Source organism: Candidatus Poribacteria bacterium, assembly GCA_028820845.1.
Lineage (GTDB): Bacteria > Poribacteria > WGA-4E > WGA-4E > WGA-3G > WGA-3G.
Genome location: JAPPII010000003.1, coordinates 1 through 57,671, shown reverse-complemented (window position 1 = coordinate 57,671; position 57,671 = coordinate 1). Strand labels below are relative to the sequence as shown.

The 57,671-nt window shown below is 47.8% G+C and carries 52 protein-coding genes and 1 pseudogene (1 of these 53 running past the window's edge); 37 read left to right on the top strand and 16 right to left on the bottom strand.

Annotated elements, in window-relative coordinates:
- Positions 1-471: the 5' end (the start) of a hypothetical protein gene (locus OXN25_00440; GenBank protein MDE0423314.1), read on the bottom strand. The gene continues 1,269 nt to the left of window position 1, outside the view; 471 of the gene's 1,740 nt are visible here — the first part of the coding sequence; the start codon lies at positions 469-471; its stop codon lies off the left edge, out of view.
- Between the two features lie 242 nt (positions 472-713).
- The gene (locus OXN25_00435) at positions 714-4,265 is read right to left on the bottom strand and encodes a T9SS type A sorting domain-containing protein (protein ID MDE0423313.1); all 3,552 of its coding nucleotides are present in this window, start codon (positions 4,263-4,265) and stop codon (positions 714-716) included.
- A 654-nt stretch (positions 4,266-4,919) separates the two neighbouring features.
- Here OXN25_00435 and OXN25_00430 point away from each other — a divergent pair.
- Genes OXN25_00430 through OXN25_00410 form a run of 5 tightly spaced genes read left to right on the top strand, consistent with a single transcriptional unit; the run spans position 4,920 to position 9,008 of the window.
- Positions 4,920-5,945, top strand: coding sequence for a Gfo/Idh/MocA family oxidoreductase (locus OXN25_00430; protein ID MDE0423312.1), 1,026 nt, complete (start codon positions 4,920-4,922; stop codon positions 5,943-5,945).
- Between the two features lie 12 nt (positions 5,946-5,957).
- Complete coding sequence (locus OXN25_00425) at positions 5,958-6,428, top strand: glycine/sarcosine/betaine reductase selenoprotein B family protein (protein ID MDE0423311.1); 471 nt, start codon at positions 5,958-5,960, stop codon at positions 6,426-6,428.
- A gap of 3 nt (positions 6,429-6,431) precedes the next feature.
- Positions 6,432-6,704, top strand: coding sequence for a hypothetical protein (locus tag OXN25_00420; protein ID MDE0423310.1), 273 nt, complete (start codon positions 6,432-6,434; stop codon positions 6,702-6,704).
- 48 nt (positions 6,705-6,752) lie between these two features.
- Complete coding sequence (locus OXN25_00415; GenBank protein MDE0423309.1) at positions 6,753-7,814, top strand: Gfo/Idh/MocA family oxidoreductase; 1,062 nt, start codon at positions 6,753-6,755, stop codon at positions 7,812-7,814.
- 27 nt (positions 7,815-7,841) lie between these two features.
- A complete protein-coding gene (locus OXN25_00410; protein ID MDE0423308.1) occupies positions 7,842-9,008 on the top strand; it encodes a hypothetical protein in 1,167 nt (388 codons plus the stop codon).
- 98 nt (positions 9,009-9,106) lie between these two features.
- Here OXN25_00410 and OXN25_00405 read toward each other — a convergent pair whose 3' ends face one another.
- Together OXN25_00405 and OXN25_00400 are read right to left on the bottom strand one after the other, a co-directional pair.
- Positions 9,107-11,824: a UxaA family hydrolase gene (locus tag OXN25_00405; protein ID MDE0423307.1), complete on the bottom strand. Its 2,718-nt coding sequence runs from the start codon at positions 11,822-11,824 to the stop codon at positions 9,107-9,109.
- A gap of 45 nt (positions 11,825-11,869) precedes the next feature.
- Entirely contained in the window at positions 11,870-12,439 is a 570-nt protein-coding gene (locus tag OXN25_00400) for a CmcI family methyltransferase (protein MDE0423306.1), read from the bottom strand.
- Between the two features lie 409 nt (positions 12,440-12,848).
- Between OXN25_00400 and OXN25_00395 the strand changes: the two genes are divergently transcribed.
- The 9 genes from OXN25_00395 (at position 12,849) to OXN25_00355 (ending at position 20,471) form a co-directional block, all read left to right on the top strand.
- Entirely contained in the window at positions 12,849-13,166 is a 318-nt protein-coding gene (locus OXN25_00395; protein ID MDE0423305.1) for a hypothetical protein, read from the top strand.
- 74 nt (positions 13,167-13,240) lie between these two features.
- The gene (locus tag OXN25_00390; protein MDE0423304.1) at positions 13,241-13,888 is read left to right on the top strand and encodes a hypothetical protein; all 648 of its coding nucleotides are present in this window, start codon (positions 13,241-13,243) and stop codon (positions 13,886-13,888) included.
- Between the two features lie 5 nt (positions 13,889-13,893).
- Positions 13,894-14,376, top strand: a complete 483-nt coding sequence (locus tag OXN25_00385; protein MDE0423303.1) for a hypothetical protein — start codon at positions 13,894-13,896, stop codon at positions 14,374-14,376.
- Between the two features lie 12 nt (positions 14,377-14,388).
- The gene (locus OXN25_00380; GenBank protein ID MDE0423302.1) at positions 14,389-15,174 is read left to right on the top strand and encodes a hypothetical protein; all 786 of its coding nucleotides are present in this window, start codon (positions 14,389-14,391) and stop codon (positions 15,172-15,174) included.
- A complete protein-coding gene (locus tag OXN25_00375; GenBank protein MDE0423301.1) occupies positions 15,171-16,772 on the top strand; it encodes a hypothetical protein in 1,602 nt (533 codons plus the stop codon). Before OXN25_00380 ends, OXN25_00375 begins: the two co-directional genes overlap by 4 nt.
- A 141-nt stretch (positions 16,773-16,913) precedes the next feature.
- The gene (locus OXN25_00370) at positions 16,914-17,570 is read left to right on the top strand and encodes a sigma-70 family RNA polymerase sigma factor (GenBank protein ID MDE0423300.1); all 657 of its coding nucleotides are present in this window, start codon (positions 16,914-16,916) and stop codon (positions 17,568-17,570) included.
- A 444-nt stretch (positions 17,571-18,014) separates the two neighbouring features.
- A complete protein-coding gene (locus tag OXN25_00365; protein MDE0423299.1) occupies positions 18,015-18,602 on the top strand; it encodes a sigma-70 family RNA polymerase sigma factor in 588 nt (195 codons plus the stop codon).
- Between the two features lie 18 nt (positions 18,603-18,620).
- The gene (locus OXN25_00360; GenBank protein ID MDE0423298.1) at positions 18,621-19,217 is read left to right on the top strand and encodes a zf-HC2 domain-containing protein; all 597 of its coding nucleotides are present in this window, start codon (positions 18,621-18,623) and stop codon (positions 19,215-19,217) included.
- A 93-nt stretch (positions 19,218-19,310) separates the two neighbouring features.
- Positions 19,311-20,471, top strand: coding sequence for a trypsin-like peptidase domain-containing protein (locus OXN25_00355; protein ID MDE0423297.1), 1,161 nt, complete (start codon positions 19,311-19,313; stop codon positions 20,469-20,471).
- 16 nt (positions 20,472-20,487) lie between these two features.
- Here OXN25_00355 and OXN25_00350 read toward each other — a convergent pair whose 3' ends face one another.
- The 3 genes from OXN25_00350 to OXN25_00340 form a co-directional block, all read right to left on the bottom strand.
- Positions 20,488-21,570, bottom strand: a complete 1,083-nt coding sequence (locus OXN25_00350; GenBank protein MDE0423296.1) for a phospholipase D-like domain-containing protein — start codon at positions 21,568-21,570, stop codon at positions 20,488-20,490.
- 148 nt (positions 21,571-21,718) lie between these two features.
- Complete coding sequence (locus OXN25_00345) at positions 21,719-22,609, bottom strand: phytanoyl-CoA dioxygenase family protein (protein ID MDE0423295.1); 891 nt, start codon at positions 22,607-22,609, stop codon at positions 21,719-21,721.
- Complete coding sequence (locus OXN25_00340) at positions 22,606-23,235, bottom strand: hypothetical protein (GenBank protein MDE0423294.1); 630 nt, start codon at positions 23,233-23,235, stop codon at positions 22,606-22,608. The genes OXN25_00345 and OXN25_00340 overlap by 4 nt, the downstream gene beginning before the upstream one ends.
- Positions 23,236-23,422: 187 nt before the next feature.
- Between OXN25_00340 and OXN25_00335 the strand changes: the two genes are divergently transcribed.
- Both OXN25_00335 and OXN25_00330 read left to right on the top strand, forming a co-directional pair.
- Complete coding sequence (locus OXN25_00335; protein ID MDE0423293.1) at positions 23,423-24,769, top strand: transposase; 1,347 nt, start codon at positions 23,423-23,425, stop codon at positions 24,767-24,769.
- Between the two features lie 412 nt (positions 24,770-25,181).
- Positions 25,182-25,457 carry a hypothetical protein gene (locus OXN25_00330; protein ID MDE0423292.1) on the top strand — a complete coding sequence of 92 codons (276 nt, stop codon included), beginning with the start codon at positions 25,182-25,184 and terminating at the stop codon, positions 25,455-25,457.
- On the opposite strand, the gene OXN25_00325 is transcribed toward OXN25_00330, so the two are convergent.
- From OXN25_00325 to OXN25_00315, 3 genes and pseudogenes are all read right to left on the bottom strand, one after another.
- The gene (locus tag OXN25_00325; protein MDE0423291.1) at positions 25,372-27,432 is read right to left on the bottom strand and encodes an SUMF1/EgtB/PvdO family nonheme iron enzyme; all 2,061 of its coding nucleotides are present in this window, start codon (positions 27,430-27,432) and stop codon (positions 25,372-25,374) included. The genes OXN25_00330 and OXN25_00325 overlap by 86 nt on opposite strands.
- 46 nt (positions 27,433-27,478) lie before the next feature.
- Positions 27,479-29,851, bottom strand: a complete 2,373-nt coding sequence (locus OXN25_00320; protein ID MDE0423290.1) for a hypothetical protein — start codon at positions 29,849-29,851, stop codon at positions 27,479-27,481.
- A 183-nt stretch (positions 29,852-30,034) separates the two neighbouring features.
- A pseudogene (locus OXN25_00315) lies at positions 30,035-30,190 on the bottom strand (integrase core domain-containing protein).
- Positions 30,191-30,599: 409 nt separating this feature from the next.
- Between OXN25_00315 and OXN25_00310 the strand changes: the two are divergent.
- The 12 genes from OXN25_00310 to OXN25_00255 all read left to right on the top strand — a co-directional run bounded on the left by OXN25_00310 (position 30,600) and on the right by OXN25_00255 (position 41,557).
- Positions 30,600-31,349, top strand: coding sequence for a LamG domain-containing protein (locus OXN25_00310; protein ID MDE0423289.1), 750 nt, complete (start codon positions 30,600-30,602; stop codon positions 31,347-31,349).
- 22 nt (positions 31,350-31,371) lie between these two features.
- Positions 31,372-31,977, top strand: a complete 606-nt coding sequence (locus OXN25_00305; GenBank protein ID MDE0423288.1) for a peptidylprolyl isomerase — start codon at positions 31,372-31,374, stop codon at positions 31,975-31,977.
- Complete coding sequence (locus tag OXN25_00300) at positions 31,955-32,557, top strand: peptidylprolyl isomerase (GenBank protein MDE0423287.1); 603 nt, start codon at positions 31,955-31,957, stop codon at positions 32,555-32,557. Before OXN25_00305 ends, OXN25_00300 begins: the two co-directional genes overlap by 23 nt.
- A gap of 123 nt (positions 32,558-32,680) precedes the next feature.
- On the top strand, positions 32,681-33,052 hold the full coding sequence (locus tag OXN25_00295; GenBank protein ID MDE0423286.1) for a hypothetical protein: 372 nt from the start codon (positions 32,681-32,683) through the stop codon (positions 33,050-33,052).
- Between the two features lie 62 nt (positions 33,053-33,114).
- Positions 33,115-33,510: a DUF1844 domain-containing protein gene (locus OXN25_00290; GenBank protein MDE0423285.1), complete on the top strand. Its 396-nt coding sequence runs from the start codon at positions 33,115-33,117 to the stop codon at positions 33,508-33,510.
- Positions 33,511-33,628: 118 nt separating this feature from the next.
- Positions 33,629-34,684, top strand: a complete 1,056-nt coding sequence (locus OXN25_00285) for a HEAT repeat domain-containing protein (GenBank protein ID MDE0423284.1) — start codon at positions 33,629-33,631, stop codon at positions 34,682-34,684.
- Positions 34,685-34,760: 76 nt separating this feature from the next.
- On the top strand, positions 34,761-35,780 hold the full coding sequence (locus OXN25_00280) for a potassium channel protein (GenBank protein ID MDE0423283.1): 1,020 nt from the start codon (positions 34,761-34,763) through the stop codon (positions 35,778-35,780).
- Between the two features lie 75 nt (positions 35,781-35,855).
- Positions 35,856-37,394 (top strand): YifB family Mg chelatase-like AAA ATPase, encoded by a 1,539-nt coding sequence (locus tag OXN25_00275; GenBank protein MDE0423282.1) that lies wholly within the window; start codon positions 35,856-35,858, stop codon positions 37,392-37,394.
- Positions 37,395-37,414: 20 nt separating this feature from the next.
- The gene (locus tag OXN25_00270) at positions 37,415-38,767 is read left to right on the top strand and encodes a sulfatase-like hydrolase/transferase (GenBank protein ID MDE0423281.1); all 1,353 of its coding nucleotides are present in this window, start codon (positions 37,415-37,417) and stop codon (positions 38,765-38,767) included.
- A gap of 1 nt (position 38,768) precedes the next feature.
- Positions 38,769-39,512 (top strand): methyltransferase domain-containing protein, encoded by a 744-nt coding sequence (locus OXN25_00265; protein MDE0423280.1) that lies wholly within the window; start codon positions 38,769-38,771, stop codon positions 39,510-39,512.
- Positions 39,513-39,576: 64 nt separating this feature from the next.
- Complete coding sequence (locus OXN25_00260; protein MDE0423279.1) at positions 39,577-40,461, top strand: metallophosphoesterase; 885 nt, start codon at positions 39,577-39,579, stop codon at positions 40,459-40,461.
- Between the two features lie 121 nt (positions 40,462-40,582).
- A complete protein-coding gene (locus OXN25_00255; GenBank protein ID MDE0423278.1) occupies positions 40,583-41,557 on the top strand; it encodes an ATP-binding cassette domain-containing protein in 975 nt (324 codons plus the stop codon).
- A 17-nt stretch (positions 41,558-41,574) separates the two neighbouring features.
- On the opposite strand, the gene OXN25_00250 is transcribed toward OXN25_00255, so the two are convergent.
- A complete protein-coding gene (locus tag OXN25_00250) occupies positions 41,575-42,306 on the bottom strand; it encodes a HEPN domain-containing protein (protein ID MDE0423277.1) in 732 nt (243 codons plus the stop codon).
- Positions 42,307-42,560: 254 nt separating this feature from the next.
- Here OXN25_00250 and OXN25_00245 point away from each other — a divergent pair, with 254 nt between their 5' ends.
- The 5 genes from OXN25_00245 (at position 42,561) to OXN25_00225 (ending at position 48,663) form a co-directional block, all read left to right on the top strand.
- The gene (locus OXN25_00245; GenBank protein ID MDE0423276.1) at positions 42,561-43,502 is read left to right on the top strand and encodes a fumarylacetoacetate hydrolase family protein; all 942 of its coding nucleotides are present in this window, start codon (positions 42,561-42,563) and stop codon (positions 43,500-43,502) included.
- A gap of 10 nt (positions 43,503-43,512) precedes the next feature.
- Entirely contained in the window at positions 43,513-44,262 is a 750-nt protein-coding gene (locus OXN25_00240; GenBank protein ID MDE0423275.1) for a glucose 1-dehydrogenase, read from the top strand.
- Between the two features lie 24 nt (positions 44,263-44,286).
- Positions 44,287-46,965, top strand: a complete 2,679-nt coding sequence (locus tag OXN25_00235) for a tetratricopeptide repeat protein (GenBank protein ID MDE0423274.1) — start codon at positions 44,287-44,289, stop codon at positions 46,963-46,965.
- A gap of 125 nt (positions 46,966-47,090) precedes the next feature.
- Positions 47,091-47,960, top strand: a complete 870-nt coding sequence (locus tag OXN25_00230) for a site-specific DNA-methyltransferase (GenBank protein ID MDE0423273.1) — start codon at positions 47,091-47,093, stop codon at positions 47,958-47,960.
- The gene (locus tag OXN25_00225; protein ID MDE0423272.1) at positions 47,929-48,663 is read left to right on the top strand and encodes a PmeII family type II restriction endonuclease; all 735 of its coding nucleotides are present in this window, start codon (positions 47,929-47,931) and stop codon (positions 48,661-48,663) included. Before OXN25_00230 ends, OXN25_00225 begins: the two co-directional genes overlap by 32 nt.
- Here OXN25_00225 and OXN25_00220 read toward each other — a convergent pair.
- The 5 genes from OXN25_00220 to OXN25_00200 all read right to left on the bottom strand — a co-directional run bounded on the left by OXN25_00220 (position 48,644) and on the right by OXN25_00200 (position 53,589).
- On the bottom strand, positions 48,644-48,868 hold the full coding sequence (locus tag OXN25_00220) for a hypothetical protein (protein ID MDE0423271.1): 225 nt from the start codon (positions 48,866-48,868) through the stop codon (positions 48,644-48,646). The genes OXN25_00225 and OXN25_00220 overlap by 20 nt on opposite strands.
- Positions 48,869-49,150: 282 nt before the next feature.
- A complete protein-coding gene (locus OXN25_00215; protein MDE0423270.1) occupies positions 49,151-50,503 on the bottom strand; it encodes a radical SAM protein in 1,353 nt (450 codons plus the stop codon).
- Positions 50,504-50,832: 329 nt separating this feature from the next.
- Positions 50,833-50,997, bottom strand: coding sequence for a hypothetical protein (locus OXN25_00210; protein ID MDE0423269.1), 165 nt, complete (start codon positions 50,995-50,997; stop codon positions 50,833-50,835).
- 152 nt (positions 50,998-51,149) lie between these two features.
- A complete protein-coding gene (locus OXN25_00205; GenBank protein MDE0423268.1) occupies positions 51,150-52,919 on the bottom strand; it encodes a hypothetical protein in 1,770 nt (589 codons plus the stop codon).
- A gap of 223 nt (positions 52,920-53,142) precedes the next feature.
- Complete coding sequence (locus OXN25_00200) at positions 53,143-53,589, bottom strand: hypothetical protein (GenBank protein ID MDE0423267.1); 447 nt, start codon at positions 53,587-53,589, stop codon at positions 53,143-53,145.
- A gap of 267 nt (positions 53,590-53,856) precedes the next feature.
- Here OXN25_00200 and OXN25_00195 point away from each other — a divergent pair, with 267 nt between their 5' ends.
- The 4 genes from OXN25_00195 (at position 53,857) to OXN25_00180 (ending at position 57,606) form a co-directional block, all read left to right on the top strand.
- Positions 53,857-54,063, top strand: coding sequence for a hypothetical protein (locus tag OXN25_00195; protein MDE0423266.1), 207 nt, complete (start codon positions 53,857-53,859; stop codon positions 54,061-54,063).
- Between the two features lie 45 nt (positions 54,064-54,108).
- Complete coding sequence (selA, locus tag OXN25_00190; protein ID MDE0423265.1) at positions 54,109-55,512, top strand: L-seryl-tRNA(Sec) selenium transferase; 1,404 nt, start codon at positions 54,109-54,111, stop codon at positions 55,510-55,512.
- Positions 55,470-56,339: a formylglycine-generating enzyme family protein gene (locus tag OXN25_00185; GenBank protein MDE0423264.1), complete on the top strand. Its 870-nt coding sequence runs from the start codon at positions 55,470-55,472 to the stop codon at positions 56,337-56,339. The genes selA and OXN25_00185 overlap by 43 nt, the downstream gene beginning before the upstream one ends.
- 187 nt (positions 56,340-56,526) lie before the next feature.
- Positions 56,527-57,606, top strand: a complete 1,080-nt coding sequence (locus OXN25_00180) for an ABC transporter ATP-binding protein (protein ID MDE0423263.1) — start codon at positions 56,527-56,529, stop codon at positions 57,604-57,606.
- Positions 57,607-57,671: the final 65 nt, after the last annotated feature.

Sequence of the window (57,671 nt, the reverse complement as noted above, 5' to 3'; positions counted from 1 at the left end):
TTCGGGTAAGTCAAGAATTGTTTCTGTCTGCTGAGCTGCGACGGTTTCAGGTTCTTCGGCAGCACCTGTGTCTACCTCGTTAAACGTACCTACAGATTGCATATCAGTTGCAGTCTTGATATCTTCTTTGATATCTTCTGGTAAATCTTCGACCGAGGGTTCACTACTGGGTGTTTCGAGTTCTGCCAATATCTTTTCAACACGAGCGGAAATAGGTTCGGCATCGTCAACAAAAAATGTCAAACGGTATGCTTCAAGCACCTCTGATGGAAGACGAAGCGAGACGGGTTTGTTCGTTAACTCGAGCTGCTTCCAATTGGCGAGTCCGCTCGTCGGGTGTTTCTGATACATCACGCGTACTTGGCTTTCGTCCATAATCAAGTTCCGCAGACTCATACGGATGCAGTCTATATCGGTGCTAAACGATATCTCAATGTCTCGAAAACAACCTGTTACGCTATTTCTAGCCATATTAGTTTTCTCCTTGCGAATCTCTTTGCGAGCAAAAACAACATAAATTTTGCTGAATAGTGTTGGACTAATCAATTCAACGTTTTTTGCTTATTTGCGTTACAGAATTTTTTTCCCCTTTTTTTATCAGGGCACCTTTGCTTTTCAACAATGAGTCCCTGAAGTGTTAAAAAAAATGCTAACAGCTGAAAGGGTTGCGTAGCAACCTCGCCATAAGCCATACACGCTTATTGATCGCTGATTCATCGCTGGATTAGCATTTTTCGGGTTGCCTGAAAAGTGCCAGCTTCGAGTGAATAGAAATATACGCCGCTGGCAACGGATTCACCGGCAGTATTTCTACCGTCCCAATAGGCGGTATGTGAACCCGCTTTTTGATGCCCGAGGGTCTGAGAATAGATACGCCTCCCTTGTGTGTCGTAAATATGAAGGACCACTTTTGCATCTGAGGCGAGTTGATATGGAATCCAAGTTTCCGGGTTAAATGGGTTCGGAAAGTTTTGGTTTAAACGATTGATTGATGTCAGTTTAAGTGGAGTGGGTTTCCAATCGGAAGGCGTAAGTTCCTCCACAGCAAGTGAATAGCCTTCTGGATGTACACGGAAAGTCCGGAGTTGGTATAGATCAGTGACGTAGAGCACACCGTCTACTAACTTCAATTCAGACGGAAATTGGAGTTCGCGGTTTCTGTAAAGAAGGGCTGAAGTCGTCGTCAGTGTGCGTGTATCAATAACTTGAACGCTTTCACTATCAAGTAGATAGAGGAGGTCGCCGCTGACTTGGGCATCAATTAGGACGGTATCATCTTTGTATATACCGTCTAACGCCGGTTTATTTGGTTCGGTTATGTCAAGTGCAGCGACTCCGATGCCGCTATCTAATAAGTAAGCACGTTTCCCTGTAAGCGTGATACCTGTTGCATTGCCTTGTGTAGGGTAACTTCCGACAGGACGAGGCATTCCTGGGTTTGTGGTGTCGAAGATATGCAATCCGCCTTCAAGGGCAGCAACGTAGGCGTGTGTGGGTGAATCTACATCAAGGGCAACGCGGTAGGCACTTCCAGGCATGTCGCGTCGAGCTACAATTCTGCTCTGCTGCGGCACTCGACTGTCAATGACAATGAGAGATCCGGCGCAAAGATAGACGTAGCCTTCGTACAAGGCGATGTCCGAAACGGCTACATCTGTCGGCACATGCGCTACGATTGTATTTGCTGTGAGATCGACAACAAACATGCCAGTTTCAACAGCGGCAAAGCCGTACCCATCTCGGACGCGGATTTTCGTGCAGCGTGCCGCTTCAAGTGAATCGCCAGAGATCTCAGGGTTCGTAGAAAATGATAGTCTTTCTGTCACTGCCCCTTGATATGGCGTTGTGAATTCGAGTGTCTTCAGGCCACCTACACCGTTGGCGACGTAGATCGTTCGGGTGTCTTCACCGGTTTTGACGACATCGAGTCCATGCGCTCTACCGCCAAAGGCATATCGGTGTAACCACTTCGGCGATTTCGGTTGGCTTATATCGATAGTTTGGATGCCACCTTTTCCGTCGGCGATGTAGGCGAGTGTGTCCCGAAGTGCCACATTTTTTGCATTGCCAAAAGTCGGTTGTGAGGAGATGCGTCGCGGTTGTTGCGGGTTACGGGCATTGATAATATGTAAACCTGTTTGTTGGTCGGTGAGATAGACAGTATTGTTCCAGAATTGAATACCCGTTGCGAGTCCTGGTGTCTGTAAATGAAAACTTGTTTCGGGACGCTGCATGTCCGTAACATCAACCCCTATGAGGTTCCCAGAAGCCACGTAAGCATAGGTTCCATTTCTTGTATTAGCAATCTCATAAGCGGCGGCGAAAATTGGGACAGTGCTGCGCACAACGAAGTTACCGAATGGACTTGGATCGAGAATGAAAAGTCCGTGTCTATTGTCGCTAAAATAGACGGTATCGTCATGGATTGTGACATTAAGAGGCGTACCTGCGGTGCGAAAGAAACGTCGCGGTGGTGGCGTTCGAGCATTATGAACATCTCGAAGATTGAAAACGAGCAGTCCGCGGTCTTTATCAAGGGCATATAGATTTCCATCGGCGACGCGGACTTGACTTGCATCCGTGAAACCGCTGACTGTCTTCACAATACTCGGATCGGTTGGTATAGCGATGTCGATAACGTGTACACCTGCGGTACCATCGGCAATGTAAGCCGTTTCACCATCAACGGTGACGGCTCTCGCCTGCCCAGGTGTAGCGATTTCACCGACGTGCGTAGGTTTTGTCGGCTCAATGAGCGAGAAGATTTCAAGTCCCCAGCGACTTGCTGCATAAAGATAGTCTTCATCTATTCCGCCTATTTTGACATCGGTATAGTCACTTGCGAGATGAATCTCTGTCTTAGGTTCAAGATACGTTTTCGGGGTCAGGTTTGTGGGTCGGAAGCTCGGTTGTGCACGGTTTTTGAAGGCGAAAGTTATGGAATTGGGTATAACATCTGATATATGTTGGCGTAGTGGACCCATTGTCCTGTCAGCATCGTTGAGGTCGGATGGAGCTGCAGCGACGTAACGGAACGTCCCTGGCGTATCTGCTGTTACCATCAACACGAGTTCGCCACGACGCTGAAGCCCTTCCTGTCGGAGGTATCCTTTATTTTCGGTATCGAATGGGATGGGTGTAATCTCTGTTTGTTGATCGGGTGTTAGATAGAGGGTTGTCGCATAGAGGTTACCCGTGTCGGCACCGGTCACCGACAGATCCAAGGTTTCTGGCAGATTCTGGAAAACAGTGTAACTGACGCTCCATTGATCGATTGGAATATTGTTCGTCCTATTTGGATAATTAGAAACGCGTGGCACTGCGGCATTCACTCTTCGATTGCTAAGATTGGCATAGCCGAGTTGTCTATTTCGCGCTTGCGTGTTCGTCCAATTCGCGAGACCCCAATTCAAGAAGACTTCGGGAAAGCGAACATTTTTTCCATTGTTTGCTAAGGCAGCGTTAATTGCCTGTTCACCGAGTGCGTCTGATGCTGCGAGGGTGTGGATGAGTCCTTTTCCACCATACTGTTCGTAGAGATAGAGCATGAGCAGGAAAGCCGCACCATAATAAACCTCCCTTGTGTTCGCGTAAGCGAGCGAAACGCTCGGGTTGGACAGGTAGCCGTCAACAAAGATAGTGTGTACCGTTCCGTAAACTGCCCACTCTACGAAGGATGCAGTGCCTTCTTCTAACCACCGTTGATCCGATGTTCCACCGTTTTGAAACCAATTGATGAGATGTGCGAATTCGTGTGCGAGACTGCTGTAGAAGGTGTGTCTCGAACGTTCTTTGAACTGGAAGATATCCATATAGAGCATTTCGCGACGATTGCTATTCGGTGCTGTAGGTATCTGATCGATGGACGCGAAATAACCGCCATAGTCTTCTCCAGAATTATTCATGCCAACATCGTGCATCAGGAGCGTTATTCGGTTATCTCTGTCAATTCCAGGTTTCCATTCGCTTCCCATCCATTCCCGAACGCTTGGATAGATACGTGTGTCAAATTCTCTTGTAATTGCGACTGCTTCAGCATCTGTGAGCATGTCGCGCACTGAATTATCAATATAGACGTAGAGGTGTTCGCTCTTAGCGATACAGGTGGCTGTTACTTCTGCTTCTGGGATGTGAATAAAAAAGCGTTCTGTCTGTCCAATCTGAACCGGAGCGGCAGGGGCAGCGGCACTTGCTTCGGGCGGATGTTGTGGGGGGTGTTCTTGGTGCAGCAGTGGTGTCCCACATAGCCATGTATCTGCTGACACAAAACTGCTGATAGTGAAAAAAATAAGAAGAATTGATATGAAGAGCCGCATTAGATACGTGATAGTTCCTCGGTTGATAGTTTGAAAAAGTGTTCGTCCAACAAATCTCAACTATTTATTTTACCACAATTGTGTCGTAACTTCAACTGATATGTAGAGGCAGCGCAGGGCCATTTAGTTTTAAGAGTTAAGTTTACTTACATAAAGCCTTCCCGTTTCCGGATGCCCGAATTTATTCGGGATAGCACACTTTTCCCGAACAAGTTCGGGCTTCCAGACCCAAATTGTTGGAAAACTGAATGGCCCTGAGAGGCAGCGCAGAGGCGTTCAATTCTTCTGTAGGACAGAACTCTTAATCCCACTTCAACCCCGTAGCGGTGGCATCTCTATAGAAGGACATGCATCAAAAAATATAAACCCCGTAGGGCGGCATCCGTATCGACGATTTGTGAGGTACGCTGTAAATGCCCCTAATTGGTTAGGACTTACGCAAAAGTGTAGAATTCGGTTTATCAGAGTGCAATCGGTGCGGTTAGAAACCGCACCTACCAGTGGGGTGCGTAAGTCCTGTTGGTATAAGAAAAACCTTTACGGACGACAATTCCGCTGCTATACTTTAAGTATATTAAAGACCCCAGAGAAGGAGCATCTCTAATGTATCGTGTCGGTATCATCGGGTTGGGTAGTATTGCCTCCCGTTATTCAACACCAGACGATCCTTATCCGTATTGCCATACAGGTGGTATCCGTTTTTGTGAAACGACTGAATTGGTTGCAGTTGCAGACATGTCCTCGGAACGCCAAGCAGAATTCCAACAGGTTTGGGGACCCGCTTTCCCAGATAATTCTATAAGCTATTACGAGACGGACACGCAGATGCTTGAGAGTGAGGATTTGGACATCGTTGCTGTCTGTGTCCGCGGACCCCACCATTTCAAGGTGATGCAGAATGTTCTGAAGGCAGACATCAAAGCCATCTTCCTCGAAAAACCCGCCGGGTGTTCGCTTGAAGAAGTCGATGCCATGACCGCAGGTGCTGACGCGAAAGGCATTCCTATCGTTGTGGACTATACACGGCACTGGGGACCACACCTTATCCGTCTCCAATCGCTTATCAAAGACGGGTTAATCGGTGAGGTACAGACTGTTATCGGGTATTGCGGTGGCGGTGTGCTTTCTTTCGCTATCCACACGACGGACATGATTTGTCAGTTTGCCGGTTATGATCCGATTTCGGTAACTGGGTTCGTTGAAGGGAGTGGAGATGTACCGGAGCCTTATGAACCTGAACCCGCGATTGTGGGTTCAACAATCCGATATGAGAGCGGTGTTATCGGTTTCCATGTCGGGAATCACGGGGCGCGAGGCGGATTCTCTGTGGATGTCCTTGGCAGTGAAGGTAGCGTTCAGACGGGGTTCTACAGCAGCACGACTGTCCACAAAGACGGGAAGTTGGTTGATAACGCTACCCTTGATCTGCCTGAAAACGCCAGTCCATTTAAAGTTGCGTACAAACAGATTACGGATTACTTAAATGGAGGAGTATTGCCTGATTGTGCACGCGATGATTATACCGCTGTTAATGAAATTGGATTCGCTACAATTGAGAGCGGCATCACCGGACAAACAATAGAACTCCCGTGTCAGAATCGAAAACGGCTTATCTTTGCAAACGGCTAATATGAGATGTGTATGGCACCCTTACGTAAACTTGATTCCCTTTCTCGATTCTTTATGAAGCTTTACCGCGGCAAGCACTATGGAACGTCTCCTCACACGCCGCTGCATTTACCGTTGAACGAATGTAAAGTCGCTCTCATTACGACTGCCGGTTTTTTTCTGCATGGGCAGGACCCTTTTGAGAGCGGAGATTGTTCATACCGCGAGATTCCCAATTCAATTCAGACACAAGCACTCATCAATGGACATAAAAGTGCGGCTTACGATGAAAGGGGTCTCGAAACGGATCCGAACCTTGCGTTTCCGCTTGATAGGTTCAGGGAATTAGAGACCGAAGGTAAAATCGGATCGCTAAACCATAGACACTTCAGTTTTATGGGATCTATTGTAAACCCGAAACCCCTCATTACGCAAACCGCGCCTGAAGTTGGAGAGTTGCTTAAAGTTGATGGTGTAGATGTGGCGTTCTTAACGCCTGTCTGACCGATGTGCAATCAGTCTGTAGGACTGATCCAACGTGCTGTTGAAGCGGCGAGAATTTCTACGGTCTCGATCACGCTGATTGAAGATATTACGCGGCGGGTAAAACCGCCGCGCGCATTAGCAGTTCCATACCCTTTCGGACATCCGCTCGGCGAGCCGAACAACCCAGAATTGCAGCACGCAATCATCGCTGAAGCACTCGCGCTCTTAGAGGATACGGCGGAACCTCCTATTTTTAAGGTGGTGGATACATTTGATGTAGGGAACGGGCAATGAATTGCCCTACTACAAACGTAATTTCATAAGCTTTAAAGGGGAAAACAGATGGATAAACTCAGAGTTGGCATCATCGGATGCGGCGGTATTTTTCGCAACCTCCACGCCCCGTATTACCAAGAACCGACACGCCGCGCAGACATTGTCGCGATCGCCGATATCAATGAAGCATCTGCGAATGAACAGGCAGACCTATTCGGGGCAGATGCTTATACGGATTACCGCGCCCTCCTTGACAGACAAGATATAGACGCAGTGGATGTCTGTGCCCATCCGCGCCCTCACCTTGAGATTACCCGCGCTGCGACCGCTGCTGGCAAACACATCTTGATGGAGAAGCCGATGTGTTGCAACGTCGCCGAGGGTGACGAGATGGTCACCGCTGCTGAAAATGCAGGTGTCCTCCTGATGGTCGCCTATATGATGCGGTTCGATCCGGGGTACATGAAGCTGAAGTCGCTATTGGACGATGGCACGCTTGGCACGCTGCAGATGGCGTATTCTAATCAGGTCGGTTATTTTTCACCTGAACGACATCCGTGGCTTTTTGTGAAAGCAGAATCTGGTGGGATGTTGGTGGAGCAGGCGATTCACAATCTCGATATCTGGTTGTGGCTCTACGGTCCCGCCTCGACTGTCTACGGGTTCACAAGCCACGTTCCACTCGGTGGCACCTATCCACCACCTGACCAAGCCGTCGAGAACAACGCTGTCCTGACAGTGCATTTCAAGAACGGCGGGGTCGGGATGATGATTAAGAGTTGGGCAGCTGAGATTGGGAACAGTGGCAATGGTCTCGTGGCAAGCAACGGGTCTGCGACGCTGATTCGGCATGGACTCCGCTGGAAAACGCACGATATGGCGGAAGCAGAAGAATTCACTGCGCCGGTCCCAGACGACGACACCTATCGCAACATGCCAGAGGAACGGCGGCAGCAGCGGTATTGGGGTGTTGCGGCAAAAGGGACAAGCATCGACCATTGGCTCCAGTGTATCGCCGGTGAAGCGGAACCGACAACGCATGGACGTATCGGTAGAGACGGTATCGAGTTGGCAGAGGCGACGTATCGTTCTTCCCAAATCGGCGCACCGATTTCGTTGCCGCTGTAGGTTTACCATAAAAAGGAAAAAATGAGAATGCGTTTTATGCTTCACAAAGTCATTTCTCTTATTTGCTTTGTGGCTTTTACTTCTGTCTGCTTTGGGCAGGAAGGACAGCCCCAAGCGCAGCAGAACGTTTCCGTAGAAAAACAGAAGGAAGGCAGAACGCTCTTGGTCGCTTCTGCAACGTTGTATGGGTTTTCGTTGTATGGACCGGGGACGGCTCGGTTACTTGAAATTGAATCTGGGTCACAGATAGCGGGATTGGAGATGTTGATTGGCGGTGGATCTTTTGCAGGCGCGCTTATAGCGACAAGAAATCATCAACTCGGTGCCGGACGCTCCAGTTTAATTCTATCGGGCAGCCTTGCAGGCACGCTATATGGTTTCGGACTGCCTGTGTTATTTGAATCAGAGAATGACCAGACTTACCTCGCTGCTGCGATGCTCGCCACGCCAATAGGCGGACTCCTTGCCCATAGATTGAGCTCTCACAGGTGGTTTAATGAGGGTGAATCGCATACAATTAGTAGGGGCGGATTTGTTGGCGGACTGTACGGGATCGCAATTCCATATCTTATCAATATTGAGGATATCGAAGGTTGGACACAAGGCAAAATCTATGTTACATCCGCGATGATCGGTGTCCCTGCTGGTGTGTGGACGACAGCAAAACTGATTTACGATAAACCGATTAACGAAGGAAGGGCAAGTTTGCTCGCTCTTGGAGGTGGTGTCGGCAGTGCCTATGCGGTCGGAATTATGTCTTTAACGGATGTGGAGGCATCGAGACCTTACATATTGGCTGGGATGATCGGTTTACCGGTAGGCGCATATCTTGGCTATAAATTGACTACTGGGAATGTGTATACAACCGGTCGGGCAGCTTTGATACAAGTCGGCGCGTATGCCGGTGCTCTCTTTGGCAGTGGCTTTCCGCTGATAGCGGACGCGGAAAGCCATAAACCGTATGTTGTGGCGAGCATTCTTGGATCAGCGGCGGGAATGTGGTTGGCACACCGTTTGACACAGGGATGGGGCGAGACGGCTCCGTTTGCGAAAAACAATCTCGGACCGAAATCAGACAGGTTCACCGTTTCCTTGCCTTCAATTGATAAATGGCTGACGCTCGGTTTGATGACACTCCGCAAACCAACTTTTATGGCTGATTTCCCTGTGGAATTGGTGCGAATTTCATTCTAATCAAAGGAACGCGGTATTTATAGTAGATTTTGGAAGTTACTGGTACAGGGCGAGCAGACGAGGTTGGAAAACCTCGCCTACTGCGGAAACGGGGACTATCACATAGAAATCCCAAGTAGCCCTCGCGTCAACTGAAAATCCGTATTTCCCTTACCGTGCAGTTTCGGTGTATACTGCCGCGAAGCCACCTCCACAATCAACGCCAATAACTCGTCAACATCAGCAGTCGTCAGATCCAGGTCCGCACCGTAGGCGGTTTGCGTTGCAGCATCTGTAGAGACCTGAATCAGCGGCACCATCACGTGCGATTGCAAAGGAGCACCAACGATGTGCGCAAGTGCCAAATCCACACCCGTCGCCCCCAACCCTGTCAACGTCTCTGTCGGCTGATCTGTCGGGGTCTCCATGATATGGAGACCGGCTTTCTCGACTCGCTGTCCGTATGCTAATGTCGGCGTAACAGTTCCCGATGAATCCGCCAGAAGAATTACTGACTGCTGACAGCCGACTGCTGACAGCCATCCCGCATTCCCCGGCACGACAACCGTTCCACCCGCAGCGACCACCCTGTGCGTCAATGGCGTCAGAGACTCCGAGACTTCTTCTGTCGCTTCACCGGTTGATGTTACAGCGATGCAGAGGTGTTCTAATCCCGCATCGACAATGGGAACAGATGGCTTATTCGCGAGTTCCTCTGAAAACCAGTCTTGTACCTTGTCAATAACGGCATCAATGCCACCGTCCAATTGGACGCTTGCCCATCCGTAGCGTTCTGGTGATATACCGAGTTGCTGAATTTCGTGCCGGACGTGGTCGTTGTGTGTCTTTTCGCAACCGTGCTCAAGGAGTAGACCGAGAGCAACCGTCGGATGTGTGAGGTGTCCAATCATCGTACGGGTGTAAATTTCTTCAGAACGTCCACTGGAGACACCACACCCTTCTGTGTGTGGAAGCGCAACAAAACGGGATACCCCTTGTTCCTTACCAATCTTCTGTTCATTGCAACGGTGTGCAATCATCTGTGCGATCTGTCCTGAACAGAGGCTTGTCGGTAGGATAAGTCCGAGTTGATCCGTACGGTATCCAGTTTCCGTTTGGAGTGCACGGAATTGCAGCGCCGGTGTGTTCGTGTCCACCGAGGCGGTTTCAATTGCGATTGGTTCACCGGACTTCAATTCGGATTCTATCAATAAGGGGTCTAAATCTACGGGACCTGTCTGCTTCCAATCCCGCCACAGAGAGACTTGAGAATGTCCCGCCTTCTCACCGACCGACTGTTCACCCGACGCAACATCCACCGTCAAGTCGAGCATTGCTTCACCGAGTGTCTCCATCGGTGTGCCGTCGAGATACGCCCCAGCATTCACGTCCATATCTTTGGTAAGCATTTCATAGCGTCCGGTTGTCGTGACAATTTTAAGCGTCGGGACGAAGGGAAAATTGGTAATTGAACCGTTGCCAGTCACGAAGAAAATCATGTTAGAGCCAGACGCTACCTGTCCGGCGATACTCTCTAAATCGTTGCCGGGACTGTCCATGAAGTAGTAGCCCGGATTTTCCATCAGTCGGCTATAGTCAATGACGTAATCGAGACAGACATCCGGATGTCGTTTCATCGCTGCGCCGATGGATTTAATAGCGATGTTATAGAGTCCACGGAAGTTATTACCCCCAGACGGATTGCCTTCTGCGGAGTGTCCGTGCCATGAGACCCGCTCCTTGAAACGTTCAATTGTATCAAGGAACGTGCGTGCAGTGTTCAGGTCTCGGACGTTTTGAAGCACATACGCCTCCGAACCGATGAGTTCGTCTGTTTCTGCGAGGTTAGCACAACCACCGTAGCGGATAACCTCTTTGGCGACGTAAGCGGCAAGCGGATTGCCGGAGATGCCAGAGAAGGCATCAGAACCGCCGCACTGTAAGGCGATTTTAAGGTTTTCCAGAGATTGCTCAGTGCGTGGGACGCTGTTTACGCCGTTCAACCATCCCTTAATAATCTCCGCGCCGTTGGCTAAATCTTCATCAAAACTTCCTTGTAACCGATAGAAACGGTGGGTGACATCATCTAAAGCGTAGCCTTCGTGCTGCATATATGACTGAAGCATTTCATTTGTAACCGCCTCAGTGCCGTAGTCAACGAGCAGCATCGCACCGATATTCGGATGGACGGTGAAACCGGCAAGCGTCCGGAGCAATATGTCAATGTTATTCGGTGTTTTGCCTTCACCGCCTTCCGTATGTGTTACAGCAACGACCCCATCTACATTAGGAAGTGTATCGGGGTTACAAACCCCTCCTACTGCACACATATCGGCGAGTCTTCTCGCGAAACCGGAGGTGCGTGAGGTCGTTCCCATGACGACGATATAGTTTCGTGTGCCGACACCACGGTTACCGGGACGACGATAACCGAGAAAATTTCGTTCATCTGCATGACGCGGCACCTGTTTCCCCGGACGAAATTCGGCTTCATTTAACGCGTATGGTGCCATTTTATCACTGAAATTAGGTACCTCTGGCAGAGCGAAAGGGAGGTTTCTAATGGACAGGGAGTCAATCATTTTCTGATTACACACGTAATCGCCGGGGTCAATGACACGTGTGGCGTAACCGAATGGCAGTCCCCACGATAGGAGAGGCGCGGCTTCTGAAATCGGTTGGATAGCGAATCGGTGGCCCTCTAAAATAGTATGCGATAGTTCAAACTGCTGTCTGTTATGACGGATGCGTGTGCCGCGTTCGAGTGTTTGTGTGGCGATACCGACGTTATCATCTGGGGCAGGCAATCGCGCGACAGTAGTAAAATCATAGTCCATTCGGTGTCCTCCGATTTTTTAGTAGGGTCGGTTAACCGACAACTATTAACGGCGATAGATACTCACTTCAATTGCGTCCTGTTTCACCCACGGCAGGTCGATGTCAAACCAATGTGTTTCAGATTCATAGTGCTCGCGGACATGCGCAAGATAGTCCGCCATTGTATCTGCGCCGATACCGACGTTATCTGCTACGACGGTTGCTGGGTTTGTTAACTGCGCTTCGATTGCCTGAAAACAGGGAAAATAGTTGTCGAAGTTGTTGTCAAGGAGCAAAAAATCGACAGGGTCTTGGATACTTTTGAGTACTTCTTGTGCGTCGCCGATGCGTGAGTCTACGAGGTCTGCGAGTCCAGCGCGTTCAAAATTTGTGCGTGCTTGTGCGGCGCGGTTCGCATCTATTTCTACTGTTATTAAGCGTCCGGCACCGATAGTCTTCAGCACGCGTAGCATCCATAATCCAGAGTAACCGATAGCCGTTCCGCATTCAACAATAAGAGACGGCTTGGCTTTTTCGACGCAAGCGGCGAGAAATTTCGCCTTTTCGGGTCCTAACATCGGGATCCGTTCTTCTCTACACTGTGCTTCAACTTCTCCTAAAACCTGATCAAACATTTGGTCTACTCCTTCCATAGTTCACACGCTCTGCCTTATATTATCCATTGCCACGATGTCCAATAATTGTCCCACAAAATCACTAAAATGTCAATTTTTTTCAAGACTATTCAGTTTTAAGGTTTTTGTTGAAACCGATTTGATCTATGGCACATTGGAAAAAAGAGCCAAAATGTTCTATTCGCTGACGGAAAAACCTGCTGAAAACGCGAATAGGGCTTTTTTTTGAAAAAAAACGAAAGTAACCCTAAACTTTTTTGAACTCATGTATATATAATAGATAGAACATTCGGAGAAAACGGTTATGAGAAGAACGAGTCTCCGATCTTGGTGGTTTTTTCGTTGGGCAGATGGAACTGAACCTCAGGAGAATTGCCAAGCATGTCCTCTAAAAAATAAAGGAGAAAAAATGAAAACGTCTTTGTGTCAGATAACCGCTGTTGTCTGTATTCTCATCGTAGGGTGTCTCGGAGTGTTTTCAATTGTGAAAAACTCTGAGGCGCACCCAAGCCATAAGGCATACACGCATACAGAATATACGTGTTATGTAATCGAGGATGACGGCTTCGGAGAGATATGTACGAGTTACACAGACACCGGATACCGACCAGTATACCCATCAAATCACTACACCGATGGCGGGACGCACATTCCTCACGATTATGAGGACAATACCCATGAGTACGACACTGAAAACTATTCCCGTTCAAGTTGTAGTGAGTGTTAAGGACATTTAATTTTTCCGTTGATGCAGGAGTGCTTTTGCTTCCTGCATCATGTTATATTCATAGGAGGCGTAAGATGAAAAAACTGTTGATTGGTAGCATTCTTTCCGTCGCCTTTGCTTGCGGCATTTTTGTCTACACGGAGTGGGATAACCAAAGATTTGTGAACACTTTGCCCGAACCGCCAGTTGTAGAACAAGTCGTTGAGGTCCATACCCATCCGCATTCCCATGAGGATCCTCTACTCTCCGCGCCAAGCACCGGCGAGGTTGAATCTGATTCTGGTGCCGAAGCAAACAGTGTTGGCGCGTCCACAGAACAGATGTCGGAAGTGGAGACCTCGCAAGTTGATGAAGGGGAACAAACCAAAGCGGCTTCACAAACTGCCGCAACGTGGCAAACTGATGACACACATCAGCATCAATCTACTCGAAGTCCGTTTGGAAAGAAAATCACACGGATTGAGGATATGGATCCAGATGAACTTGCAGATATGACGCGTGTCAGTTTACTTCGGCAGTTTGGTGACATTCCAGAAGTTTACACCTTCGTTGCGTTAAAACGGAAAAAACTTAAGAACCAACCGCTTACCTTGGATGAACACATTGACTTCACAGCGGCCCAGTATCATTTGTGGCCAGACCCCAGAACTAAGAAAACGCTTGAGATTTTCTTGGAGAAAAGAGCCACTGAGTATCCAAGCAGTATACAAACCGTGAGGTGACCCTCATGAAAACTTTCAACATTTTCCTCGGAAGTTTCCTTCTTATCATCATGTTTTTCGGTTGCAGTGTGAAGCCCGTTGAGGAACCGCTTCAAGAAACACGCCTTGTTGATGATGATAAACAAGCACCTCCGAAAGAAGATTTTATACCGGGCTTCCACCCCTTCATGGATGACCCAGACAGTCCGAGTCCGCACAATCCGTTGATAAAGAAGTTTGGGGATATTCCAGAAGTCCGCACCTATATTCGGCTTCAGCAAAAATTTAGAAGGGGTCCTGGACTTACCGTTGATGAGGCAATAGCACTCTATACCGCAGAAGTTTTCCTATATGACACCTCTGAAGCAAAGCGATCCTTGAAACAGTTCAAAAAGGACAAAGAGCGGGCCCAAAGACTGGGCATCCCAACAGGGGGCATTGTAATGCGGTTCAACATCAAAACCGATCCGAGTGATAAAAAAGCTGCTGCGACCGAAGCAGCAGATTGAGAGAAACCGACCATGTTCAATACATCGAGGTTGTTCAAATCAATACTTCTGTTAGCAATTCTGCTTGTTGCCTTCTGGATTCGTATCCACGGGCGAGATACTGTCCCTGAAGGACATTTCACGGGTGTTGATGCTTATATCTACTATTTTCAGGCACAACAGATAGCGGAGCAAGGCAGATTACCTGTCCGCGATATGCACCGGTGGCTGCCTATCGGTAGAGATAATAGGCAACTTTTCAGCCTCTATAGTTATGCCCTTGCATACAGTCATAAAACCGTTGTAAGGGCATTTCCGAACATCACACTTTATGACGTTGCCTTCTATATGCCTGTCTTTTGCTTTTGTGTCGGTCTCGGTGGGCTCTGTCTTTTTCTTGCACATACCTTTGGGATCATCTCTGCGAGTTTCGTCGGTGTGCTTTTGGCAACGCTTCCGGGTGCTATCAACAGAAGCACTGCTGGCTTTGGTGACCGAGACGCATGGTGCTGGATGCTCGGGCTCCTCGCCGTCATTACGTATCTCATCGCTCTACAAGCCGAAACACCGCGAAAACGTCTGGTTTGGACACTTGCAAGTGGCTTTATTGTCTTTCTAGGTGGTATGAGTTGGGAGGGCTTCGGCGTGTTTTTAAGTGTCATTCTCGTTGTTGAGGTTTGGCGATTTCTGACCTCCGAGGCCGAAAACAACTTAGGTCTCTATCTGTTGTGGCTGATTTGCTTTGTTCCAACGCTCTATCTGGTATCTCCGGCTTATCGGAATGGGTATGGTTTTGCGGAACATCTTTTGCCTTTATGATCGTGCCCCCTATTGTGCTTCTGGGTATCCGAACACTCCGACATCTTCTCCTCACCTTAGTGGAAAAATTCCAACCTCATGCCCGCACACTCGCCCTCGTTTTGACGTTGACAAGTGTTGCGGGGGCAATTGGTTATGTTTTGATGCAACTTGGGACCTTTGCCGAAACGACCGTGCCTTTGAGTCAAAACGCCGTTATGCAAAGCGTTGGTGAACTGAAAAATACAAATTCACAATATTGGCAGGTCCGCTACGGTTATATCTTTGTATTAAGTTGTATTGGGCTCATGATAGCAGCAATGCACCAATGGAAAAACTACAGTGCCCTGTTGCTCTTACCTCTGACGGTTTTTATCTTAACCACCTTTTTTAGAGAATACACAGATCACTTATGGGGGACACAGCAGAACAATATCTTCTTTTTCGGGGCGATCGCTTTCACTGTAGTGACGCTAATGCTTATGGGTTGGCGGCGTGATCTCCATCCGAAAAACGAACTGGTTTATGTTGCCGCTATTGCATGGTTCCTCATTTGGATATCCCTCAGTCGTGATGCAGAACGATATTCCAACTTTAGCAGTCCCATCATCGCTTTCTTTGCTGTTGAACTCATACAATTCGGTAGCGTGAAACTTAGTGAAGCATTCAAACGATATCTCCCCTGGCGTGTCGTGAAAATAGCAATCGCGATGATACTCCTCACAACCTGTTTGTGGCTTCCATACCCATTAGGATATGCACAGAATATCCTACCTGCGACACACGCCCGCAGCAGCAAACCCACAGACAGGACCGTTGCTGAAACTTTCCAATGGATGAAAGCAGAACTCCCAAACACTGCAGTGGTTGCAGCTGACTGGATACATGGCAGCCAGTTAAATGTCCTTGGCGGGGTCAAAACGATTACGGGCACCGACACATTCATACAGCGGTGGATACATCTCTATTATCGATACCTTTTCTGTGGGGATTCAGAGAGAAAAGCACTTGAGTTCCTAAAAAGCCACGAAGCGACTCATTTTATGCTCACTGAAAAGGATGTCGTCAAGTCTGCCATCATCTACTCATCTATTGGTGTTCGCTCGGAACGCGACAAAACCTTTGAAATCATTGAACTCCGAAAATCAATAGAAGAAAAAGAAGGTGTTTTTCTATTGCCCGTAAAAAGCATTTCTCTTTTCAATAACATCCGGATAAATATCGATCCAGAAAACAAAAACTCCATCAAAGCATTTGCTATAGGAAAAAGCGGAAGCGTCCGAGAGTTACCTTTTGTTGTTTTCAGACATAAAGAACGCAATATCTCTGAGAATCAAATGGGCTCAAAAACGGGAGGCATCATCCTCTATTTTAACGAACTTCAGCAATACGACAAAGGCTATTATATCCCCTCGGTTGCCTGGGACAACTTCGCTATCCGTTTGTTTCTACGCGGCATACCGAGCAAAGCATTTCAGCCTGTTTTTGCGGCTGAAGACACCCACGCAACGGGTGTTAAGGTATGGAAAATTCACTATCCGCCTGATATTAGACCGCATCGGAAATACCTCCTCACAGGTATCCCCGAAATAGATGCACACCTGCAGGCGAAAAAATAAAAGTAAGACAGATAAGAAACTCTGATAAAAACGTGTTGTTTCTTTTCACTTATGCTATAATAATCCATAAGTTTCATTATAGTGGGTATCTCTAAACCCATACCCCATAACTAAAAGGAGTTATATTATTATGAAACTCAAATGTCAACTTCCCAACGCGAAATGCCCCCGTATCAACACGAAGGGCCCTTCGTTGCCGATAATGCCACGCTATCCCGTTTACGTCCAGATATGAAACGGTGTGCGGGGTGTATTGCCTTTCATTCGCCTCAGTGCCCTGACTTCCGTGATGACTTGGAGCAGTTCGCTGCGATGGTGCTGATTGAAAAGGGACCCACCTATGATCCGTCTCACAAAAGTCGTGCGAGTTTCGGGACGTTCATCCGTCCGCGTATCTGCTTGCGTCTGATGAATGCGAAAAGACGGGAAGTGAAGCATCGGTCTCGACTGGGGCTGGTCTCGGCTCCTGGAGATGCTTTTGCTGAGGCGAAGGACAGCACCCCTCAAGGTGTATCTGTGATAGCGACATATCCTGACTCGGGCGCGACACATTTTACGGAAGCGGTTGCAGATGCAGCCTTACGTGAAGATTTCTTTGCGGCGATGCCGGAACTTCTGACACCTCTAACCCCGCGTGAGCGTGAAGTTTTTCAATACCTCCGCACGGATGCCTCTTCGAGTGCGATTGCCGCGTCGATGGAATTGAGCAAAGGTCGCGTGAGTCAGTTGAAAAAACAGGTGATTGAGAAACTCACCGAAGCATGTCGAAAACGTGGATGGAGGCCCGAATCTATTTAACGGACGGAACATTAGAAAAAAGAAACACAACGCCAGGGGCATTTAGTTTTCCAACAAGGGACATTCCGAAAACAAAAATTCTTCACAAGGATAAACTTATCTCTTAAAACTAAATAGCCCTGACACAACGCCCTATTCGTTGACAGAAAAACCTTCTGAAAACGCGAATAGGGTTTTTTTTCAAAATAGGACTTACGCATTTTCTCTTATAGTAGATTTCAGAATTAATTGCACACGCTGAACCAGCGAGGTTAGGAAACCTTGAAGAAACACCCCAGCAAAAACCCTACCAGGGGGTGGAGGTGTGTATTTATTTTCAGATTCTACTATAAAGTCCCTGAAAACGCAGTATGCCAATTGCTAATTGCGAACCGCTAATAAAAAAGTTGCAACCAAATCTACAGTTTGGTGTATATTATAGACAAGCACCTCCGGAGGATCTTGATGCCTGATTTAGATGATGAATTAATGGAACGCTACCGAGCGGGGGATGAGGATGCTTTTACGCTGCTCGTACGCCGGCATCAACAGCCCCTCATCAATTTCATTGCTCGGTATATCAATGATAGAGACAGTGCCGAGGATTTGGCACAAGAGACATTCGTTCGCATCTTTAAAGCATCGCCGCGCTACAAGCCCGGACAGGCGCATTTTAAGACGTGGATGTATCACATTGCCGCAAATCTTTGCAAAAATGAACTGCGAAATCGGGGAAGGCGAAATCGATACAGGATTGATAATGTCGTAGATGGTAATGGAGATTCCGAACGGATTGACCTCATTGAAAGCGCACCGGCGGATGCGGCGTTCCAACCGGAAGTCGCACTTGAACGAAAAGAATTGCACGACGCGATCCAGAGTGCAATCGCCGAGTTACCCGAACAGTACAGAGTCCCGCTTGTCCTCCGCGATCTACAAGGACTGAGTTACGATGAAATTAGTGAGACACTTGAACTCCGTAGCGGTACGACAAAATCCCGAATCAATCGTGCAAGGCTCATGCTTAAGGATAAATTGAAATCGTATGTTTAATGCGCATAAGGAGAGATTATGAACTGCTTGCAGGCTGAGGAACACTTCTCTGCCTACTTGGAAGATACCCTTGATTATCAGGCATTACGCGACTTTGAGGCACATCTCACAACGTGCGAAGCGTGTCAACACGAATATGCCCGATTTCAAGAATCTGTTAAGGCTGTCCGGCAATTGCCGCAGATTGAGCCATCTCCCAACTTTATGCCGAAGTTGATGCAACGGCTGGCTGAAGAACCACACGAGTTCGGCGGTATTACGGAAATTATCGCAACAGGTTGGCATCGACTACAAGATGGGCTCCGCCGTCCCAGATGGGCATTTAGTGGTATCGTTGCTTTGCTTCTTATCGTCGCAGTAGGAGGCTACTTCTACCAAGCTGGTCTCTTATTTGATCGGGACTCTCAACCTGCTGTCGTGGTGACGCCGGCATCCGAACCGAACCGTCTCGGACCGCCGCCTGTTGAGTTGCCCGTAGATGTGCGGCGTCGGGTGAGAAGTATGGATTCATTTTCGCCCGGTGGTGTAATCCAAACATCGCGACAGCCGATGCAGCAGCACTATGTCTTAAAGCAGGTTAGCTACACCAGTGCCTCCACAGGCGGTGGGCTTTGAAATGGCGATTGGCAGTCAGCGAATGACGATTAACCAATAACCAACAACCAACTGCCAACCACTAACAGCCAACAGCCAAAGGATGATAAACGTATGCACGCGAAAGCATTAAAACAACAACAATTGCTAATTGGATTACTCGGTCTACTTTTCTATGCAATCCCCTTCAGCTTTGCGAACGAAAGTATCCTACAGATGTTCGAGAAGGATTTTCAGAAGATAGTCGCCGATGCCCGTCCGGCTGTTGTCAAAGTCGTAGCGACGCAGGTCAATTCAGTATGGCTCCAGCCGAATCCGAAGCGGTTAGCACTCACCCGCCAAGACATCGGTTCCGGTATCCTCATTGACACCAATGGACACGTCGCAACAACGACTTTTGAGATGGAGAATCCGGGTAAGATTGAGATCGTCTTTAGTGATGGAAAGGTATCTTCAGCAAAACTGCTCGGCACGGATACACTCACCGACATTGCAGTGCTTCGCGTTGCTGACACGCCACTGACAACTGCATCTAAAGCGACAGCGAAATCTATCAAGTGGGGAGATTCCTCAAAGATTGACACGGGTTCGTGGGCTGTGACGATAGGCAGTTCTTACGGACATAGCCCCATTATTTCCTTCGGAATCGTCGGTGGATGGGATACCTTGCCGGATCAAATGTGTGGGGAACTCATTAAAATCAACGCAGCCATTACACCTGGAAACAGTGGAGGTGCTGTTGTCAATACGTCCGGTGAGATCGTTGGAATGATACTCGCCGTTCTGACAGAGCCGATTGGCATTAATTCACCTGCTAATGTGCTGTTCGGGAAACAAGACGATATAGACATTACACAATTTCTTGGGCAACCCTCACCGTTAGGGTCTCGTAATCAAGAGATCGCTTTTGCGCTGCCTATAGAGGCAGTTCGCACGGTTGCCAAGGAAATTATAGAACACGGAAAGGTCGCGCGCGGTTGGCTCGGTGTTGAGGTCGATAGCGGTGAGTCTGGGGTCTATGTTACCCGTGTAATTGACGGCAGCCCAGCACACAAAAGTGGACTCTTGCCCAAAGATGTGATTCTTGAATTGGACGAGACCGCTGTGCGCTCATACGCTGAATTGTTAAGATGTGTCGTAACCAAGCGACCGGATACGAGCGTCCAACTTAAAATTGATAGGAACGGGACGGCGCAGCATTGTACGGTAATATTAGGTGAGAAACCGGTGATGCCCATGCCCCTATCGGACAGTGTACCAAGCATTGGGCCGTAATATCAGGTGAGAAACGCTAACGCGTTATCCGCTGAAACTCCGCTACATAAGCCGCTGCAATCTCCTGATTCCCTTTGATAATTAAGAGGTTTTCGGAGTTGCGGGTTTCTGCATTTTTCGAGAAGTTATACGACCCCGTCACCACTGTCTCTCCATCAATTACAATCACCTTGTGATGCATAGCCCCCCTGTTTTCATCCAGCACCACTGGTAAACCTGCCTGCTTCATCTTGTTGTATTCGGAATATCGCTTGTCAACCTGTCGTCCCTCAAACACGCCGCGTACATCAACGTTGGCTTCAAAGCGATCGCACATCGCCTTGCCGAGCCTGTCGTGTGTGAAGGAGAATGCCATAAAATGGATAGATGTTTTCGCCGACTGGATCTCCTTGAGAAGCGGTGAGATGGTATCGTGGTCTGGAGAAAAATAGGTGGAAATCTGCGTGCCGTCGCTCAGTTTCACCTGTGGATAGACCACAGACATGTCAGAGGACTTCTCAACCTGTTCACGCAGAAACAGTTCCCGAAATTCCTGTGTGAAGTTATATGCAAGTTGGACTGAATCGACGAGTATAACATTGTTGTTGTTCTTGTAGGCACCGTTGTAGGTCGTGTTATAGGAACCCGTCCAGACGTATCGTTCATCAATCACGACAAACTTATGGTGCATATAACTGTCGGGGTCTTTATCGTCGCCGACAGGGATACCAGCTTCTTGTAAGCGTCGAATTTGTTCTTCAATATTGTCAGTTTCAGTGAAGATTTGCACTTGGAGTCCACGGCGATGTGCTTCGATTAAAGCGTCGGCTATCGGGACAGAGTTCAGATCGTAAAGCGCGGCATCAATTCGCGCTGCGGCATCGGTGAGTCTCGTAACGAGTCGTTTTTCAAGGGAATAGTGATTAGTACCAGCAGTGACTTCGCTAAAGTAGACTTCCCATGGTGTTTCGGTCGTCGCCCCACGGATGCTTCTATAATATCTGATACCGAAGCCGATCGCAACGGCACAGAGTAGGATAAGGAGGAAGGGAACAAATAGGTTGGGTTTGCTGGTTTTGGATGTTGTATCAGTTTCGCTTACACCCGAATCATTGTACATGTTTGCATGTCTCCGTCCATAAAGCATCGGGGTTACAAACCCCTCCTACAGGGATTCAATAAAGCATCGGGGTTACAAACCCCTCCTACAGGGATTCAATAAAGCATTGGGGTTACAAACCTCTCCTACAAGGGATAGGGGGTTATCATTAAACACCCCAGCGTTTTCGGGATTCCTCCAAGGATTCGATTTGTGCGTTCTCCTGTTTCCATGCGTAATGCCCTTTCGGTTTTTTGCCGATCCAGCGTTCGTCAATCGGTTCCGAGGCGAGTTGATACCGCGTGTCCGCAGTTATCCGAATTTTGTTGGATGTGTTGACGAGCGAGGCGTGCATCAGGAACATGCTAAAAATAATAACATCGCCTGCCGAAAATTTTGTCGTAGCCCAGTGTCCACCGAATTTCTCGACGATTTCAAGCGGTTTATCACTGAAATGTCCTTCAATCAGATCACGGTCAACATCCGATTGTCCGTAGGTGGCGCGAATCTTTTCAAATCGATTGGAACCCAGACAGAAAACAATCGGACCCATATCAAGCGAGACATCACCGAAAGGGGTCCAACAAGAGTAGAGATCTTGTGTGCCTCTACCCATAAAGACGATGTCGTAATGGATTGGAGAACCCGCCCCCGGTCCCGCTGTGCGAAGCCATTTGAAATCAAACGTCCGTGCCTCACCACCGAGGAAGTGCTTGAAGAAGTCCATCACCGGTTTACCTTCGACCACTGCTTTAAATGCCGGTAGCTGCGTCCACGCTTTGTTGCCCATTGAGCCGGTAGATGTCGGTTCCAGGTAATCCGGATTGAAGATACCATCCATTAAGGGAGCATCCGGTGCGAGCATACCTTTTGCTTGTAGTCTCTCCAGAATTTGGCGGCGCGCCGTGAGGATTGTCTCTTTGTCATGCAACCCTCGGATTAGGAGATAACCGTCTGCTGCTATCCTCTCTTTCAAAGCGTCAGGATTGTCGAGGATGTCGTTGCTTTCTCGTAAATCAGTGCTGACTTCTACTTCTTGAAGTAAAAAGGGGAGTTTCATTGTTTATCCTGTTTTATTTGGTCTGTTTTAAGTGCGTACGTACCCCAACGCACCTTCACGATCTCGTTAGCATCCACGAGTCGCTTGAGTTCATTTTTTATCGCCGTTGGATATCCCTCAACAGCATCAACAAGATCAGAGGTCTTGTTCCTACCCGCAGCAAGCGCAGCGAATATCTGATCGCGGAGCGGTACACGTAACGGTGCCCCACCTCTAAACTTTTGCAGCACACGATTTGCTTGCCGTGAAGAGCACCCTAAGACCCGTTCGACTTCTTCTCTGCTGGATTCAGCAGTGAGTTTGGCACGTTCAGCTTCAAAATGTTGGCGCGTGGCTATTGTCTCAGCAAGTTTGTCGAGTCCACCAGCGACCTCAAAATCTTCCCAATCAAAAAGGAGTGTTTCAGGCCTGTCGGTAATGTCGGGCAGTACCAGATTGGAAACTAAGACAATCGTCTTGTCTGTTAAGCGATTCAATCCTACCCGTCCTACAAGTTCTGCAAGTATACGAACGGCATACTGCTTATATATGTCTTGGACCCGTTCGTCTTCGTAGCGGTGAGATTCGAGTTCACCTTCATAGGAGATGGGTTTCTCGTCATTTCCAAACAAAGTCTGTGTTTGCAACCATAAGAAACCCGCTGCCCAACGCGGAATGCTGACTATCCAGAGAACTTGCGCTTCTTCAAAACCTTCTTCTAACCCGATTGTTTTTTTGAAATCTGTTAGGACAATACCTTCGCCAAAATAGTTGATTAAATAGGGTAAATATCCTAAAGTTAAAGAAACGCTAACTTAGAAAGGATGTTTACCCATGTCAGAGATTCTATCATTATTTTCGGTTTTCAGTCCACATTTATCGACAACACCACTTCGTCAGTTGCGTCATATCGTGTTCGCAGTGCTGGCGATGACCGGAAGCGTGACGCTGCGAAATATCTCACGCTGGACGCTGAAAGGCGGGAGTTATCGCAGGATCCAAAGGTTCTCTCACACCGTCTTGCCGTGGGGAACGCTGTGTTGGGTGTTCTTCAGAACCCATCTCTTTGATCCCGATGACGTGTATCTGCTGGCGGGTGATGAAACGGTTGTGCGAAAATCAGGTAAGGCTACCTACGGTTTATCACGTTTTTTCGCATCAACCATCGGTAAGGCGGTGCCGGGTCTGGCGTTTTTTGCCATTTCCATCATCAGTGTCAAGGGACGCCGTTCCTATCCGATGTGCATGGAACAGGTCGTCCGCAGTGAAACTTCACAAACACCGAAAGAGGCGACGCAGCCCTTGACACCTTCACGAAAGAAAAGAAAACCGGGACGTCCGAAAGGGAGTCAGAACCGAAACAAGACCCAGGGCGTCCTCAATGACACTTTGAAACAAGTGCAATCGCTGCTCAAGACGGTCTTAGCAACGATAGAGGGCTTTCTACCAATCCGATACTTGCTCCTTGATGGCGCCTTCGGCAACAATAATACACTACAGAGGGTCAGAGGCTGCGGGTTGCATCTGATTTCAAAACTTCGTAAAGATGCTGCCCTGTATTTGCCACCCGAGATACCTTATCAAAGACGCGGCAGACCGGCGATCTATGGTGAAAAGTTCAATCCGAAAGCGATTGAGAGCAAATATCTCGTGTCCACACAGACGCAAGGAAACATCACCAGCGAAGTCTATCAAATAGAGTGTCGGCATAAACGTTTCCCAGACCCTTTGAATGTCGTCTGTTTGCGAAAAACGAACACAAAGACGCAACAGACATCACACGTTTTCGTGTTTGCCTCCGATCTGGCATTGGATGCCGAAACGCTCATTGACTATTACTCGCTTCGGTTTCAAATCGAGTTCAACTTCCGAGACGCAAAACAGTTTTGGGGGTTGGTTTCCGATTTTAGCAACGTCAAGCAGACCCCTATTGAAAATGCGGCGAACCTGTCCATGTTCATGGTCAATGTTTCTGCGAAACTCCGGGAGATGTGGGGTGCGGAACATCCCGGGTTTGGGGTCTTAGACATCAAAGCACGCTACAGAGGGCAGAAGTATTTACACGAAACCCTAAAAATACTTCCGCAAAAACCTGAACCTATTGTTATTGACGACATCGCTGAACATCTCGGTGCTATTGGGGCTATTCATTACACTTCAAACCAAATCAGAACCGGATAATTTGGCGAAGGTATTGATATGTTCCAAATAGTATCTATGAGATAGCCTTTCAAAAATCTTAAAGTTGAATCGCGTTTTTTTGTTTATTTTACTGCAAGTGTCATGCCAATGCCTAATGAAGGACCCTATTTGTGATAAAACTACTGGAATTCTAAATATACAGGTAAAAATTGATATGAGACCTTGATTTTCAGTAGACCGGGTTCCAACAAAACTATAACAATAAGTTAATATTAAAGGATATAACGATTCCAGTCTTGTGTCAAGTTTTTTCATTTTAAAGCAGTGTAACCCAACAATTTGAGAGGTTCAGAGCAGAAAATCGTATTGAGGCATGTTTTTATATTAAGTTAAAATTTTAAGCGACTTTCTGTAATTTGATCTACCTGGCGGGTTAGGTTTCCGACCTCACTTGACAATCCGCTTCCCAATCCAGTCGGGTTTAGAGAATCTCAGAGAGCTAAGGCTTTCGGGGAATCCGATTGTTAACACGCGTCCACTTGCCAATGTCGTTGAGAATCTCAGACACCAGTGTGCGCGGTACTACACGAGTCGGAGTCGTGCAGCGTATTGGGATGGTCTCAACACAGTTAGCGAACGTGTTACCAGTGGTATCTACTTCTATCAGTTTGAAGCAGATAATCTTTCGCTTCTGATGGCGGTGGCTTTTGCAGCCATGCAAGGTTAAATCGATAGTGTAGACGGCTGCTAATCAGATGGATAATCCCGTTTTGCCCTTGGTGAACGGCGAGGTACCCGCCCGGTTCGGCACTGTTGAGTCCCATCGTAAAGGGGCGTCCATCCAGCGTTTCCATGTCTCGATCTGCCCCGTCGTCTGTAACCGGACGGATATGTTTCCATGTCTCGCCATCGTCGTAGGACAACGCACTAAAAAGTCCCGTAGCGAGACGTTCGTTTCCAGAAGTATCGACAATCGGCATCGGTGTCGGTTCGCGCCGATCCCCTGTGAAAGAGGCGAAGAAGATGGGTCCCTCTTGAAGCCGCAAAAGCACGCAGCGTTGCCCACCCGAAAGCACGGGAAACTGGCTTGCGCTATAGTGCCACGTTTTGCCGTCATCTGCGGAGACGCTTTTTGGCATTCGTCCGTTAATAGTATCGCCGCGACCGTAAGCCAAGAGCCTTCCATCCGTGAGTTCGACGACAGCTGCGTGTATGCCAGCAATCCAACCTCCGGTTTTTCCTTCGGCGAATTCGGGAATAGGTTGCCCCGCCCCCGGATCGTACCACGTCTCTCCATCATCGTCGGAAAGCCATATTGCAGTGCCTCCGTCTCCACCGCTCACTGCATCGCAGGCGAGGAGTATAGAACCGTTCTCTCTGCGGAAGACAGAGGTAATCGGCATGTGTCGGAGCCGGTGTTCGGGTGAGATGAAGCGCGGTTTCGACCACGTCGCGCCGTTGTCATCGGAATAGCGCATCACTAATGCTAAGGGACCCCACGTCGCGGCAGCAGAAAGACCGTTGAAATGATAAATCCGTCCGTTTTCGTTTCGCCATAAAGCAGTGGCGTGATTATTGCGATCAGGCGGACCCCAGAAGGGTTCAGCGGGATCCCATTCCGTTTCGCTAAATCGCAATCGGCTTGCAGCAACCGTCAATTCACGTCCGCGCTCTGTTACGCACGAATACCACGCCGTGAACATATCACCGTTTGAGCATTCAGTGATTGATGGAACATGATTGTGTGCTGAGAAGAGCGGTCCGTTTGAACCTTCCGGGATTTTAACGTAGGGTATCGGTTCAGCGAAATAAGGTGTTTCTGGCGCGGGTGCACTTGCGGGTTCCTGTTTGACATTCCGTCCCCACAATGCGACCTTCGGTGCAGGTGTAGGTGCTGCTTGCGGGACTTCACCACAAACGACGCGAAACCCGATATACCAGTGTTTATCTTCAGGTACCGCCGCCATCCGATTTGCAGACCGTAAATAACAGAGTAATGTTGAATGACTGCCACCCCGTGTAACACGATATAGACCGGTCTCTCTACCGACCGGATCGACTTGTGGATGCGGTTCGTAAGGTCCAGACCAATCTCGACACCACTCCTCTACATTTCCGTGCATATCGTGGACACCCCAGGCGTTGGGGGGTGTTTGTCCGATATGGAGCGGCATCACTTCTTCTGCCCCGCGGCTCCGTCCAGCGTCTGGGTACCAACTCTCTCCAACGTTTTTGTGGAAATCGGAGGGTAAGGTATCACCCGTATGGAAATGGGTTGTTGTGCCTGCCCGACATACGTACTCCCATTCGGCTTCAGTCGGCAGTCGATAAGGGAATCCCTCCTTTTCAGAAAGCCATTCACAGAAGCGCGTCGCGTCGTGCCAATCCACAAATACAACGGCTTCGTCATCGTCCCGTGAAAAGCCAAGCTTGCTACGGAGCTCACTGTGTGACGGCTGGAATTCTTCGTATTGCGCATTGGTAACCTGAAAAATCCCGAAATAAAAGGGCATAGTGAGCGTTACCTGATGTACCGGTTTTTCGTCCCAATCGCCATCTCGGAGGTGTGCCTTTCCATCCGTCAATTCATCTGATAATGCAGCGTTCTCTGAACCCATCATGAAGGTACCGGGTTCAATTCTGACGAACTGCATACCGAGCGAATTGGTATGTACTGCGCCTTCGATCCGTAATTTTTGCATAACAATCCTTTTTGTTTTAAAGGCTGCCTCTTCGCACTTGGTATATCTATTCTGACGGCAGCGCATAGACTGCCCGTCGGACCTTTACAATTTCACCGGCATCAACAAGACGCTTGAGCTCATTCTTTACTGCCCCTGGATGTCCGTCAATAGCGTCAATGAGTTCTGATGTCGTTTTCTCGCCGCTTTCAAGAAGCGCGTGAATCTGGGCGTAAAAAGGAACACGTTCGATTTTTCCACCTCTTAACTTCATCAATACTCGATTCGCCTGACTTCTGGAGATTCCCAAGACATCCTCTACTGTTTGCCTATCAGATTCTGCAGTGAGATTGTCCCGTTTGGTCTCAAACCGCTCGCGTTCAGCTATAACCTCGGGGAGCTTGTCTAACCCACCGGCGACCTCAAAATCTTCCCAATCAAAGAGGAGCGTTTCAGGTCTGTCGGTGATATTCGGCGGCGGCATACCCGTGAGTAATACGACTGTCTTGTTTGAGAAGCAATCTAACCTGACTTGCTGTATAATCTTTGTGAGAATACCAACTATGTTCTGTTCACATAACCCTTGGATCCGCGTGTCTTTATAGCGATAAGGATTCATTTCAACATCATAAGAGAGCGGTTCCTCGTCTCCGCCAAATAGTATCTGTGCCTGCTTCCACATAAGTTGCGGGGGCCAGTAAGGTGCGCCGACAATCCAGATGACATCTGCCAACTCAAACTCGCTCTTTAGCGCGTTAGCATTTACTGCCCTTTTGATATGACTCCAGTAATAGACGTTTTCCTTTAGCACAGTATTCTCTAACCATGTAGCCAACATTTCGCCGCAAATAACGACATGTTGGGTATTTGAATCCTTCTTTATTTCTGCGCGAATCCCGTCGAAAAACCGCTTTCCAATCTTAGAGAACCGCAGGTAATCCCAACTGTTGTCGTAGTTCAAAATATGGTGCATTGAGTAGATACCGGTGCGAATTTGGAAGACTCGATTTCCCGACAGCCACGGTTTCGATGTGCCGTTTTTCGCCGTATCATCTGAAAATTGCTGTGCTGCATCCGAGGCCGATGGCAACCAGAACTGCAGCAAGTCGTCATCCCATACCATCGGGGCATCGGCATCACGCTTGTAATGCCCAAAGTAACTTTCCAGTTGATGCCAAAGTGTTTGATTCGGATTTTCTTCCCGCATCTGCTCAGTGAGTATTTCTGCTTGCCCCGCAAATGCTGCCACCGTCATGCGAACCCGTCCAACAGGATTCTCGTACAGCTCATTTTTGCTCTCTAAAGCATTCAGTAAAGCTTTAGCAAAGTTACCCAAAGTCTTCCCGTGCCAGTCGACACTCCACGCCTTCAATAGGTCTTTCGATATACTAATTCGGCGAAACGAAAGACGAGTTCCCACGTCGTCAACCGCGTAAAGCCAACCTGTTTTCTCGTCATGTTCGGGAACGTGTAAATTAGATGGCTGTCGTGAAGGATCTGAGGATCCCTTAAGTTCTGATTTCTGCAGCACCGGTGTAGGACGCCTTATTGCCAACGGACTGAGTTTGCCTTCCCGCACCGCAATTATCTGCTCATCTACAGGATCGGGTGTTAGAAGTTTGACAGGCGTTGCTTGAGGTGCAGGCTTTAAATCGTCTTCCACGGGGGGAACGGGTTCATGTAGCGCGTCACGAAGCGCGTCAATCGGAGCGAAGATAACTTCTTTGGTGATGATTGGTGGATCCAACAGATTCCCAAGCAGAATCTCATAGCGTCCATCCCAACGGCTGTAACTTTCGTCGCCACGAATCTCAAGGTATACCTCGCGGTGATACGGATCTTCGGCAGTTGGTGTGTGTTTGCGGATATACTGCTTTGCCTCATCAGTGTTCGGATGGAGATAATTTGCAATTCTACAAGAAAAGCGGAGCCCGCCGGACTTCGTCAGTGTTAATAGTGGATTCGCAGCGGAGTTGACGAGTGCCTCAATACAGGAAAGAACAGCATCTGGTACAGCACAGAGCGCATTGTACTGAAAATCGATGTCGTGCCATTCTGCGCCGTTGCGTCCGGAGGGTCTGCCGGTATAAATCTGAATCCCCCACGACGCAAACCATCTCTTCGGGGACCAGTTTTGGGTGCCTTGGCGTCTTAGGAATCGGTCGCCGCCGAAATTCCCGGGAGCGTGGTCGAACTTGGGTGCGTGTCCTATCGGCATAAAGGAGATGTTTGCCTGTTCCAAATCATAAAGCCTTATAGCGTGGGCACGCGCACAATGAACTCTGAAATGATAAGGATAGTCCTTGTAGAGAGCAGGTATTACGATTGTTTTGCGTTGTCGAAGCGATTTTTCTCGCTGTTGATGACAGCGTTGAATGATATCTTTCAAAAAGCCCGTAGCCAGACCGTAAGAACGATGTAATTGATTGTTTTTTTGCATCTTCGGATCTCCCAAAATTTTTTATTCCCTAACTCTTCGCAAGCAGGACTCAAAAAATGTTTGTCAAAAAAACTAACACACTTTGGCATTGTATTACTATCTCTTTCCAAATTACCGCTAAATCAGAACAGCAATTGACATCCTCTCCAGACTTGAAGTGCCACCGTTTATTCAGACCACAATTTAGCAAATTTTATCCAAGTTTTTTCTCTCAAATTCGAGAGGTGTCAAATATCCTAACGCCGAATGCGGGCGTTTCTGATTATACACCTGTCTGAGAAAATGCTGAATGCGGGTTCTCGCTTCGTGGATGTGCAGTACACCCAGACCAACGAACAACGCCCTTAGCATTTTCTACATCTCCAATCTAAAGATTGGAGTTTTGAAAATGAAGAAGATGATAATAATTAACAAAAATTAAAATGTCCTAACAAAATATGAATTTAGATTACATATTACTAAAAATCTGATTTTTAATCCAAGTTTTTTTACCAAAAAAGTCAAGATGTTGAACTCAGGTGGCAATAAGGTACGTTTTTTGTGTCTGGGGAGAATATGTTGTGTTCTCAAGGATGGCGTTTGCATAGCGTATTTTACACTGATTTCATTTCTGTTTTTGCTGGTGTTGAAAACCCTTGCTTTTTTTTTCCTCCCTTGTTATCTTAAAATTATATTGACTATTTGGAAGTCAAATTGAGTTGACATCTGAAAAAATGTCCCTTATAATACTATTTTAGGAGGTAGAGAGTTGAAACAGAGTGTTTTTTTCTTGGCCCTTTTCTTTCTATTGATAACTATGACAATGGTTGGTGAGGCACAAGATTTGGTTTTACATCTCTCTTTTGATGAATTGGCTGGTGATGTCGCAAAAGATCTGTCCGACTTCGGTAACGACGCAACCTTTAAAGGCAATCCGAAGTTAATTGATGGCGTTTTCGGGAAAGCGTTGGAGTTTGATGGCAAGACCTCTGGGCAAATTCCAGACCACGCCAGCCTTGATATTGTTGATGGAATTACCATTGAGTTCTGGGCAATCGTTAAAGGCGGAGAAGCGATCCAAAGTGGTGTTGAAAAAGGAACTGCTTGGGTTGCTGGTCTATATAATCTCGCTGCGCTTTATAACGGTGGAACGATCCTTCAATTCTTTGATTTACCGGACCCGTGCAACGATGACAATATCGGTCCGAGTATCCAAGATGGCGAGTGGCATTTTCTCGCTGGGACATGGGATGGCGACGATATTCTGCTCTATATTGATGGTGAACTCGAGGCGGAGATGCCGTGTAAGGGTGAATTAAAACCGAACAACGACCCGCTTTTTATCGGTGCCCGAGGTGGGAGTGGACGGTTTCTTACCGGTGCACTTGATGAGATCAAGGTGTACAATTACGCCCTAACCAAAGATGAGTTGCTCCAAGATATGGCGGAACCTGTCCCCTTGGATGTTGATGGTCGTGACAAGTTGGCAACCGTCTGGGCACGCCTTAAAACCCGATAACCGCAATCGCACAGGAGGGTCAATGAAAACTGTTTGTCATCTTTTTTTACAATTTTCAAGTCGAGGTTCATTCTATGGAAGTTTGACATTTCTACTTTTGTTCATAACCGTAGTCGGCTGCGCGCTCCCCTTCAATCGTAACCTAACACCTGAAGAGCAGGTCGCGGTCGTTACAACTGATAAAGGCATATTTGTGTTTGAGTTCTATCCTGACGCTGCGCCCGTGGCAGTTGATAACTTCATTAAATTGATTAACATGAAATTCTACGATGGATTGACATTTCATAGGAAAGTCGACGCGCCCGGTCTGAATATCATTCAGGGCGGGTGTCCAGAAGGCGATGGAACAGGCGGTCCCGGTTGGAATATCGTCGACGAGTACACAAATCCGAACCAACGTCCACATGTCAGAGGGACTGTGGCGATGGCTCGGGCAAACGCGCCGAACTCAGCCGGGAGCCAATTCTACATTTGCTTCAAACCCCAACCCCACCTTGACGGACAGTACACGACCTTTGGTGGTGTTGTTCAAGGGATGGATGTCGTTGATCTCTTAGAGATAGACGATGTCATGACCAGAATTCGATTGGAGGCGAAGTCAAAATATGTTAAGGCAACAGCGGAATAAGCAAAACCAACCCTTCGCAACTGCAGCACTCTTGATTTTGGCGAGTTTCTTTGCTACGTTCGTGCTCAGTTGTGCCCAGGAAGATAGGCCGGCACCCGTACCGCGCGCACGTCGTGCAGGTACAGGCACAACACAGCCCACGGCGAAACCACAGATTGACCCAGCAACCGTGGTAGCCGTCATTGAAACGGCAAAAGGCACCATTGAATTTGAATTTCTCGCAACCGAAGCCCCGGAAACTTCCAAGAATTTCATCAAAAACGCGCAGGTCATGTATTACAAGGGTGAGAAGTTTAACCGCGCTGAAGAACTCCTCATCCAAGCAGGATCGAAACTTGCCGCTGGAGATACGCTCCCTATTGAGAACGGTTCGCAAGAAATGTCGCGAGGCGTTGTTGCTATGGCGAAAGAAGAGGGGGCAAGCGTTTCCTACGCATCCGAATTCTTTATCTGCCGAGGAGACGCAATTCTTGATAGTGATTACACCATTTTCGGGAACATTATCAGCGGCATGGATGTCGTTGACAGCATCGCTATGGGTGATGCAATCACGAATATTACTATCCGAGACAAAGAGTAAGAGGGTCGTCGGCAGTCAGCGGTCAGAAACCGTCGGTTAACAACAGGTTGTGGCAATACCCGTAGGGTTTACCCGACAAACAACTGACCGCTGACGGCTGATAGCCAATAGATGGAGGCATATATGGCATTAACTGTTATCCGAACGGCGCGTCCAAGTCCCGTTTGGCAGGAAAGTTACGTACGCGTAAAAAAAGGACAACGGCTCATTATTGATGCAGAAGGCGCGTGGTCCCCGGATTTGCAAAATAGGACTGGATGGTGTGGTGCCGATGGGGTCCCAAAGACCCCTGGATCCAGTGACTACCTGCTACCCGGCACGAATATCGGCGCACTTGTCGCTAAAATTGAGGACACCGTTTTTGCTGTCGGTTCGCGCTATGACAATCCGGCGCCTGCGGACGGTGTTATCTTTCTCGCTATGAATGAAAATCCACACAACAATAATCAAGCAGGCAGCTTACTCGCACAAATCATTATCTTTGATGAGGAATAACTGCGTCTTTTGTGCAAACATCTGTCCTCTGTATCGAAACAAATCAGGAGTAAGAATAATAAATGGAAGAGACTACGGCTCAGGAGGAAGCGCAGCACCTTCCACCTGTTGATTTTATTAGTTATCTGGCGAACCTTGTGGAAACCGGACGGCTCTACTTAAATGGTATTCCTAACCCCGAAACCGATGAAGTGGTCATCAACCTTCCACTCGTGAAACATATTATTGATACCATTGAGATGCTTGAGGAAAAGACCAAGGGGAATCTCACAGCACCGGAAACCAACTTCTTGGCGAACACGCTCTATGAGTTGAGAATGGGCTACGTGCGTGCGCTCAGTAGACATGAGGCAGCTGCACAAGCGAAAACAACGACTGAAGAAACTGCGGAAGAGATACCCGCGGATGAGGAGACAGATAAAGACACAGCGGTTGGGGAAAGTGAAGGTGCCGCTTAACAGAAAACGCACCGAGAACTCAGTCATAATCGCCTCACGCCCGTAAACATTGCCGATTTTCACGAATTATCTGTCATGAATCGGGTTAACCCTGTTAAAACTTTAAGGGGAATTGTTTATGGAATTCTATCACGGCACGACCTTAGGTAGCGCGAGAGGTATCATTGAAAACGGATTTCGTCCACGCGGCGGTGCCGTTTGGTTCACAAACCACTGGAACTATGCTAAGAACCGCGCCGAGCACAAGGCGCGACGGAAACATGATCGACCGGTTGTCTTGCAAACTGAACTCGAACCCGACGAACTCCGTATCCGCCTCGGTCCGGGCAAAATTCATGTACGAGGTGGCATTATAGCCATTAACGAATGCCTCTCTATTCAGCCCCTACAATCTAACTTTTTTGAACTGCTTGCCTATCCCGCTGCACTGGCACAATGGATTAACTCTCAACTTGGACTCTATTCCCACAACGGCGTGAGCCGTAACCATTGGGGCATCGTTCGGTTGGCACATTGGATGGATAATCGGATGAGGTCAGGTACCGGCAGGCGCATTGATTGGCAGGAGTTTTTTACGAAAGGGAAGCAGTGGTTACCCGCGTTCTTTGACAAGATGCCGTTCAACCCTGAAGTCCTACCGATTCAGCATCTTCAGAATGACACTATTGCGGTTCGCGTTTTGTATCCCGATACACCGGAAGAGTCGCTACAACCAACAAAGGTTGATGCAGATTATATCAAAGCGATTGTTGACATTTCCGATCAAAGTCCAAAACGACGGATACGCGGACTTCAGTTTCTCGAAAAAATCGGAACGGAGGAACTCTTTGATTGGTGCGTTTTGCATCTTGAAGACGAATCGGTGGATGTAGTGTGCAATGCTTTGCGAATTATGCAGCGCTGCGATGATGGATACGTTGCCCCGCTTTTGCCGTATGCCCGATTGAAGAATAAACGCATCCGCGCCGGTGCCCTCGCGGCACTCGCGAAACACGACGCGGACGATCCCGAACGCTGGTTTGAACGCGGCCTCAAAGACCCAGCAGCCTGCGTCCGCATGGAAGTCGCAAGGCTCCTACCGCTGCTTGATAGAATTGCGTACCAAGCACTCTTTGACATTGCTCGGCACGATCCAAATCCCGCTGTCAAACGCAGTGCTAAGAGGCGATATTAGCCTCAGAAGTATTACGCGGATTCAGACGGCGCGCTTGGGAAAATGCCAATCACATTGCTACTAAAAAAAGAGGAGAATGAATTACCAACGCAAAATCATAATCGCTTTTGTTATGCTCTGGGGGTTGCTTCTGACCGGAACGCTCGGGTACTTAATCATCGAAAGAAACAACCCGGAACATGGATGGCGGCTTCTTGATGCAATCTATATGACTGTCATCACCTTAACAACCGCCGGTCACGATGATTTGAAAATGAGCGATAACGGACGTATTTTCACAATACTGCTCCTCATTGGTGGAATTGGTGTGTTCACCTATTGTGTCACTATCGCTACTGCTTTTTTAATCGAGGGACAATTACAAAATTTTTTCCGACAACAAAAAATGGTCCGAACTGTCGATAAATTATCAGATCACTATATTGTTTGTGGACTCGGTGACACCGGCGTACATGTCCTTGATGAAATGATAAGGTCAGAAGTAGCGTTTGTCGGTATTGAGTTCGATGAAGAACGGCTTATTCAACTTTCTGACACACGAGACTTTCCATATCTCCATGGGGATGCAACTGATGACGAATTGCTCATACGCGCAGGGATTGAGCGTGCCCATGGACTTGTCACATGTCTCAGCCGCGACCAAGACAATCTCTTCGTCGTGATTTCTGCAAGAAAATTGAATCCTCGTTTAAAGATAGCTTCCAAAGCCGTTGAAGATAACTCTCCGGGAAAACTCATCACCGCCGGTGCTGATGAAGTCGTCTTGCCCGACCACATTGGCGGACTCCGTCTCGCAACCGGTATACTCCAACCGCAGCTTGTAGGGTTTTTGGAAAATATGACCCAAAATCGAGACGGTGCGCACTTTACGGAGTCCATTATTCAAGAAAACTCCCAACTTGAAGGCATCTCTCTCAAAGCCGCTAACATTCAAGAACAGACCGGGTTGGTTGTTATTGCAATCCAGGATAGGGATGGAGCATTCCGCTATAATCCACCCGGAGATACGAAAATTGTCGCTGGCGATGCTTTGTTAGTAATAGCCAACCAGAGGCAGCTACAGATGTTACACAAACTTACCGGGGATCCAAATTAGCGGAAAGGCGTTGACACCTCGTTTTTCGGCGTGATATAATACCATCAGAATTTATTATTTGAAGGAAATACATGTATGCTCGCAACAGTCCTGAGCAGTGCAATGCTGGGAATTGACGCTTATATTGTGAAAGTTGAAGTCGATGTCGCTGGTGGACTCCCGTCTTTCAGCACCGTTGGCTTACCTGACAGTGCTATCAAGGAGAGCAGAGACCGAGTTACTGCAGCTATTAAGAACTCTGGCTTCTACTTTCCACAAACCCGAATCACAGCAAACCTTGCACCGGCGGACATCCGAAAAGCGGGCTCGGCGTTTGATCTTCCTATCGCAATCGGTGTTATGGCTGCTACCAATCAGGTAGTTCCAACACGGCTTGAAAATGCGATAGTTTTGGGCGAACTTGCTCTTGATGGGAGTGTTCGCGGCATACAAGGCGCGCTTCCCATCGCTATCGCTGGAAAAGAAAACGGGGTTCAGGACCTCATTCTACCAGCTGAGAACGCCAGAGAAGCGGCTATTGTAGAAGATGTGAACGTCTATCCAGTTGCGAGTTTAGCAGAAGCTGCTGCCTTCCTTAATTCCGAAAAGGAAATATCTCCAGAACCGCATACACGCGACCCTGACACAGAGAGCACACCGCCAGAATCTCTTCTTGATTTACTCGATGTAAAAGGGCAAGAACACGTTAAACGTGCCGTTGAAGTCGCCGCCGCAGGTGGACATAACCTCATTATGATTGGACCCCCCGGTTCTGGTAAAACGATGATTGCAAAACGGATTCCGTCGATTCTACCCAGACTTTCAAACGAGGAATCCTTAGAAACAACCAAGATTCAAAGCATTGTCGGTATCCTTCCAAGCGACACACCTTTGGTTGTAACACGTCCGTATCGCTCCCCACATCATACCATTTCAGATGCAGGCTTAATCGGCGGCGGAAATATCCCACGTCCCGGTGAAGTGAGCCTCGCACACAACGGTGTCCTTTTTTTGGACGAACTCCCTGAATTCAGACGGAACGTCCTTGAGGTTATGCGGCAGCCCCTTGAGGATCGACAGGTGACAATCTCCCGGGCAGCGGCATCCCTCACGTATCCCGCCAATTTCATGCTTGTTGCGGCGATGAATCCTTGTCCATGTGGATTTTTCAGCGACCCGACCCGAGACTGTAAATGCTCACAGACCCAGATTCAGAACTATGTCTCCCGTATTTCCGGTCCACTGTTGGATAGAATCGACATTCAGGTTGAGGTGCCAGCCGTGAAATACGCGGAACTCGCTGATGAGACGACTGGGGAACCTTCAGCAATTGTTCAGAGAAGGGTTGAGGCAGCACGCCACGCCCAACAACTGCGTTTCGCTGGCACGACGATACATGCCAACGCGACTATGCAACCGAGACAGATTCGAGAGTATTGCAAGGTCGATTCCCAAGCACAGGAGCTGCTCCGGGTGGCGATTAACCAGTTAGGGTTGAGTGCGCGTGCCTATGATCGGATTTTGAAAGTCGCACGCACCATCGCCGACTTAGATCACAACCCGAATATAGAGGCGGTGCATGTCTCTGAAGCGATACAATATCGGAGCCTTGACCGGAGTTTCTGGAAAAAATAAGTCTATGGAGAAGTAGAAGAATGCAGCCTAATTTTATTATCTTTTTAACCGATGACCAAGGATACGGCGACCTATCCTGTATGGGAGCAACGGATTTCAAAACGCCGCACCTTGATAGAATGGCGGCAGAGGGAGTTCGGTTCACAGATTGGTACTCAAATTCACCTGTCTGTTCGCCTTCGCGTGCCTCACTATTAACAGGACGCTACCCGTGCCACGCAGGGGTCCGCTCCATTTTAGCGGGACATCGCACTGCAACAGGACTGCCGCCTTCTGTCCCAACACTTGCAACGGCACTCAAAGCGCACGGCTACTACACTGCTATGTCTGGTAAATGGCATTTGGGACTTGCGGACGGATCGCGGCCGGAGCACCACGGGTTCGACGACTGGTTCGGATTCATGGCAGGCTGCATTGACTTTTTTTCGCACATCTTCTACTGGGGTATGGCACGACCTGACATGGACCAGACACATGACCTCTGGGAAAACGGTGAGGAAATTTACCGAAACGGCGAATACTTCACTGAACTTATTACAGAGTACGCGATTCAATACATTCGCAAATCCGTCGAACTCGGGAAGCCTTTTTTCCTTTATGTACCTTACAACGCGCCACACTATCCGATGCACGCGCCACAGAAATACGTTGATCGCTTCCCGGATCTGCCGTGGGACAGGCAAATTATGGCGGCAATGCTGAGTGCCGTTGATGATAGCGTCGGTGAAATCTTCGCGGAGTTAGAAAGACTTGGACTCGCGGAAAACACCTTCTCCTATTTCCAGAGCGACAACGGTCCCTCGCGGGAAACGCGAAACTGGTTGGACGGTACACAAGATCCCTATTACGGCGGCACTGCTGGTAAATTGAAAGGACATAAATTCAGCCTTTACGAAGGCGGTATCCGTTCACCGGGAATTATGAGCTGGCCCCAGCAAATTCCTGCTGGACAAGTCATTGGTGAAATTGGAGCGGCAATGGATGTCTTCCCAACCTTTCTCGCCGCAACCGGTGGTGACCCATCGGAGTACGAACTTGATGGGCGGGATGTCCTGCCTATGGTTGTAGACGGTGAACCCACCCCGCATCGTGAAATCTATTGGGAGATGGGCAAGCAGACTGCTGTGCGCCGCGATAATTGGAAATTAGTACTCAACGGGCAATTGGTTGAGGGGACTCCACCCGAAGACGATGTACACCTCGCCAATCTGGAAGCCGACATGGGAGAAACGAGAAATCTGAAAGACGCACACCCCGAACTCACTGCTGAACTGACAGAAGCGGCACAGGGATGGCGCGACGGGATTGAAACGCATTGGGAAACGCAATGGGTCAATCCGAATGGGACGACCGGCTACGTCAAGGAGCGATAAAGTGCTAACTGACAACCAAGATGCCTATGGGCAACTGCTTTCGGATTATCACAAGGGTCGAGAAACCGGCGAGATTGTAGAAAGGGAAGATGGATTCATTGATACAAGTCGGTTGGGACCTCTCAACTATTTCGCTGAATACGAGGATTGGGCTGAACACCAGAAACTCGCAATAAAACACGCTGCCGGACGTGTTTTGGATATCGGTTGTGGTGCAGGACGGCACTGCCTTTATCTGCAAAAGCAGGGACATGCTGTTCTGGGAACCGACAATTCGCCATTAGCTATCAAGACGTGTCAACAGCGTGGACTCAAAAACGCACGCGTCGTGCCTATCACGCAGTTGAGTTCCAAAATCGGCACTTTCGACACGATCCTCATGATGGGACACAATTTCGGACTCGTTGGGAACTATAAAAGAGCGAAGTGGCTATTGGGACGCTTCGCTGCAATGACAACGGATACCGCAAAAATTATAGCCGAAACAATGGACCCCTATCAAACGGAAGATCCCTGTCACCTGGCTTATCATCAATTTAACCGGGCCCGGGGGCGAATGAGTGGACAATTGCGATTCCGAATCCGCTACCGACAGTATGCTACACCCTGGTTTGATTACCTGTTTGTTTCAAAGTCTGAGATGGAGGACATCCTTGAGGGGACAGCGTGGCGGGCTGAACGCTATATCGACTCGAAGACTATGCCGACTTATGTTGCAATTCTAACGAAACCGCCGCGTTCCTAAAAATTAATTAAATGTCCTCTTTTCCGGGTGTGATTTCCAACCTTGCCTGAAAACGAGATATGCTATGACGCTTTTTAAATTTGCCTTTATTACGGACACGCATCTCTACCTAAACGCAACGCAGAACTTCTCAGGTGGACTACAACAACAAAAAAGTAGTCTCCTGCTTTATGAAAAATTGGTTCAACAACTGAATGCCTTTGCACCTGATTTTGTGATTCATGGTGGAGATATTGTATGCGGCGGCAACAGTTTTGGTATGTCTGCTGAAGAATACGAGGCTACACTTGATAAGGCGCAACACCTCGGTCAACAGATAAATGCACCTTGCTATTATATTCCGGGGAACCACGATCTACATCCTGAAACAGGTGTCAAAGATTCTTATTTGGCACGATTCGGTATAAACGGCATGGGATCCACCTGTTTTATCCATGAAGATATTCGATTTATTCTCCTTGATTCCCAGGAAGTGCCGGAAGATTTGACACACGGATATATTAGCACGAACCAGTTGGCGTGGGCGGAACGTGAATTAAAACGGGCAAGGGATTACGAGCAAGAAGTCTTCATTTTTTCCCATCAACTCCCTTTTCCGAGTGTTGAATTTCAAGGAGTCGGTTCGAGAATCGCCAATTCTGCGGAGATTCTTGAGGTGATGACCCCGTTTGACGAACAAATTTTGGCGTTTTTCTGCGGGCATCTGCATCTCAACCGAGTTTTCCGAGAACAGGGCATGCTTTGTATTGTTTCGTCCGGTATTATCTGTTATCCGATGATGTGGCGGCAGGTGCTGGTCTACCCGGATCGAATTGATATTCGGTGTGAGACGATTGACCTGCCAGATGTACTTGCCGCGTCAGAGGCGGTCGCCCCGGATAATAACCCCTATCTATTGGGCAGAGATCGGGATTTAAACTTCAGTATCCGACGGCGAGATTTCCTTTAGAAGGTTTGAAAGACCTTAGCTGCTGGGAGCAGCATCGCAACATCGGCGCGATGCGGGTTCTTGAAAAAGTTGTGAATGCCAAGTTTCACCTAACAGCTCCCGTCAGGGGCAGGTTAAAAGAATGATTGAAGTTCAAAATGTTACAAAGAATTACGGTCCCTTCCAAGCACTCAAGGACATCTCCTTTCAGGTAGACAAAGGACAGATCGTCGGTTTTCTCGGTCCCAACGGTGCGGGCAAAACCACCACAATGCGGATTCTCACCTGCTTTATGCCGGCAAGTAGCGGAAACGTTACCGTTGCAGGATACGATGTTTTTAAAGCATCAAGAGAGGTCCGCAAACGCGTCGGTTATCTTCCGGAAAACGTACCGCTCTATCTGGAAATGACTGTGACGAAGTACTTGAGGTACATGGCGAAGATCCGCGGCGTTTCCCGTAGTCATATCAAAGGTCAGTTGGATAAAGCTGTTGAAGCGTGTGGACTTACGGAGCGTCGGCATCAGATCATCGGGCAATTGTCTCGCGGTTTTCGGCAACGCGTCGGTTTAGCACAGGCACTTATTCATGAGCCAGATGTTTTGATTCTCGACGAACCCACTTCTGGGTTAGATCCACGCCAAATCGTCGAAATCCGCGAGCTAATCAAGGCACTTGGCAAAGAACGAACAATCCTCTTTAGCACCCACATCTTGCCTGAAGCGAGTCTCACGTGCGAACGCTTAATTATTATCAGCAGGGGAAAAATCACTGGGGATGTCCGATTGGAAAATGGGCGTGCCGTATCCAAACAGAACGACGCTCGCTCTAATGATACAGAGGACTCACAAGTTCCAGCCCTAACGCTTTCTGTTGAAGTCGCAGGGGCTCCAGTTGATGAGGTCTCCGCCGCACTCGGGGACATTCCAGACGTGATTCAGGTTGATCAGAACGTTTCGCAGGCTGATGACACCCTGACTTTTCACCTTCACTATACACCCGCAACCGACATTCGGGCAGAAGTCGCGGAAACCGTTGTCAGGCGCGGATGGAAACTTCTCGAAATGCAGACGACTGAGATGTCATTAGAAGAGTTGTTCCTATCTCTAACGGTATAAAGCCCGTCGTCACTGTACTATAGTTTCAACTGCTCACGAACAGCTTGACGCACTTCATCACAGATACCCATCGCGTGTGCGGTTTCCGCTGCAGTCGCGAATTTTCCCGGGTAGCGAGGATCCACCGCATGTTCGGACAGTTTTGAAAAGTCAGTCTGCCACCTTTGCCAAGTGGGCATGGTTGGGACAATTAACATCAATAATTCTTTTAAATCGTGTGTCCTCGGAAATGGGATATTCGCCTCTTGCAACCACGCCTTTAGATACTTCTCAACACATTGTTGTGCCAAGAAGCATATAACATCATCTACGGGATTCTGGCTCTGCTGAGATTGTTGTGCCACAGTATAGTCGCCTTCAGCCTTTTCTACCCACTCTAACGTCAGCGGATTCACAGCGCACGGCTCCTTTTTCAGAGGTTTGAGAAAAAAATTGGGCGATTCATAAAGCACTTCGCCTTTTTCCGTAATTTCGTGCAGGAACCAATCGTTATACGAGAGGCGATACGCCAGTTCTTCGGGCGAATGCACGAGAACATGCAAGCGAAAAGGGCGCGGAATACGGTCCTTGATTTCTGTCTCCTGACGACGCGTCTCCGATTTCGGTATCTCCATCACTACCAATAAATCGACATCCGAGTATTCCCTGGGGGTCCCGTAGGCATAAGAGCCAAAGAGCGTAACCTGTAACGGTGAAAACTCGCGCACAATGTCATCACATGTCGCTTGAATCTCTTGTCGGGTAACCATACGCACACCCTATTCTTTCTCAGTAACCCCTAACAGGACGGGTAAGAAACGTAGAACTATAGCACTAATTATGCCATACTCCGGGCACAGGTGCAAGAAAAATCGTAGAGGTCTTTCATAACACAACTGTGGACACCGTCTATTTCTCTCAACCAGTTTTTTCAAAAAATCTTGATTTCTAAATGCATCTGTCGTATAATCAATATTGCAAAACTATTTGAACAGGGAGGCATAACTATCTAAAAAGAATACTTATGAAACTTGTTACCTTTGAAACCAACCTGACAGATACCACCGCGAAAATTGGGGCATGGATTGCCGATGATCGGATCGTCGATCTCACCGCAATCGCTCCAGATATGACGCAACTTTTTGAGCAGAATAGCCTCCCGGATGCACGTGAACGCGTTGCGCAGGTTGAAGGCGGCGCGAACGCCTCTGAGGCGATTCATGCTGTTGCTGATGTGCAGCTCCTCGCACCGTTCCCGCGTCCGGCAAGCCTCCGAGACTTCGGTGTATTCAAAACCCACATGGATGCCGCTGCGCGTATCACTGGTAAAGAGATTTCCCCAGAATGGTTCAAACTACCCAACTATTACCGGGGTAGCACAAGTCCAGCCTCTATCGCCGGACACGAAGCGGTCGTTACCTGGCCCAACTACACCCAAAAGCTCGATTTTGAACTGGAGTGGGGTGTCTATATCGGCAAAATTGGCAAAAATATCCCGGTAGAAGAAGCAAGCGAATATATTGCCGGTTATACCATTTACAACGACATCAGCGCGCGCGACATTCAATTTCGCCACATGACAATGGCACTCGGTCCCGCCAAAGGAAAGGATTTTGATAATAGCAACATTATGGGACCCTGCCTCGTTACACCCGATGAAATTGGAGACCCTTATAACCTCCGAATGATTGCAAGAATTAACGGTGAAGTCTGGGCGGACGGGAATACCTCGGATATGTATTACTCGTTTGAAGAGATGATTTCGTTTGTCTCGCAAGCAGAGACACTCTATCCGGGCGAGTTTTTAGGCTCTGGCACCGTTGGAAAAGGATGCGGATGGGAACTCGATCGCTGGATTCAACCCGGTGATGTTATTGAACTTGAAATTGAAAACATCGGTATGCTCAGAAACCGAATCGGTGAACCCGAAGTGAATCCTGCGGCGTGGACAGAAAAGGGGCTTTAAAAAACAAAAAATGCGACTCAAAGACAAAGTAGCCATCATTACCGGTGGTGCATCCGGTATCGGAAAAGCCACCGCAATTTTATTTGCTGAACACGGCGCGAAGGTGGTTGTCGCCGACATTGATGAAAACGGTGCTAATCAGACCGTTACAGACATACACGACGCAGGCAATGAAGCGATCTACGTCCAGACCGATGTCACAATTTCAGATAACACCGAACGGATGGTAACGGAGACCGTTAACACATACGGCAAGCTGGATATTCTGCTCAGTAGTGCCGGAATTGCGATGCGACTCCCCGTTGCTGATTTACCAGAGGAAGACTGGCACCGTTGCTTGGATGTCAACCTCACAGGCGTTTATCTCTGTGCGAAGGCTGCGATTCCGGCAATGCGGAAAAACGGCGGTGGCTCTATTATTAATCTTTCCTCTATCTACGGACTTGTTGGGGCAGATGTCCGGGCAGCCTACGTCGCCTCCAAAGGAGGTGTGACGAACCTCACACGCGGGATGGCACTCGATTATGCAGAGGAGAACATCCGCATTAACTGCATCTGTCCGGGTTTCGTTGAGACCCCGTTAGTCGCAGGGGTTGTCAAAACGCCGGAGGAATACCGTAAACTTGCGGATAGACATCCGATGCGCCGACTCGCGCAGCCTGAAGAAATCGCCTACGGCGCGCTATACCTCGCCTCCGATGAGTCTGCGTTTGTTACAGGCATCGCTCTACCGATTGACGGCGGCTACACCGCAGGATAATACTTGTCAATCCTGATTCAGACAATGAAAAAAATTTCCTTATCTATCTTCCTCATTCTTCTACTCAATAGTGCCTATCTGTTCAGTTTCGGCGAACCGACGCTCTTTTACATCTTCAACGTTCTGCTCCACGTTGGACTCGGTATTGTGCTGATCCTCCCGTTTAGTATTTATGTCTATAGGCAGTTTAGGCATATTTCAATGCTCGGACGGGCAGGGGTTATAGGAATAGCCGTTGGTATTATCACTGGCGGTTATCTAATGATTGTTGGGGCAACAACCCCCTATCGTTGGCTCCTTATTACACATATCACCAGTGTCAGTGTAGGTAGTATTCTTTTTTCTATTCACCTGTTGAGAGACGATCCCGTTACCACATCCTTGAGAAAAGTCGGTATCGCCGTCCTGATATGTGTCGTCCTTTTCCCGATTGGCGCGAGACTCACGCAGCACTATCTGCCGAACGAAACTTATCTCGTCGAAAACCCAGCACTACCCCCGACGAGTATGTACGAGGAAGGCGGCGGCACAACCGGACACTTCTTCCCTGCATCCGTTGAAACAGAAACAGGTGGGCTGATTCCGACTGATTTCTTTCTCACATCGGAGACTTGTGCAACGAAGGGGTGTCATCCCGACATCTATCGGCAGTGGAATGAATCTGCCCATCATTTCTCTTCTTTTAATAATCAGTGGTACCGGAAGTCAATTATCTATATGCAGGAGGTTAACGGCATTCAACCCTCTAAATGGTGCGGGGGCTGCCATGACCCAGCGATCTTACTCAACGGTGTGATGGACAGACCGATTCGCGAGAATCTCCATACACCTGCCGCACAAGCCGGACTCGCCTGCACAGCGTGCCACTCTATTGAAAAGGTCAAAGATACGATGGGCAACAGCGGGTATGTCATTAAATATCCGCCGCTCCACGACATTGCTGCCAGCGATAACCCGATTGTCCGTAATCTACACAACTATCTCATACGACTTGACCCAGAACCCCATAAAAAGAGTTTCCTCAAGCCGTTCCATCGGCAAAATACCGCCGAGTTCTGTTCAACTTGCCATAAAGTCCATCTTGATGAACCGGTTAACAACTTTCGATGGTTTCGTGGTTTCAATGACTATGACCAGTGGCAGAAAAGCGGTGTGTCTCACCAAGGGGCGTTGTCCTTCTATTACCCCGAAACAGCCAAGAAATGTGTTGATTGCCACATGCCCCTCGTTGACTCCAAGGATGCAGGAAATATCAACGGCAAGGTTCACAACCACCGATTCCCCGCTGCGAACACGGCACTACCTTTCGTAAATCAGCATCCCGATCAGCTCAAGGCAGTGACGGAGTTTTTGCAGAATGAAGCCGTCACATTAGATCTCTTTGCGAACGGTGCGCCGATCCCAACCGACGGGATTGAGGTTACACGCGGTGAAAGCCCGCGCGTTGATGTCGTGGTTCGTACACGCGGTGTCGGACACCGGTTTCCCGCCGGAACGATTGATGCTTTCGACATCTGGTTGGAAGTGAAAGCCACTGATGAGAATGGAAAGATCATCTTCTGGAACGGTAGAATCGCCGCACCCGATGGAAATGGACCCGTTGATCCGAGCGCGCATTTTTACCGAGCGTATATGCTTGATGAACACGGGAATCTCATTAATAAACGGAACGCTTGGGCAACCCGGACTGTCCTCTATTCAAACACAATTCCACCGGGTGCTGCGGATACAGCCCGGTATCGACTCGAAATTCCATCGGATGCTGGGAAAATCTTGACGCTTGAAGCGAAACTTAACTACCGCAAGTTCAACTGGTGGCACACACAGTGGGCTTATGCGGGTGTTCGTGACCCGGAAGACACCGATTTTCAGGTGGGTAAAGGCTACGACGATGGCAAATGGGTCTGGACGGGTGATACCTCAGATGTCGCCGGGAAAATCAAGGCAATCCCGAACCTACCGATTGTTACAATGGCATCTGCCGAAGCAACCTTAAAAGTAGCAGACACATCGGCTGAAGTCGCAGGTGTTACCTCTTCACCTACGACACTTGGAAACATACGCGAACGCTGGAACGATTACGGCATTGGGTTGTTCCTACAGGGCGATCTAAAAGCGGCACAGATTGCGTTTTCAAAGGTGACGGAGATAGAACCGACATATCTTGATGGGTGGGTGAACATCGCCCGCTGTCGAATTGAAGAAGGCGATATGCCAGGTGCAGAAGCGATGCTTGAAAGAGCGTTTGAAATCCAGCGGACCCTGCCACCTGAAAACCCGCACCGCGCCAAAGTTCACTACTTCTACGCCCTTATTCGAGAGGCGGATGGGGATTACGACACAGCCATCGAACATCTCCAACATGCCGCTGCACAATTTCCACGCGACACCCGTGTCCGAAATAGGCTCGGACGTATGTACTTCTTGAAGCGTAACTACGAAACCGCGTTGGCTGAATTCCAAAAAACGCTCACGGTGGACCCAGAAGATCTCGACGCGCATTACAACATGATGCGCTGCTACCGCGCCCTTAAGAATCCTTCACTTGCTGCGAAATCGCAGAAACTCTATCTACGCTTTAAGGCAGATGAATCCGTCGATGCAATCACAGGCATCCCCCGGCGTGCAGACCCCAACGTTAATCTCGAACGCCAACGGATTCACGAACATACGAATAGTTATGAATCTCTACCCAACCCCTGATCTCCTTCCAAATGCATTTGACAACGCTCCTACAATATGCTATACTGATTTTCAGCAATTCAGAACCCTATTTTGTATGCTGATGTCCAAAACATAATACGCGTCGCGTAAGGACTAATCGTTCGATGACAAAAATAAAAACAGACCTTTATCTTGGAGATTGCTTAGAGGTACTCACCCATTTTGATACCGACTCATTCGACCTGATTATGACCTCTCCACCCTATGCAGACCGCCGATCTAAAACTTATGGCGGAATCCGGCCCGATGAATATGTAGATTGGTTTATACCCCGAGCCGAGGAATTCTTAAGGGTCCTTAAGCCATCTGGCACATTCATCCTGAATATCAAAGAGCAAGCCCTTAATGGGGAACGGCATACTTATGTTATTGAATTAATACTTGAAATGAGAAAGCAAGGTTGGTTGTGGACAGAAGAATTCGTCTGGCACAAGAAAAATTCCTATCCGGGCAAGTGGCCAAACCGATTCAGAGATGCTTGGGAAAGATGTTTGCAGTTTAATAAAACTAAGAAATTTAACATGTATCAAGAGGCAGTTATGGTCCCAATGGGAGATTGGGCGGAGAAGAGGTTAAAGAAACTCAGCAAAACAGATCAGAGCCGGGATACATCAAGAGTGGGGAGTGGGTTTGGTAAGAATGTTTCAAATTGGTTAGACCGAAAAATGGCGTATCCGACGAATGTTTTACACTTAGCAACGGAGACCGGAAATCGGAAACACAGTGCCGTTTTTCCGAAATCGTTGCCTGAATGGTTTATCAAATTGTTTACGAAAGAAAATGATTGGGTGCTTGATCCCTTTGCGGGTGCCGGGACAACGTGTCAAGTCGCACAAAGTTTGTTAAGAAATTCTGCAGGTATTGAAATTCTACCGCAGTATTATCAATTAGCACAGGAGAATATCAGTTCGACACAGTGCTTATTATTTGAAGAAACTCAGCATGAAACCCATTACACAACAAGAGATCGCTGATTATGTTCAGGCGAACATTCAGAATTTTCATCAGAGAAGGTTAGATAGCCTCCAAAAATTGAAACTGATGAATGTGGTCAAACGGAAAAATCCGTATCTATTCAAAGCGAAAAATATTAACACGGCAGCAGAATTTGTGACGACCCTTTTAGACGCTCATCTATCTTCACAAGAAGAAGGGATCTTTGGCGGATTTCTGGAGGGGCTTGCGATTTTTATTTGTTCAAAGGTATATAACGGTCAAAAATCTTCGGCAGAAGGCATTGATTTAGAGTTTGAAAGAGATAACATAAGGTATATTGTATCAATCAAATCCGGACCCAATTGGGGAAATAGTAGCCAAGTTGCAAAACTGAGGGACAACTTCAGGAAGGCTAAGCGAATCCTCAGCACAAACACATCGTTGAAAAATGTTGTTGCTGTCAATGGTTGCTGTTATGGAAAAAATCGAACCCCAGATAAGGGAGACTACTTGAAGTTGTGCGGACAAAAATTTTGGGCGTTTATTTCGGGTGATGATAGCCTCTATACTGACATAATTGAACCTTTAGGACATCAGGCAAAAAAGAAGAATGAGCAGTTTGTGCAAGAATATGCTAAAGTTGTCAATAGGTTTACCGCTGAATTCATCGGAACTTTTTGTGACACTGATGGTAACATGCTTTGGGAAGAGATCGTCAAATTTAATTCAGCAGGGCAATAAGGGCTATAATCGCGGCACCAACAGCCGTACACACAGTGACGACAGTCAAAATTTTACCACTGCCTTCTTGTGTCCCTTCCAACTTTCCCTTAATCCACCCAACATCGCGCTCTAAGGTACTCACGCGGGTATTCAGAGATTCTACCTTATTTTCAATTCTGAGTAAGGATTCAAGAACCCTTTCCCGAAAATCTTGATCAGCCATTTCAATACCTCTCCTATGATCTCTGTATTCACTTTTGCAGGACTTATGCAGAAGGCTCTTTTGTAGCATAACCTGTTAGGTTGTGCTATCCAAACGTCTGTGTTTTTCTAAGTGTCTCCATCTAACAGAATGTCTTGCGGTCAAACCTGCGTAAGCCTTATATAAAATAGCATGCTCAAGCCTTCAAATCAACAAAAAAGTTTGTGGACAGCCCTCTCATTAGTCAGATAAATTTTGATAATCGCCCAAGTCTTGGTTTAGCTGTCCACGCAAATTGGGAAATTAAATCAAACCCTCACTCTCTCGTTCGGACTTTGAGCACCGGTTCACATCTTTTGAAAACTCCTTTAAACGTTCAACTTCCTCTTTAAGCATCCACTTGCTTTTGAGGAAAATATTATTGTCCGCAGGATCGAATTCGTACTCCCATTCCTCACGTTTCTCGTAAAGGTTTGTGCCTTTAAGGACATTGAGAGGAAAAACATAGAGTCCACTTGGACATGCTTTTTTAGCCCTGTCGTAACTCCACAGAAAGTCATCAAACGACTGAAACGGCAATCCGAAAATAAGATGCAGGTCGAATGGGACATTGAATTCGTGCAAAATCTCGAATGCCCTATAGATTTTATCATATTTATTGCCGCGTTCAATCGCTTCAGACTCTTCTTCTCGAAAAGTTTGGACCCCAAATTCAAGCCAGATATTGTGATTTTGACAAAATTTCAAGAATTCCACGCCATTTCGCCGACAGAGAAGCTCCAAGCGGCACTGAAAATAAAATCGATTCTGCATTCCCAACGTCTCTATCTTCTTGCAGATTTCTAAGTAATGCTTAGGCTTGAGGTTGAATATCGGGTCAAGGACGTTGATTTCTCGGACATTTTTCTCCTTGAAATACTCAAGTTCTCGAAAGAGCCTTTCATGATTGATTTCGGCCACTTTATGACCTTCCAAACGGAATTGGCAGAAAGAACATCGGTATGGACACCGGCGCAACGTTTCCCAGCGAACAAATTCTTGATTTTGCTCTACGGGGAGGGTCCCACTCAAATATGGGGACAGTAGTTTATCTAATTGGGTGGTAAAAATGCGATTACACTTACCTTGTTTGAGCAATTCTGGTGTGTAAATCGCATACTGGTCTAACAGACCGAGGTCCGGCGTATCACCGCGTCCGAGCGTATTAATCAATTCTGTGAAGGGTAGCTCGCCCTCTCCTCTCACGAAATAATCAACGCCCGGATATTCAGTTGCCAAGTGATGATTGCCATAGGTGACTTGGGGGCCTCCCAAAATAATTATCGTTTCGGGATAATGAGTCTTAGTCCAAGCCACTACATCTGGTACGTATTTCTCATTCCAGATATACGCGCCAAGTGCAAGAAATTTTGGACGATGTTCACCTATGATCTTTTGCACGTCACGGACATCAAAGTCTGGAGAATTCAAATTGAAGTCTTTGAATTCTGCATCCACATGTCCTTTCTGATTTTTCCTGAAGTATGCTTCTATTGAAGCTGAAGAAAGCGGGGTCCTCAGGTCTTTAGGCCGGGTCCAATCCAAAGAAATAAACAACAGATTAGAGTGATTTCCCAAATAAGTTTCAACGGGCCTGCCGATAGAACGCGATTTCATCTAAATCTCCTCTTATGTGAGTTCACAAGGATAATGTCAATTATCCCTGCTAAAGTCGTGAACAGATTCGTCATCGCACGATTCCAAATGGAATCAAGAGTGAGGCATTACAATCCCCAAAGTGCTGGATTAACTACTATAACAAAATGTGGAGGTAAAGGTTGATAGTGAAAGAGATACCACAATCAACCCTACCTATTAATCATTAGAGTGGTCAAGAGCGTGAATATTAATCCACAAAGTATGATATCCTAACTGATAAAACGAAATGATTGACAGAAAGGTTTACATCATAAAAACACATAGCATTGATCAACCGTTATCAGCAATTATTTCCCTTTTCCTTTAGATGGAGCATTGTTTCTTCCGCCACCAGAAGGTTTTCCAGTTTTGCTTGGCCAGCCACCAGAGCCCTTACCTTTACCGACTCCTTGGTTGCTGCCTTTACCAGCTCCGCTCTTACCGCCTCCGCGGCTGCTACTTGATTTCGCCATCTTTCTCACCTCCTTTCTTATCAAAATTCATTACTTCACACAAACATTTGTTTGCAGTAATGTTCTATCCGTTGCATATATAGAGTCCACTCACATAAAAAGGATAGTAAAAAAAATTTAATGTTATATTTTTCCACCTTTTCATGGGAAAATTACCTTTTCCACTCATAACGATCATCTTTCTCCCGCGTCCGGTGTAACTCTTTTCGGCGCGTCCGCATCGCGCCAGCCCGATCAATCTCTACATCGAGCGTCATTAAATGTGCTTGACGTAGCCACCAGAACGCCTCAAATAACGGTCGGCGTGGTGATGCGCCTTCGTCTAAATTCGGTTTACGCCTATCTAAGTGTCGAATCTGTTTGTGTGCCCGTTTGGCGAGTTCTTTAACCGTTTCGTCCGGATCGTTGTTCAGTAACCAAAACAGCGTCCGATGCGCTCTGCCGCCGGGATTAACCCGCAGTGCTGCCAACGCTTGAACGTAACACAGTCGCCATGCCGGGCGCGGTTCTATGAAATCCGCATTGGCATAACCTGAATTTTTATTCTTTTCCTTCGTTCTGAGTCGCTCAAGACAAAACTTTGCGAACTCCTCACGTAAGTTCTGTAAGTGCGGATCCTTTTGTAATTCATTCTGTAGGTGTTGCGGATACATTGACATCCCAATCCATAACGGGATTTGACTGTAGGGATAAGGCGGATCCTCCTGTCCAGATTCATTCCAAAAACTGAGATGAGATGCAACCGCTTGCGCGTTCATCTCCGTGAAAGCCAATAATAACGGTTTCAAACGTTTCCACGGTTCCGCAAAAACCAATAACGCATAAAAAGCTTTCTGATAAAAATCGGAAACAGGTGACCCTGGAGAATCCTCACTTTCAAAGACTTCAGGCGTATCCCTGAGCACAGACCGCAAGATACCGATATGTCGCGATGCACTCTCAACAAGCCGATTTCGTAATTCACCAGAGAGTTCGGATTCCAGACCGCCGTTACTCCAACCATAAATTAACTGAGAGAGCCTCCACCACGCTTTAAGCAGAGAGGAACGTTCATTACTCAATTCGGGCTGTTTTTCGGTAAGAAATTCCAGAAACGGAATTAACTCACGTGCCACAACTTCCCATCCATCATTCAACGGGTCTAAACGTTTCTCCGGAGGTAACCTCATCATAGCGTTGTCGATGGTGTTCAGGAGTCCAAGTATTTTGTCGCCGAGAACATCATCTGGAAAACTGGAAAAATCTGCAAGTAATGTCCCTAACTTCACCTTGTCAGAGCGTTTTTCATTATCGCCAAACCGCCAGACGAGCCAAAATTCCAATTCCTCTGAATCAAGACGATCATTGCTGGACCAATTTCTTCGTGGGATCGGATCTAATCGATCCAAATTGACTAACTGAGATAGAGGCACTTCTTTTGTCAAAAGGAATGGCAATAACTTCTCAAAAGCCGAGAATTTTGTCAGTTGATCCAAATTCAAACTTTGAGGACAGAACCGTGCATGCTTCTGAAACTCTGTAGCCCATTCAGGACTATCTGACAATCCATCTGACTCCTTGAGTTTAGTATTAGGTAGAAACCACGTCGGATAATACCCTATAGTTCCAAGGTTAAGCATACAACTAAAGAGGAGTGCTAAACGGGTTTGACAGTCTTTCTCAGTTTGAACTACTTCGGTTAACTTTTCTACGATCTTCGGGAACAGTTGTTCAAAGAGATCCATAAAACCGTCTCTGAATTCAGAGACTTCGTTTGGATCTCCAAAGCAGTCTGGACGTTTAAAAACGTCAACAAGCCACTTCTGGTCAATCCGCGAAAAACCAGCATTCTGAAGATGTTGCTTTATAACTGATATTTCTTCCTCAGAAGAATCATCTAATGGGAAAACAGGTCCTGAGAGACCATTTTCGGCTTTGCACATAAAAGGCTCCTTTTTTCCTAAAAGGAAACAAAGCTATATCCTATGAAAAATCCGATACATTCGAACTACCAACCCGTAGGATTCTCCGACTCAAGAAAAGCCGAGGACCGGAAGAGATGCATAAAACATCTAAGCGACGAGGTCAGATTTTACATTACTATTCTAAGTATAACACAAAACAGAGTAGATATCAAATTTATTTTCAACACTATTAACAATCGCGTTAGCCTAACCACGACCGCATCGCTTCTTGTCTAACCTTTTCAGCTTCTGTCAAGACTGCCTCTAACCCCCCAAATGGAAATGAATACCAACGTAATAACTGGTTGAACTTTGCAACGATATCCTCAATAATGTCTGCAGGCACTTGTGCTTGTAAAAACAATAAGCCTTCATGCAAGGTGTCTATATCAAAAATACTCACCTGTTCATTCATGCGTTCAAGGCCGCCTAAATCAACAGCATCGTGGGTTAGACTTACTATGGTATATGCGAAACCCGTATAGATATCGTGTTGCTCCGAGGTCATTATATCTTCTGTGGTATCGTCACAATATGCCTCCGCGAAGACTTCCGAATCTATACCGATGGACTCTACCCAAACGTACATCTGTGCGGTAATCTGTTCTTCAAGAGAAAACAAATCACGCGATAATTCTCCACCTGTCACGGTCTTCCTCCTTGCTTTGTGTGTTGACGCTATGCTCGCGAAGCCTCTTATGTTTCCCAAGGATGTCAGTAATATTAAAAAAAACAGTAGATGTCAAACTTATTTTTAACATCATTAAGAATAACATAAAAAATGGCAGCAGCCAAATTATTTGGGACCTTCAACTTTGAAAACGATGTTCTCTGAAATCCCTTTGACAACGTTCCGACAATATGCTATACTAACAGAGGGAATCCAAAGACCTAAGACTTGGACAGGAGAACATTTATGCTTAATATCAACCCGCAATATCTTGTCAACCATAAAGGTGAAAGAACCGCCGCCGTCCTGTCAATGCGGGAGTATCGCCTTCTCATGCAGCACCTTGAAGATTTAGAAGACATTTTAGACATGGACACTGCAGCAAAAGGCGAGACCCACTTTCGGGACTATCGTGAGATTCAAGCCGAGTTAAAAAAAGAAGGCAAACTTTGAACTCACTAACGCTTTACACCGTCCGTTTAGAATGTCAAGAGGAATATGATAGATAAAACCCTCCTCCGGCAATTGCCCGCCATCGAAAATCTCCTAAACACACAGGAGATGCTCGACTTGCAGGACACTTACGCCCGCCCGCTCGTGACAGGGGCACTCCGCGCCGTCGTCGCGGATGTCCGAAGCAGTATTCTAAGTGGGGATCTCGAACAACTCCCAGAACATACCGAATATGCCGAACAGACGCGCCAGAAAATCGTGGAAAAGATTGGGGCACGCATGCGTCCTGTGGTCAATGCAACCGGCACGGTTACACATACCAACTTAGGCAGATCGTTGCTAAGCACGGCTGCCTGTGAAGCGATTCAACAAGCGGCGCAAAACTACGTTAACCTTGAATACGATCTCGCAACAGGCGAAAGGGGACATCGCGATAGAATCACTGAGCCACTCCTGCAACAATTGACTGGTTGTGAGGCATCCACGGTTGTGAATAACAACGCCGCCGCAGTCCTGCTTGCACTCCAGACAATGGCGCGCGGCAAGGAGGTCATCGTTTCACGCGGAGAGTTGATTGAGATCGGTGGCGCATTCCGCGTGCCTGACGTGATGGCAGCAAGCGGGGCAGTCCTTCGCGAAGTCGGCACGACGAACCGCACGCATCTCCGAGATTACGCCGAGGCTATCACTGAAAATACGGGATTGTTGCTCAAGGTGCATCCGAGCAACTATAAAATCCTCGGCTTCACTTCAACGCCGACGATGGAAGCATTAACGGAACTCGGCGCACAGCACGGCATCCCGACAATGGAGGATCTCGGAAGTGGTGCACTCATTGACATGACGGTTTATGGTCTTCCGCACGAGCCACTCGTCGGAGAACGCATCGCCAGCGGCGTTGATGTCGTCACTTTTAGCGGCGACAAACTACTCGGCGGCCCGCAGGCAGGGATCATCGTCGGTAAGTCGGAATGGATCGAAAAGATGCGTAAGAACCCGATGATGCGTGCGCTACGGGTAGATAAACTCATCATCGCCGGTTTGTCAGCCACCTTGCAACGCTATCTCATTGGTGGAGAAACCATAACAGAACAGTTCCCGATGCTTAACCGCTATACGCGCGCTGTAGAGGTGCTTCACGCTGTCGCAGCAGAACTTAGAACGCAACTGCAAGAACGCTTTGGCGAAAAAGTTAGCATTCAGGTTTCAGAGACCTTCGGACAGATTGGAAGTGGCGCGCTCCCTGTTGAGACCTTACCGAGTGTCGCGCTTGTTCTTGAGCCGCTGGATGTTTCCGCCGAACTGCTCGCCTCACATTTTCGAGATGCCACAGTTCCCGTCATTGGCAGAATCAAGGACGACCGCTTTTGGCTGGACCTCCGCACTATCTATGAAAGAGAACAGGCTTGGATAGTCGAAACCGCTACAGAGGTCGCAAAACTGCTATGACGGGTGTATCAAGAATCCGCAAATTGCGTACTGCAGCAGGTTTATTTCTGATTTGTTGCTTCAGCGTCTGTGGCTTTGCGTGCGGGCAGGATTCTCAGCCTACCACTGAACCCCTTACAGAAATCATCTCCGAAGTCGATGGTGCCATAATGGTCCTAATTCCTGCAGGGACGTTTCAAATGGGTTCCACTATTGGCGATAGCGATGAGCAACCCGTGCATACTGTGAGTCTCAACGCCTTTTACATGGACATGTATGAGGTAACGAATGATCGCTATCAGAAATTCGTTGAAAGCACAGGTTATCCGCAACCGCCACTGTCCCATAATCCGCGCTTCAATACCCCTGATACCCCCGTTGTCCGTATGAATTGGCGCGATGCAGTCGCGTATGCAGCGTGGGCAAACAAACGGTTGCCTACTGAAGCGGAATGGGAATACGCTGCACGTGGCGGTCTAGTTGGCAAACGATACCCAAATGGTGATATAATAACTTATGTAGATGCGAATTTGGCTGGCGTAGGTGAAAGGGACAAATGGAAATGGACAGCTCCGGTTGGCAGCTTCCCGCCCAACGGCTATAATCTATACGATATGGCGGGCAATGTCTGGGAATGGTGCTTTGACGAATACAACGACGAATTCTACAGCCTGAGCACACAGAATAACCCGCGCTTCGGCAGAGAACAGGCACCCGATAACGAGAACTTCCGTATCCTGCGAGGCGGCGGATGGGGTGGTGCACCCGAGGATCTCCGAGTCGCAGACCGATGGTATCACCTTTCATCCGGCAGTACAATCGGTTTCCGATGCGTGAAAGACTTTTAATTGATTAAATATAGGCGTTGTTCCACTTCGTTTCACAACGGTTTTCAGTTAATTCAAGAACCTGCTTTAGGTGTAAAGTGGCACTTGACTAAGATGGAACCACCGCGTAATGAAATTGTGAGTGATTAGCGAACAATTTGTCTTAGCTTTACATTTGGAGCGGTGACCAGACTCAATAGTTAAAAATATGGCAGTTGCAGTTGAATTAACCCATGTCACAAAAGCGTTCGGTACAACACTCGCTGTTAACGACGTGAGTCTCAAAATTGAGGAAGGCGAGTTTTTCTTCCTCCTCGGTCCGTCGGGTTGCGGTAAATCAACCTTCCTCCGTATCGTCGCCGGCTTCTATAAACCCGATACCGGCGAATTGCGGTTTGACGATACCGTTATGAATAACGTCCCACCCCATCAGCGTAATACAGGCATGGTCTTCCAGAACTATGCGCTGTGGCCCCACATGTCTGTCGCCGAAAACATTGAATACGGACTAACGCTTCGTAAACTCGAAAAATCGGAACGACAAGAAAAAATTACGCGCGCGCTGGAGATGGTGCAAATGGAGGACTATCACGACCGGGCGGTCAACACGCTTTCAGGTGGACAACAACAGCGCATCGCGCTTGCCCGCGCGCTTGTCATTGAACCGAGTGTCTTACTCCTTGACGAACCGATTAGCAATCTTGATGCGGCACTCCGACAGCAGATGCGCGACGAAATAAAACAGATTCACGACCGGACGAATATTACGATGTTCTACGTCACGCACGACCAAGTGGATGCCCTCTCTATGGCGGATCGGATGGCGATTATGCAGGACGGCGTGATCATTCAGGTCGGGACACCGCGCGAAATCTATCAGTTTCCAAGAAACGCCTTTGTGGCGAGTTTTGTCGGGGAAACCAATTTTATTGCCGGTAAAGTCCAGCGCGTATCGAATGGCACTGCTACAATCGAAACACCTGTCGGCGCACTCCATTCTGAAACCATCTATCACGAACTCGCACAAGGAATACCCGTGCAGTGTTCAATTCGACCAGAGGCACTTGTCATTGGCGGCGTTCAGAACGGCAATAATCGTGCCGAGAACAGAATAGAGGCAAAGGTGACAGCCGTCAATTATTTGGGGAGAGTAGAAGAATACCAACTCGTAGCTGCTGACATTCCTCTCAAAGCCGTTCACTACAACCCCGGCACCGAAGCGAAAATACCGGGTGATACGATCCAACTTGCAATATCAGCAGAAGCGGTTATCCCACTGCCAGAATAGGAAAGCTTTCTAACTACGTAGTGTTTACATTTTGTTAGCAGTGATCAATATAGCTGCGAAATAAA

What these genes read in the sequence shown, in the direction of transcription:
- OXN25_00400 (MDE0423306.1), bottom strand. Translation starts at nt 12,439, where the DNA reads ATGTTTGATCAGGTTTTAGGAGAAGTTGAAGCACAGTGTAGAGAAGAA.
- OXN25_00225 (MDE0423272.1), top strand. Translation starts at nt 47,929, where the DNA reads ATGAAACCCATTACACAACAAGAGATCGCTGATTATGTTCAGGCGAAC.
- OXN25_00355 (MDE0423297.1), top strand. Translation starts at nt 19,311, where the DNA reads ATGCACGCGAAAGCATTAAAACAACAACAATTGCTAATTGGATTACTC.
- OXN25_00365 (MDE0423299.1), top strand. Translation starts at nt 18,015, where the DNA reads ATGCCTGATTTAGATGATGAATTAATGGAACGCTACCGAGCGGGGGAT.
- OXN25_00425 (MDE0423311.1), top strand. Translation starts at nt 5,958, where the DNA reads ATGGCACCCTTACGTAAACTTGATTCCCTTTCTCGATTCTTTATGAAG.
- OXN25_00430 (MDE0423312.1), top strand. Translation starts at nt 4,920, where the DNA reads ATGTATCGTGTCGGTATCATCGGGTTGGGTAGTATTGCCTCCCGTTAT.
- OXN25_00420 (MDE0423310.1), top strand. Translation starts at nt 6,432, where the DNA reads ATGTGCAATCAGTCTGTAGGACTGATCCAACGTGCTGTTGAAGCGGCG.
- OXN25_00205 (MDE0423268.1), bottom strand. Translation starts at nt 52,919, where the DNA reads ATGTGCAAAGCCGAAAATGGTCTCTCAGGACCTGTTTTCCCATTAGAT.
- OXN25_00325 (MDE0423291.1), bottom strand. Translation starts at nt 27,432, where the DNA reads ATGCAAAAATTACGGATCGAAGGCGCAGTACATACCAATTCGCTCGGT.
- OXN25_00270 (MDE0423281.1), top strand. Translation starts at nt 37,415, where the DNA reads ATGCAGCCTAATTTTATTATCTTTTTAACCGATGACCAAGGATACGGC.
- OXN25_00235 (MDE0423274.1), top strand. Translation starts at nt 44,287, where the DNA reads ATGAAAAAAATTTCCTTATCTATCTTCCTCATTCTTCTACTCAATAGT.
- OXN25_00305 (MDE0423288.1), top strand. Translation starts at nt 31,372, where the DNA reads ATGAAAACTGTTTGTCATCTTTTTTTACAATTTTCAAGTCGAGGTTCA.
- OXN25_00415 (MDE0423309.1), top strand. Translation starts at nt 6,753, where the DNA reads ATGGATAAACTCAGAGTTGGCATCATCGGATGCGGCGGTATTTTTCGC.
- OXN25_00210 (MDE0423269.1), bottom strand. Translation starts at nt 50,997, where the DNA reads ATGGCGAAATCAAGTAGCAGCCGCGGAGGCGGTAAGAGCGGAGCTGGT.
- OXN25_00410 (MDE0423308.1), top strand. Translation starts at nt 7,842, where the DNA reads ATGCGTTTTATGCTTCACAAAGTCATTTCTCTTATTTGCTTTGTGGCT.
- OXN25_00230 (MDE0423273.1), top strand. Translation starts at nt 47,091, where the DNA reads ATGACAAAAATAAAAACAGACCTTTATCTTGGAGATTGCTTAGAGGTA.
- OXN25_00240 (MDE0423275.1), top strand. Translation starts at nt 43,513, where the DNA reads ATGCGACTCAAAGACAAAGTAGCCATCATTACCGGTGGTGCATCCGGT.
- OXN25_00285 (MDE0423284.1), top strand. Translation starts at nt 33,629, where the DNA reads ATGGAATTCTATCACGGCACGACCTTAGGTAGCGCGAGAGGTATCATT.
- OXN25_00195 (MDE0423266.1), top strand. Translation starts at nt 53,857, where the DNA reads ATGCTTAATATCAACCCGCAATATCTTGTCAACCATAAAGGTGAAAGA.
- OXN25_00390 (MDE0423304.1), top strand. Translation starts at nt 13,241, where the DNA reads ATGAAAAAACTGTTGATTGGTAGCATTCTTTCCGTCGCCTTTGCTTGC.
- OXN25_00255 (MDE0423278.1), top strand. Translation starts at nt 40,583, where the DNA reads ATGATTGAAGTTCAAAATGTTACAAAGAATTACGGTCCCTTCCAAGCA.
- OXN25_00345 (MDE0423295.1), bottom strand. Translation starts at nt 22,609, where the DNA reads ATGAAACTCCCCTTTTTACTTCAAGAAGTAGAAGTCAGCACTGATTTA.
- OXN25_00220 (MDE0423271.1), bottom strand. Translation starts at nt 48,868, where the DNA reads ATGGCTGATCAAGATTTTCGGGAAAGGGTTCTTGAATCCTTACTCAGA.
- selA (MDE0423265.1), top strand. Translation starts at nt 54,109, where the DNA reads ATGATAGATAAAACCCTCCTCCGGCAATTGCCCGCCATCGAAAATCTC.
- OXN25_00395 (MDE0423305.1), top strand. Translation starts at nt 12,849, where the DNA reads ATGAAAACGTCTTTGTGTCAGATAACCGCTGTTGTCTGTATTCTCATC.
- OXN25_00335 (MDE0423293.1), top strand. Translation starts at nt 23,423, where the DNA reads ATGTCAGAGATTCTATCATTATTTTCGGTTTTCAGTCCACATTTATCG.
- OXN25_00320 (MDE0423290.1), bottom strand. Translation starts at nt 29,851, where the DNA reads ATGCAAAAAAACAATCAATTACATCGTTCTTACGGTCTGGCTACGGGC.
- OXN25_00295 (MDE0423286.1), top strand. Translation starts at nt 32,681, where the DNA reads ATGGCATTAACTGTTATCCGAACGGCGCGTCCAAGTCCCGTTTGGCAG.
- OXN25_00275 (MDE0423282.1), top strand. Translation starts at nt 35,856, where the DNA reads ATGCTCGCAACAGTCCTGAGCAGTGCAATGCTGGGAATTGACGCTTAT.
- OXN25_00250 (MDE0423277.1), bottom strand. Translation starts at nt 42,306, where the DNA reads ATGGTTACCCGACAAGAGATTCAAGCGACATGTGATGACATTGTGCGC.
- OXN25_00260 (MDE0423279.1), top strand. Translation starts at nt 39,577, where the DNA reads ATGACGCTTTTTAAATTTGCCTTTATTACGGACACGCATCTCTACCTA.
- OXN25_00385 (MDE0423303.1), top strand. Translation starts at nt 13,894, where the DNA reads ATGAAAACTTTCAACATTTTCCTCGGAAGTTTCCTTCTTATCATCATG.
- OXN25_00245 (MDE0423276.1), top strand. Translation starts at nt 42,561, where the DNA reads ATGAAACTTGTTACCTTTGAAACCAACCTGACAGATACCACCGCGAAA.
- OXN25_00360 (MDE0423298.1), top strand. Translation starts at nt 18,621, where the DNA reads ATGAACTGCTTGCAGGCTGAGGAACACTTCTCTGCCTACTTGGAAGAT.
- OXN25_00350 (MDE0423296.1), bottom strand. Translation starts at nt 21,570, where the DNA reads ATGTACAATGATTCGGGTGTAAGCGAAACTGATACAACATCCAAAACC.
- OXN25_00280 (MDE0423283.1), top strand. Translation starts at nt 34,761, where the DNA reads ATGAATTACCAACGCAAAATCATAATCGCTTTTGTTATGCTCTGGGGG.
- OXN25_00370 (MDE0423300.1), top strand. Translation starts at nt 16,914, where the DNA reads ATGTCAACTTCCCAACGCGAAATGCCCCCGTATCAACACGAAGGGCCC.
- OXN25_00375 (MDE0423301.1), top strand. Translation starts at nt 15,171, where the DNA reads ATGATCGTGCCCCCTATTGTGCTTCTGGGTATCCGAACACTCCGACAT.
- OXN25_00405 (MDE0423307.1), bottom strand. Translation starts at nt 11,824, where the DNA reads ATGGACTATGATTTTACTACTGTCGCGCGATTGCCTGCCCCAGATGAT.
- OXN25_00180 (MDE0423263.1), top strand. Translation starts at nt 56,527, where the DNA reads ATGGCAGTTGCAGTTGAATTAACCCATGTCACAAAAGCGTTCGGTACA.
- OXN25_00290 (MDE0423285.1), top strand. Translation starts at nt 33,115, where the DNA reads ATGGAAGAGACTACGGCTCAGGAGGAAGCGCAGCACCTTCCACCTGTT.
- OXN25_00215 (MDE0423270.1), bottom strand. Translation starts at nt 50,503, where the DNA reads ATGAAATCGCGTTCTATCGGCAGGCCCGTTGAAACTTATTTGGGAAAT.
- OXN25_00380 (MDE0423302.1), top strand. Translation starts at nt 14,389, where the DNA reads ATGTTCAATACATCGAGGTTGTTCAAATCAATACTTCTGTTAGCAATT.
- OXN25_00300 (MDE0423287.1), top strand. Translation starts at nt 31,955, where the DNA reads ATGTTAAGGCAACAGCGGAATAAGCAAAACCAACCCTTCGCAACTGCA.